59 protein-coding genes (2 of these 59 running past the window's edge) are annotated in these 54,127 nt (G+C 64.1%); 39 read left to right on the top strand and 20 right to left on the bottom strand.

The annotated features are described in order from the left end of the window. The 6 genes in view from flgG to flgB are tightly spaced (at most 51 nt apart) and all read right to left on the bottom strand, a layout consistent with a single transcriptional unit that may run on beyond the window. Positions 1–509, bottom strand: the 5' portion of a protein-coding gene (gene flgG / locus ACSQ3Y_RS30790; protein ID WP_057204081.1) for a flagellar basal-body rod protein FlgG. It extends 274 nt beyond the left edge of the window; the window shows 509 of its 783 coding nt (coding positions 1–509); its start codon is at positions 507–509; its stop codon lies beyond the left edge, outside the window. A 27-nt stretch (positions 510–536) separates the two neighbouring features. Then, the gene (locus ACSQ3Y_RS30785; protein WP_057204082.1) at positions 537–1,277 is read right to left on the bottom strand and encodes a flagellar basal body rod protein FlgF; all 741 of its coding nucleotides are present in this window, start codon (positions 1,275–1,277) and stop codon (positions 537–539) included. 35 nt (positions 1,278–1,312) lie between these two features. Continuing rightward, on the bottom strand, positions 1,313–2,593 hold the full coding sequence (gene flgE, locus ACSQ3Y_RS30780) for a flagellar hook protein FlgE (protein WP_179683280.1): 1,281 nt from the start codon (positions 2,591–2,593) through the stop codon (positions 1,313–1,315). A gap of 51 nt (positions 2,594–2,644) precedes the next feature. Next, positions 2,645–3,298 (bottom strand): flagellar hook capping FlgD N-terminal domain-containing protein, encoded by a 654-nt coding sequence (locus ACSQ3Y_RS30775; RefSeq protein ID WP_179683281.1) that lies wholly within the window; start codon positions 3,296–3,298, stop codon positions 2,645–2,647. An 18-nt stretch (positions 3,299–3,316) separates the two neighbouring features. Next, positions 3,317–3,721: a flagellar basal body rod protein FlgC gene (gene flgC / locus ACSQ3Y_RS30770; protein WP_057204085.1), complete on the bottom strand. Its 405-nt coding sequence runs from the start codon at positions 3,719–3,721 to the stop codon at positions 3,317–3,319. Between the two features lie 30 nt (positions 3,722–3,751). Further along, positions 3,752–4,243, bottom strand: coding sequence for a flagellar basal body rod protein FlgB (gene flgB, locus ACSQ3Y_RS30765; protein WP_057204086.1), 492 nt, complete (start codon positions 4,241–4,243; stop codon positions 3,752–3,754). Positions 4,244–4,458: 215 nt separating this feature from the next. Here flgB and flgA point away from each other — a divergent pair, with 215 nt between their 5' ends. The 3 genes from flgA to ACSQ3Y_RS30750 all read left to right on the top strand — a co-directional run bounded on the left by flgA (position 4,459) and on the right by ACSQ3Y_RS30750 (position 6,059). Continuing rightward, positions 4,459–5,199: a flagellar basal body P-ring formation chaperone FlgA gene (flgA, locus tag ACSQ3Y_RS30760; RefSeq protein ID WP_436179904.1), complete on the top strand. Its 741-nt coding sequence runs from the start codon at positions 4,459–4,461 to the stop codon at positions 5,197–5,199. 92 nt (positions 5,200–5,291) lie between these two features. After that, positions 5,292–5,621, top strand: coding sequence for a flagellar biosynthesis anti-sigma factor FlgM (gene flgM, locus ACSQ3Y_RS30755; RefSeq protein WP_057268657.1), 330 nt, complete (start codon positions 5,292–5,294; stop codon positions 5,619–5,621). A gap of 51 nt (positions 5,622–5,672) precedes the next feature. Then, positions 5,673–6,059: a hypothetical protein gene (locus tag ACSQ3Y_RS30750; protein ID WP_082604314.1), complete on the top strand. Its 387-nt coding sequence runs from the start codon at positions 5,673–5,675 to the stop codon at positions 6,057–6,059. Positions 6,060–6,558: 499 nt separating this feature from the next. On the opposite strand, the gene ACSQ3Y_RS30745 is transcribed toward ACSQ3Y_RS30750, so the two are convergent. The 9 genes from ACSQ3Y_RS30745 to motA all read right to left on the bottom strand — a co-directional run bounded on the left by ACSQ3Y_RS30745 (position 6,559) and on the right by motA (position 15,929). Beyond that, positions 6,559–7,275 (bottom strand): RNA polymerase sigma factor FliA, encoded by a 717-nt coding sequence (locus tag ACSQ3Y_RS30745; protein ID WP_057204145.1) that lies wholly within the window; start codon positions 7,273–7,275, stop codon positions 6,559–6,561. Between the two features lie 4 nt (positions 7,276–7,279). Beyond that, positions 7,280–8,086, bottom strand: a complete 807-nt coding sequence (locus ACSQ3Y_RS30740) for a hypothetical protein (RefSeq protein WP_057204089.1) — start codon at positions 8,084–8,086, stop codon at positions 7,280–7,282. Further along, entirely contained in the window at positions 8,079–9,596 is a 1,518-nt protein-coding gene (gene flhF, locus ACSQ3Y_RS30735) for a flagellar biosynthesis protein FlhF (RefSeq protein ID WP_057204090.1), read from the bottom strand. Before flhF ends, ACSQ3Y_RS30740 begins: the two co-directional genes overlap by 8 nt. Beyond that, a complete protein-coding gene (flhA, locus tag ACSQ3Y_RS30730) occupies positions 9,593–11,671 on the bottom strand; it encodes a flagellar biosynthesis protein FlhA (RefSeq protein WP_436179903.1) in 2,079 nt (692 codons plus the stop codon). The genes flhF and flhA overlap by 4 nt, the downstream gene beginning before the upstream one ends. Further along, entirely contained in the window at positions 11,668–12,828 is a 1,161-nt protein-coding gene (locus ACSQ3Y_RS30725) for an EscU/YscU/HrcU family type III secretion system export apparatus switch protein (protein ID WP_057204092.1), read from the bottom strand. Before ACSQ3Y_RS30725 ends, flhA begins: the two co-directional genes overlap by 4 nt. A gap of 196 nt (positions 12,829–13,024) precedes the next feature. Beyond that, positions 13,025–13,654 (bottom strand): protein phosphatase CheZ, encoded by a 630-nt coding sequence (locus tag ACSQ3Y_RS30720; RefSeq protein ID WP_057204093.1) that lies wholly within the window; start codon positions 13,652–13,654, stop codon positions 13,025–13,027. Positions 13,655–13,658: 4 nt separating this feature from the next. Beyond that, complete coding sequence (gene cheY, locus ACSQ3Y_RS30715) at positions 13,659–14,045, bottom strand: chemotaxis response regulator CheY (protein WP_057204094.1); 387 nt, start codon at positions 14,043–14,045, stop codon at positions 13,659–13,661. A 72-nt stretch (positions 14,046–14,117) separates the two neighbouring features. Continuing rightward, positions 14,118–15,056, bottom strand: coding sequence for a flagellar motor protein MotB (gene motB / locus ACSQ3Y_RS30710; RefSeq protein WP_057268659.1), 939 nt, complete (start codon positions 15,054–15,056; stop codon positions 14,118–14,120). A gap of 12 nt (positions 15,057–15,068) precedes the next feature. After that, positions 15,069–15,929: a flagellar motor stator protein MotA gene (gene motA, locus ACSQ3Y_RS30705; RefSeq protein ID WP_436179902.1), complete on the bottom strand. Its 861-nt coding sequence runs from the start codon at positions 15,927–15,929 to the stop codon at positions 15,069–15,071. A 264-nt stretch (positions 15,930–16,193) separates the two neighbouring features. Here motA and ACSQ3Y_RS30700 point away from each other — a divergent pair, with 264 nt between their 5' ends. From ACSQ3Y_RS30700 to ACSQ3Y_RS30650, 11 genes are all read left to right on the top strand, one after another. Then, entirely contained in the window at positions 16,194–18,554 is a 2,361-nt protein-coding gene (locus tag ACSQ3Y_RS30700; protein ID WP_436179901.1) for a tetratricopeptide repeat protein, read from the top strand. A 142-nt stretch (positions 18,555–18,696) separates the two neighbouring features. Then, complete coding sequence (rfbF, locus tag ACSQ3Y_RS30695) at positions 18,697–19,479, top strand: glucose-1-phosphate cytidylyltransferase (protein WP_436179900.1); 783 nt, start codon at positions 18,697–18,699, stop codon at positions 19,477–19,479. Positions 19,480–19,484: 5 nt separating this feature from the next. Next, positions 19,485–20,573 carry a CDP-glucose 4,6-dehydratase gene (rfbG, locus tag ACSQ3Y_RS30690; RefSeq protein ID WP_436179899.1) on the top strand — a complete coding sequence of 363 codons (1,089 nt, stop codon included), beginning with the start codon at positions 19,485–19,487 and terminating at the stop codon, positions 20,571–20,573. Further along, on the top strand, positions 20,570–21,133 hold the full coding sequence (locus tag ACSQ3Y_RS30685) for a dTDP-4-dehydrorhamnose 3,5-epimerase family protein (protein WP_436179898.1): 564 nt from the start codon (positions 20,570–20,572) through the stop codon (positions 21,131–21,133). The genes rfbG and ACSQ3Y_RS30685 overlap by 4 nt, the downstream gene beginning before the upstream one ends. Before the next feature lie 13 nt (positions 21,134–21,146). After that, positions 21,147–22,373 (top strand): methyltransferase domain-containing protein, encoded by a 1,227-nt coding sequence (locus ACSQ3Y_RS30680; protein WP_436179897.1) that lies wholly within the window; start codon positions 21,147–21,149, stop codon positions 22,371–22,373. Then, a complete protein-coding gene (locus tag ACSQ3Y_RS30675; protein ID WP_436179896.1) occupies positions 22,370–22,858 on the top strand; it encodes an acyltransferase in 489 nt (162 codons plus the stop codon). Before ACSQ3Y_RS30680 ends, ACSQ3Y_RS30675 begins: the two co-directional genes overlap by 4 nt. Next, positions 22,855–23,643 (top strand): NAD-dependent epimerase/dehydratase family protein, encoded by a 789-nt coding sequence (locus ACSQ3Y_RS30670; protein WP_436179895.1) that lies wholly within the window; start codon positions 22,855–22,857, stop codon positions 23,641–23,643. The genes ACSQ3Y_RS30675 and ACSQ3Y_RS30670 overlap by 4 nt, the downstream gene beginning before the upstream one ends. Positions 23,644–23,653: 10 nt before the next feature. Further along, the gene (locus ACSQ3Y_RS30665; RefSeq protein WP_436179894.1) at positions 23,654–24,400 is read left to right on the top strand and encodes a TylF/MycF/NovP-related O-methyltransferase; all 747 of its coding nucleotides are present in this window, start codon (positions 23,654–23,656) and stop codon (positions 24,398–24,400) included. 20 nt (positions 24,401–24,420) lie between these two features. Next, a complete protein-coding gene (locus ACSQ3Y_RS30660; RefSeq protein WP_436179893.1) occupies positions 24,421–25,203 on the top strand; it encodes a cephalosporin hydroxylase family protein in 783 nt (260 codons plus the stop codon). Positions 25,204–25,222: 19 nt separating this feature from the next. After that, the gene (locus tag ACSQ3Y_RS30655; protein WP_436179892.1) at positions 25,223–26,038 is read left to right on the top strand and encodes a phytanoyl-CoA dioxygenase family protein; all 816 of its coding nucleotides are present in this window, start codon (positions 25,223–25,225) and stop codon (positions 26,036–26,038) included. Continuing rightward, the gene (locus ACSQ3Y_RS30650) at positions 26,019–26,819 is read left to right on the top strand and encodes a TylF/MycF/NovP-related O-methyltransferase (RefSeq protein WP_436179891.1); all 801 of its coding nucleotides are present in this window, start codon (positions 26,019–26,021) and stop codon (positions 26,817–26,819) included. Before ACSQ3Y_RS30655 ends, ACSQ3Y_RS30650 begins: the two co-directional genes overlap by 20 nt. A gap of 118 nt (positions 26,820–26,937) precedes the next feature. On the opposite strand, the gene ACSQ3Y_RS30645 is transcribed toward ACSQ3Y_RS30650, so the two are convergent. Next, positions 26,938–28,419 (bottom strand): flagellin, encoded by a 1,482-nt coding sequence (locus tag ACSQ3Y_RS30645; protein ID WP_436179890.1) that lies wholly within the window; start codon positions 28,417–28,419, stop codon positions 26,938–26,940. Between the two features lie 333 nt (positions 28,420–28,752). Between ACSQ3Y_RS30645 and ACSQ3Y_RS30640 the strand changes: the two genes are divergently transcribed. The 4 genes from ACSQ3Y_RS30640 (at position 28,753) to ACSQ3Y_RS30625 (ending at position 32,686) form a co-directional block, all read left to right on the top strand. Further along, entirely contained in the window at positions 28,753–30,234 is a 1,482-nt protein-coding gene (locus ACSQ3Y_RS30640; RefSeq protein WP_436179889.1) for a flagellin, read from the top strand. Between the two features lie 193 nt (positions 30,235–30,427). Continuing rightward, on the top strand, positions 30,428–31,858 hold the full coding sequence (fliD, locus tag ACSQ3Y_RS30635; RefSeq protein ID WP_436179888.1) for a flagellar filament capping protein FliD: 1,431 nt from the start codon (positions 30,428–30,430) through the stop codon (positions 31,856–31,858). Between the two features lie 66 nt (positions 31,859–31,924). Beyond that, the gene (gene fliS / locus ACSQ3Y_RS30630) at positions 31,925–32,383 is read left to right on the top strand and encodes a flagellar export chaperone FliS (protein ID WP_179683300.1); all 459 of its coding nucleotides are present in this window, start codon (positions 31,925–31,927) and stop codon (positions 32,381–32,383) included. Between the two features lie 3 nt (positions 32,384–32,386). Further along, positions 32,387–32,686: a flagellar protein FliT gene (locus tag ACSQ3Y_RS30625; protein ID WP_007860919.1), complete on the top strand. Its 300-nt coding sequence runs from the start codon at positions 32,387–32,389 to the stop codon at positions 32,684–32,686. Between the two features lie 418 nt (positions 32,687–33,104). On the opposite strand, the gene fliE is transcribed toward ACSQ3Y_RS30625, so the two are convergent. Then, positions 33,105–33,416 (bottom strand): flagellar hook-basal body complex protein FliE, encoded by a 312-nt coding sequence (fliE, locus tag ACSQ3Y_RS30620; RefSeq protein ID WP_057204148.1) that lies wholly within the window; start codon positions 33,414–33,416, stop codon positions 33,105–33,107. Between the two features lie 175 nt (positions 33,417–33,591). Here fliE and fliF point away from each other — a divergent pair, with 175 nt between their 5' ends. The 13 genes from fliF to fliR all read left to right on the top strand — a co-directional run bounded on the left by fliF (position 33,592) and on the right by fliR (position 44,779). Beyond that, entirely contained in the window at positions 33,592–35,286 is a 1,695-nt protein-coding gene (gene fliF, locus ACSQ3Y_RS30615) for a flagellar basal-body MS-ring/collar protein FliF (protein WP_436179887.1), read from the top strand. Between the two features lie 32 nt (positions 35,287–35,318). Then, entirely contained in the window at positions 35,319–36,314 is a 996-nt protein-coding gene (gene fliG / locus ACSQ3Y_RS30610) for a flagellar motor switch protein FliG (RefSeq protein WP_179683303.1), read from the top strand. Continuing rightward, a complete protein-coding gene (locus tag ACSQ3Y_RS30605) occupies positions 36,301–37,026 on the top strand; it encodes a FliH/SctL family protein (protein ID WP_436179886.1) in 726 nt (241 codons plus the stop codon). The genes fliG and ACSQ3Y_RS30605 overlap by 14 nt, the downstream gene beginning before the upstream one ends. A 31-nt stretch (positions 37,027–37,057) precedes the next feature. After that, positions 37,058–38,416 (top strand): flagellar protein export ATPase FliI, encoded by a 1,359-nt coding sequence (gene fliI / locus ACSQ3Y_RS30600; protein WP_436180195.1) that lies wholly within the window; start codon positions 37,058–37,060, stop codon positions 38,414–38,416. An 18-nt stretch (positions 38,417–38,434) separates the two neighbouring features. Further along, a complete protein-coding gene (gene fliJ, locus ACSQ3Y_RS30595; protein ID WP_436179885.1) occupies positions 38,435–38,884 on the top strand; it encodes a flagellar export protein FliJ in 450 nt (149 codons plus the stop codon). 16 nt (positions 38,885–38,900) lie between these two features. Then, positions 38,901–40,298, top strand: coding sequence for a flagellar hook-length control protein FliK (gene fliK / locus ACSQ3Y_RS30590; protein ID WP_436179884.1), 1,398 nt, complete (start codon positions 38,901–38,903; stop codon positions 40,296–40,298). Between the two features lie 244 nt (positions 40,299–40,542). Then, positions 40,543–41,076, top strand: coding sequence for a flagellar basal body-associated FliL family protein (locus tag ACSQ3Y_RS30585; RefSeq protein ID WP_436179883.1), 534 nt, complete (start codon positions 40,543–40,545; stop codon positions 41,074–41,076). An 18-nt stretch (positions 41,077–41,094) separates the two neighbouring features. Beyond that, positions 41,095–42,099 (top strand): flagellar motor switch protein FliM, encoded by a 1,005-nt coding sequence (gene fliM / locus ACSQ3Y_RS30580; RefSeq protein ID WP_007853747.1) that lies wholly within the window; start codon positions 41,095–41,097, stop codon positions 42,097–42,099. Next, the gene (gene fliN / locus ACSQ3Y_RS30575; RefSeq protein ID WP_057204111.1) at positions 42,089–42,529 is read left to right on the top strand and encodes a flagellar motor switch protein FliN; all 441 of its coding nucleotides are present in this window, start codon (positions 42,089–42,091) and stop codon (positions 42,527–42,529) included. Before fliM ends, fliN begins: the two co-directional genes overlap by 11 nt. A gap of 19 nt (positions 42,530–42,548) precedes the next feature. Continuing rightward, entirely contained in the window at positions 42,549–42,914 is a 366-nt protein-coding gene (locus tag ACSQ3Y_RS30570) for a FliO/MopB family protein (protein WP_057268670.1), read from the top strand. Continuing rightward, positions 42,907–43,707, top strand: a complete 801-nt coding sequence (fliP, locus tag ACSQ3Y_RS30565; RefSeq protein ID WP_436179882.1) for a flagellar type III secretion system pore protein FliP — start codon at positions 42,907–42,909, stop codon at positions 43,705–43,707. Before ACSQ3Y_RS30570 ends, fliP begins: the two co-directional genes overlap by 8 nt. 12 nt (positions 43,708–43,719) lie before the next feature. Next, on the top strand, positions 43,720–43,989 hold the full coding sequence (fliQ, locus tag ACSQ3Y_RS30560; protein ID WP_007853732.1) for a flagellar biosynthesis protein FliQ: 270 nt from the start codon (positions 43,720–43,722) through the stop codon (positions 43,987–43,989). 19 nt (positions 43,990–44,008) lie between these two features. Further along, positions 44,009–44,779: a flagellar biosynthetic protein FliR gene (gene fliR / locus ACSQ3Y_RS30555; protein WP_057204114.1), complete on the top strand. Its 771-nt coding sequence runs from the start codon at positions 44,009–44,011 to the stop codon at positions 44,777–44,779. 127 nt (positions 44,780–44,906) lie between these two features. On the opposite strand, the gene ACSQ3Y_RS30550 is transcribed toward fliR, so the two are convergent. Together ACSQ3Y_RS30550 and ACSQ3Y_RS30545 are read right to left on the bottom strand one after the other, a co-directional pair. Beyond that, positions 44,907–45,536: a response regulator gene (locus ACSQ3Y_RS30550; RefSeq protein ID WP_057204115.1), complete on the bottom strand. Its 630-nt coding sequence runs from the start codon at positions 45,534–45,536 to the stop codon at positions 44,907–44,909. Further along, entirely contained in the window at positions 45,533–46,519 is a 987-nt protein-coding gene (locus ACSQ3Y_RS30545) for an ATP-binding protein (RefSeq protein WP_436180194.1), read from the bottom strand. Before ACSQ3Y_RS30545 ends, ACSQ3Y_RS30550 begins: the two co-directional genes overlap by 4 nt. Here ACSQ3Y_RS30545 and ACSQ3Y_RS30540 point away from each other — a divergent pair. From ACSQ3Y_RS30540 to ACSQ3Y_RS30505, 8 genes are all read left to right on the top strand, one after another. Beyond that, positions 46,451–46,621: a hypothetical protein gene (locus tag ACSQ3Y_RS30540; protein WP_436180205.1), complete on the top strand. Its 171-nt coding sequence runs from the start codon at positions 46,451–46,453 to the stop codon at positions 46,619–46,621. The genes ACSQ3Y_RS30545 and ACSQ3Y_RS30540 overlap by 69 nt on opposite strands. Before the next feature lie 212 nt (positions 46,622–46,833). Further along, complete coding sequence (locus tag ACSQ3Y_RS30535) at positions 46,834–47,280, top strand: hypothetical protein (RefSeq protein WP_057204117.1); 447 nt, start codon at positions 46,834–46,836, stop codon at positions 47,278–47,280. Between the two features lie 49 nt (positions 47,281–47,329). Beyond that, the gene (locus tag ACSQ3Y_RS30530; protein ID WP_007853722.1) at positions 47,330–47,692 is read left to right on the top strand and encodes a response regulator; all 363 of its coding nucleotides are present in this window, start codon (positions 47,330–47,332) and stop codon (positions 47,690–47,692) included. Positions 47,693–47,732: 40 nt separating this feature from the next. Next, on the top strand, positions 47,733–49,859 hold the full coding sequence (locus ACSQ3Y_RS30525) for a chemotaxis protein CheW (protein WP_057204118.1): 2,127 nt from the start codon (positions 47,733–47,735) through the stop codon (positions 49,857–49,859). A 56-nt stretch (positions 49,860–49,915) separates the two neighbouring features. Next, on the top strand, positions 49,916–50,404 hold the full coding sequence (locus ACSQ3Y_RS30520; RefSeq protein ID WP_057204119.1) for a chemotaxis protein CheW: 489 nt from the start codon (positions 49,916–49,918) through the stop codon (positions 50,402–50,404). A 103-nt stretch (positions 50,405–50,507) separates the two neighbouring features. Further along, positions 50,508–51,407, top strand: a complete 900-nt coding sequence (locus ACSQ3Y_RS30515) for a CheR family methyltransferase (protein WP_057204151.1) — start codon at positions 50,508–50,510, stop codon at positions 51,405–51,407. Between the two features lie 84 nt (positions 51,408–51,491). Continuing rightward, a complete protein-coding gene (cheD, locus tag ACSQ3Y_RS30510; protein WP_082604320.1) occupies positions 51,492–52,214 on the top strand; it encodes a chemoreceptor glutamine deamidase CheD in 723 nt (240 codons plus the stop codon). 28 nt (positions 52,215–52,242) lie between these two features. Then, a complete protein-coding gene (locus ACSQ3Y_RS30505; RefSeq protein ID WP_436179881.1) occupies positions 52,243–53,346 on the top strand; it encodes a protein-glutamate methylesterase/protein-glutamine glutaminase in 1,104 nt (367 codons plus the stop codon). A 61-nt stretch (positions 53,347–53,407) separates the two neighbouring features. On the opposite strand, the gene ACSQ3Y_RS30500 is transcribed toward ACSQ3Y_RS30505, so the two are convergent. Beyond that, positions 53,408–54,127: the final stretch of an ATP-binding cassette domain-containing protein gene (locus ACSQ3Y_RS30500; protein WP_057268673.1), read on the bottom strand. The gene runs 1,179 nt beyond the window's last position; only the last 720 of its 1,899 coding nucleotides appear in the window; the start codon falls outside the window, past its right edge — the gene reads right to left on this strand; its stop codon occupies positions 53,408–53,410.

The following is a 54,127-nucleotide window of genomic DNA, read 5'->3' as shown; positions in this document are numbered from 1 at the left end:
AGGGGTTGCGGTGCGGTGTTGCCCGGTACCGTGGCGGACACGGCGCCTTCGGCGCTGATGGTCACGCTGGTGGCATTCGGTGGCACGGTGATGCCATTGGCAATCGGCAGTCCGCTGGAGTTCACCAGGCGGCCCTGCGAGTCGAGCTGGAACGAGCCGTCGCGGGTGTAGCCGATGGTTCCGTCGGGCTGCGTGACCTCGAAGAAGCCGTTGCCCTTGATGGCCACGTCCAGGTTGTTGTTGGACTGCTGCATGCTGCCCTGCATGAAGTTGCGGGCGGTGGCCACGGTGCGCACCCCCAGGCCCAGGTGCAGGCCGGTGGGCAACTGGTTCTGCTCGGTGGTCTGGGCGCCCACCTGGCGCAGGTTCTGGTAGATCAGGTCCTCGAACACCGCATTGGCGCGCTTGTACCCGGTGGTGGACACATTGGCCAGGTTGTGGGAGATGACGTCCAGCTGGGTCTGCTGGGCTTCCATGCCGGTCTTGGCAATCCACAGGGAGTTGATCATGGCGTTTCCTTGCGCTTATGGGGATGGTCAGCCGTTGATGCTCAGCAGCTGGCTGGCGGCCTTGTCATTGGTTTCGGCGGTCTGCAGCATCTTGATCTGCTGCTCGAACTGGCGCGAGGCGGCGATCATGCCGACCATGGTCTCCACCGCGTTCACGTTGGAGCCCTCGATGGCCCCTGCCAGCAGGCGCGCATTGGCGTCGTTGGGGAGCGGGTCGCCAGAGGTGGTGCGAAACAGCCCGTCATCGCCGCGCTTGAGCGGGTCTTCGGGGGTGGGCGTGGCCAGTTTCAGGCGGCCGATGGCAGCGGGGGGCTGCCCTGCTGTCTTGGCGGTGAGCGTGCCGTCCGAACCCAGCGAGACCTCCGAGCCTGGCGGCACATCAATGGGGCCGCCGCCGTCGGACAGCACGGGCAGGCCGGTGTTGGTGAGCAGGGCACCTGTGGGCGAGACCTCCAGGCCGCCGTTGCGGGTGTAGGCCTCCACGCCATCCAGGCCCTGCACGGCAAACCAGGACTTGCCGATGGGCATGGCATCCAGGGCGCGGCCCGTGCGTTGCACGGGACCGGGCGTGTCCACGTGGCCCGAGGTGGCCTCCAGCGCGAACACGCGCGTGGTGGAGCCGTCGCCTTGCAGCGGTACGGAGCGGAAGGTGGACATCTCCGCGCGAAAGCCGTTGGTGGACACGTTGGCCAGGTTGTTGGCCAGAACCGCCTGCCGGTGGGCAGCGGCGTTGGCCCCGGTCATGGAGGTGTAGATGATGCGGTCCATGGCGTTTCTCTGCGGTCAGGAGGTCATGCGCTGGATCAGCGCAGGTTCACCAGGGTGGACATGATCTGGTCCTGTGTCTTGATGGTCTGCGCGTTGGCCTGGTAGCTGCGCTGCGCGGTCATCATGTTCACGAGCTCGGCCGTGAGGTCCACGTTGGAGTCCTCCAGCGCACCCGAGCGCAGGGCGCCGAAGTTGCCGTCGGTGGCCGTGCCGGTGACCGGCTGGCCCGATTCGAAGGTGGCGACCCAGTTGTTGCCGCCCACCGAGGCCAGGCCCTGGGTGTTGCGAAAGCTCGACAGCGCGATCTGGCCCTCGGCGCGGGTGACGCCGTTGGAGTAGCGCGTCATGATCATGCCGTTGTTCTCGACATTGATGCCCGTCAGGTCGCCTGCGGTGTAGCCGTCCTGGGACAGGTCGGACACGGCGAACTTGCGGCCGAACTGCGTGACGTCGTCCAGGTTCACGTCCACGTTGTAGGCGGGCAGGTTGTTCGGGTTGGGCGGTGTGGGGTTCACGCTGAGCGCCAGCGAGAAGCCGGTGGCCGGCGGCGTGGCGGCCGGGCCGGTGATCACGCCGTTGTTGTCGAAGGTGATCTGGCCGATGGCCGTGCCCACCACGGGCGGCACGGCCGTGGGATCGTCGAGGGTGTCGTACACGTCCCAGGTGTTGTCCGTGGCGGTCTTCTGGAAGTACAGGTTGACCGGCTTGGCCACGCCCTGGCTGTCGAACACGTTGATCGATGTGCCGTAGGTGGCGCGCGGGGTGGCTGGCACGGGTGGTGTGGCGGCCGGGTCGCCAGCGGCGTCGGTGGCGCGCGCGTCCAGATTGAAGGCCGCAGTGATCTTCGTGGTCTGCTTGGCGGGGATGGGTTCGGACGTGGGGAACACCATGGGAATCGGGTCGGTGCCCGAGCGCAGGCCAGTGGCGGGGTCGATGGGGTAGCCCATCACCTTGGCGTTGTCGTTGGTGACCATGTTGCCCACCTTGTCCAGCTTGAAATTGCCGGCGCGGGTATAGGCCGAGGAGCCGTCGGGCAGCTGCAGCGTGAAGAAGCCGTTGCCGTTGATCGCCACGTCCAGGCTGTTGCCGGTGATGGTCAGGTTGCCCTGGGTGAACTGCTGGGCCACGTTGGCGGTTTCCACCCCGATGCCGGCGTTGGAGCCCCCAGCCGAGCCGATGGCATTGGCCACCATTTCGGCAAACTCAGCACGCGATGCCTTGAAACCCACGGTGTTGGAGTTGGCGATGTTGTGGCCGATCACATCGAGGTTTTTGCTGGCGGCGTTCAGGCCGGAGAGGCCTTGCTGGAAACTCATGGTGTTCTCCTTGGAGGGGGCGTGTTCAGTGAAGAGTGGGCGGTTGGGGCGTCAGACCAGCGACTTGATCTGGCTGTAGTTGATGTTCTTGCCGTTGGCCAGCGTGAGCACCAGTTGGCCGTCGGTGGCGCCTGCCGCCGTGACTTTGGACAGGGTGAGGGCCGTGGATTCGAGCGTGGTGGCGCCATTGACCGCCTTGACGCGGAACTGCAGGCCCGCAGTGCTGCCCTTGTAGGCACTCGCATCCCATTCGAAGTTGTGGCGCCCCTGGTCCTTGGGGCCCAGGTCCAGGGTATCGACCACCTGGCCGCCGGGCGTCACGACTTCCACCTGCACCTTGGTGGCGGCGTACGGAATCTCGAAACCGGCCTTGCCCACGCCATCGGCCACGGTCATGCCCGTGCCTTCGGTCAGCACGTTGCGCCCGACCAGGGTCGTGCCCTGCATGACCTGCAGCGAGTTGAACTGCGCGGCCATGCTCTGCATGGTGGTGTTGAGCTGCTGGATGCCGGTGACGGTGTTGATCTGTGCGATCTGCGAGGTCATCTGGGCGTTGTCCAGCGGGTTCATCGGGTCCTGGTTGTTCAGCTGCGCAACCAGCAGCTTGAGGAACCGGTCCTGCGAGGCCGCAGGGTCGTTGGCCGCGGTCGCCTTGGCATTGGCGGTGTCGGCGGTGGTGGCGGCATTGGTGGCGCTGAGGATCATGGCGAGGGTCTCCCGGGGTTACTGGCCCATCTGCAGGGTCTTGAGCAGAAGTGACTTGGCCGTGTTCATCACCTCGACGTTGTTCTGGTACGAGCGCGACGCTGAAATCATGTTCACCATCTCCTCCACGGCGTTCACGTTGGAGTGGGTCACGTAGCCTTGCTCATCGGCAGAAGGATGGCTGGGGTCGTGGATCTTGCGGCCGGGCACATTGCTTTCGGTGATGGCGCTCACGCGCACGCCGTCTGAGCCTTCCTGTCCCATGTTGGTGGTGCGAAAGACCACCTGGCGGGCCTGGTAGGCCTTGCCGTCGGGGCCGGCCACTGCATCGACGTTGGCCAGGTTGCTGGCCACGACGTTCAGGCGCTGGGACTGCGCACTGATGGCGCTGCCCGAAACGTTGAAGATGGAGAACATGGACATGGTGGGGTGCCTCTTCTATCGCTATGGGGCTTACTGGCCCTGGATGGCGCTGAGCATGGTCTTGGCGTTGCCGTTGATGAAGCGCAGCGTGGCTTCGTAGCGCACGGCGTTGTCCACGAAGGCGGCGCGTTCGCGGTCCAGGTCCACCGAGTTGTTGTCCAGGCTGGGCTGGGTCTGCACGGAATAGGCCAACTTGCCCTTGCTCCCCAGCTCGGCCGAAGTGCCCGGGTCGGCAGAGGAGGCGGCGATGTGCCGCGGATCGGTGCCGATGGTGACCGTGGGCCGCTCGCTGGTGTAGCCGGAGCTGCCCAGCGTGGTCGTGGACAGGCGGTGTGGCGATTCGGTGAACGAGGAGCGCTCGCCCGTGGCGTTGCTCAGCGCGTCGGAGAATTTGAAGTCGCGTGCGACGTAGCCGGGGGTATCGGCATTCGCAATATTGCTGGCGATGGCGCGCTGGCGCTCGGCACGCAGGATCAGTGCGTTGCCGTGGAAGTCCAGCCGGTTGGTCATCTTGTCAAGCATGTCTGCCTCACGTCCAGGTTGCGAAAGCGCCAGCAAAAACGGTTTTCTGGCGTGGCTCGATTATGAAAACCGCCCGGATTTTCTAAAGCGCGAAGAGCCCGCGTTTGGGGCCGCAGTTCGGGGGTTCGGCGGCGGCCAGGGGGCCTACAGTGATGGTCGTGAAATGGCCCCTGCACCGTGTCGCAGGGCCGCACTGACGTACCAGGAGGCGCCCCATGGCATCAGCATTCCCATCCCTGTCCACGGCCGGCCGCACCGCGCTGGTCGCACTGGCCTGCGTGCTGGCCGCTGGCATGGCCCAGGCCCAGGCAGTGGCCGACCCCGCCGCAGACCTGCCCGCCCTGACCCAGCGCTGGCTGGACGATGCGATCACGCGCAACCAGCCTGCCGGCCTGCCGCTGCGCATGGAGGTGAGCATTGGTGCGCTGGACAGCCGGTTGCGCCTGGCCCCCTGCGCCCGGGTCGAGCCCTATCTGCCGGCAGGTTCGCGCCTGTGGGGCCGCACCCGGCTGGGCCTGCGCTGCGTGGAAGGGCAGACCGCCTGGAACGTGTTCCTGCCCGTCACGGTCAAGGCCTGGGGTCCGGCGTGGGTGCTGACGGGCAATGTGTCCTCCGGTGCCGTGTTGAGCGCCAATGACGCCACCGAGGCCGAGGTGGACTGGGCGGCCGATGCGGCCGCCATCGTGGCCAATCCCGACCAGTGGGTCGGCCAGATCGCCTCACGCCCCCTGGTGGCAGGGCAGGCCTTGCGCCAGCCGATGGTGCGTGCACCGAGCATTTTCAAGGCCGGCGCCCAGGTGCGGGTGGTGGCGCAAGGGCCGGGTTATGCGGTAACCTCGGCAGGGCAGGCACTCTCTGCGGGCGCCGTAGGGCAGACTGTGCGTGTACGCATGGACAATGGCCGTACCATCTCTGGTATTGTGGGTGAAAATGGGACGGTTGACGTTACCCTTTGATTCATCCCGCCTGCATAAATAGCTAAAGTCCAGCGCCAAAGGGTCGAAAACATTGCTACGAGCTCCGTGTCATCGGAGCGCTGGAGAAGGCGATGAAGATAGGTCAACCACCGGAACTTCCGGGCGCACTGGCGCAAACGGGGCAGGCCAAGCAGGCCAAGGCCCCCGCTGCAGCCCCTGCTACGCCCCAAGGAGTGGCAACGGGCACTGCGGCTGCCCCGGCCCCTGGCGTGCCTGTGACGGTTTCCACCGCAGCACGTGCCCTGGACCAGACGGGCCGTGCCTCGGGCGATTTCGACACCAAGAAGGTGGCGGCGGTGCGTGCAGCCATTGAAAAGGGCACGTTCACGGTCAGCGCCGGCGCGATTGCCGACAAGCTGCTGGCCAACGCCCAAGAGATTTTTTCCCGCTCGCGCGGCTAGCGTGACCCCTTTCTTCCAGGCGTCACCGGTCCGCATTCACCAGGACAAGCCGTGACCACGCCTCTGGAAGACGCCTTGCAGGCCGTCGAGCAGCACATCGAGATGGTGTCTGCCGCCCTGCTCAAGGCCGATGCCCCCACCCTCGAACAAGCAAGCACCGGGCTGCGCGACACTGCAGCCCGTTTTTCGTATGCGCTGGACCTGTCGCGCCAGCAGGTGAGCAGCATCACCCCCGCCCTCAAGGCCCGCATGGACGCCATCGCCGCCACCCTGGTGGTGCACCGCGAAAGCCTGGCCCGCCTGGCTGCCATCACCGACCGCCAGACCGCCGTGCTCGTCCCGTCCCAGGACAGCTCTGCCAATGCCACCTACGGCAATGGCCTGGGCGGCAAGCAACAAGCCGCCGGCATCGCCAAGATCTACCGCTCGGCCGGCTGATCGGCGCGCGGCAAAGTCGCGCTGTATGGCCACGATTCTTTTTTGTACTAGTACATAGGCGCTGCCCTGAATGGCGCGCAAGCGCCAGGGCAAACCCGTGGATAGCGCGCTGCCCCATACCAGGGCAGCCGTGCAAGGGCCGCCCCGCCGCACTGGCTGCGTCCCCCTTCCCGAATTACGCAGTAATTCGAGAGAAGGGGTGAAGGCGCGTCAGCGCCTCAGGGGGATGTACTAGGGCCTGTTCACACTGATTTCGGGGATCGCGTTGCCCGGCCTGGGGGCTGGATGCAAGGCGCCCGTGCGCAGCAAGGGGTGCACCTTGCAAGCGCGGGCAACGCCGCAGACGGCCCCCAGGCCGGGCAACCCGAAGGGAAGGCCCTTGCCGGCGCGCCACTCGTCGTTGCGCTCCTTGCGTGTGCAAGGGCACACGCTGCGTCGCGCGCCTAGATTGGCACGCCGGCAAGGGCCTTCGCGACCCCGAAATCAGTGTGAACAGGCCCTAGTGACTGCGCATCTTCGCCCGCAAGCGAGCGATCGACTGGCTGTGCAGCTGGCACACACGGGATTCGGTGACCCCGAGCACGGCCGCTATCTCCTTGAGATTCATGTCGTGCTCGTAGTACATGCCCATGATGTGCTGTTCGCGCTCGGGCAGTGACTCGATGGCCGTGACCAGCGCCGAGCGCAGGCGGTGGTCGCGCAGCATTTCGAGCGGGTTGGCTGCCTCGTCGCCCACATGGCGGTCGAGGAAGCCATCATCGTCGTCATTGCTGTGGGTCATGTCCTCCAGGTACACGAGCTGCGTGCCCCGCACCCGGCCCAGCAGGCTCTGGTATTCGGGCAGGGCCATGCCCATCTCGCTGGCGATCTCCGATTCGAGCGGGCTGCGGCCCAGGCGCTGCTCCAGCCGGTTGACGGCCTGCTCGATGTCCTTCTGGCTCTTGCGCGAACTGCGCGACATCCAGTCGCCTTCGCGCAGCTCATCGAGCATGGCGCCGCGGATGCGCTGGGTGGCAAAGGTCTCGAACTGCACGCCCTGTGCGGCCTCGTAGCGCGAAAGTGCTTCCGCCAGGCCCATCATGCCGACCTGGATCAGATCGTCCAGCTCTACATTGGGAGGCAGCTTGGCGATCATGTGGTGTGCGATCCGCCGTACCAGGGGCACGTGCTGGCGAATCATCGCATCACGATCGAGCTGGCCTTTGGCGGTGTACATCAGATCAGTGGCTCCGGAGAAGATGTGCAGCTGCAGGTATACCAGCAAAATTGCTGGATGCAATTGCAGCTGCAGCCGCCATCGTTCCATTGATGGTGCCCGCGTTTTCCAGCAGTTGCAAGGCCAGGCGCTGCAGGTCCTGGGGATTCTGGGTGGAGACGGCGGTAGTGTGCACCTGACCGCCCAGGTGGCGCTCGGCGCAGTCCTGCAATGTCTGCAATGCGGCAAGGGTCTTGCGGCGCTCGGCCGTGCCCGAGCCGCGCAACAGTGCCGCCACGGTGCAGGACAGGCCGGTGTGCTGGGCCATCTGCTTCAAGCTCTTGTAGGTGGTGAGCACGCCTGCTGCGGCGCCCTCCATCACCATCAGCGGCATGGTCCGGGTGTGGGTGAGCAACTGGCCCAGCAGGGGAGGTGGGGCGTGCAGCACCAGGATGCTGTAGGCGCGCACGTAGGGCTGGATGTCCTGCAGCGGCGAGACATGCGCCGGGCGGTCGGCCCGGCTGATCTGCCACAGGCCCCGAGCGGCGGGGATCACCGCCAGGGAGGAGGCTGCGGCGCCCTGGTCCATGCCGTCGTGCCAGGGTGCCCGGCGCAGCAGGTGGTACAGGCCCGGGGACTCGTCGGTCTCGTAGCCCGTGGCGTCGAGCACCACAACCGGGTAGCCCATCCGCTGCAGGCTGGCGCAGATCTGCCAAAGGGTCTCGAGGCCGCTGCCGGCCTGTTCCTGGCTGGCCACGGCCAGCACGCGCAGTTCGGTCTGCGGGGTGAGGCTTTGCAGCCCCGCAGCCTGGTGAAAGCCGGTATCAAGCATCGACCAACCCCCTGTCGGTTACCAATTCGGGTGAATGCGAGAAGAAGAAATTCAGGTCGCTGGCTTTGGGGTCGAACGGCGACTTGACCGGCGCGCGCATCGAGGTGCTGATGAGCTGGTGGGCATCGGCCGCTTCCCAGTCCTCGGGCACGCGCTGGCCATTGGTCACGCCGCGCAGCACCATCTGGTGGCGGATCAGGGCGTCGATGGAGGGGCCCAGCTTCACGGCCTCGTCCACCTTGGACAGGATGGCCTGCTGCGAGCCCTTGGTCTTGAAGGCGGTCAGCACATCGTCCAGCGTGTCGCCGTGGCAGCCGGCATTGAGCACCAGCAGGCGGTTGACGTGGGGCAGGTCCAGCACGTCGAGCATGTCGCGCTTGCGCGGATCGCGTGGGGCGACGCCGGTGGTGTCGATCAGGACCATCTTCTTGCCGCTGAGCAGGCCCAGCAGGTCCTGCAGTGCTGCACGGTCGTGGGCCAGGTGGGCCACGATGCCCAGCATGCGGCCATAGGTGCGCAGCTGTTCATGGGCGCCCACGCGGTAGGTGTCCAGGGTGATCAGGCCCACGCTGCCGGGGCCATGGATGCGCGCGCACAAGGCGGCCAGCTTGGCAGTGGTGGTGGTCTTGCCGACACCGGTGGAGCCCACCATGGCGAAGATGCCACCCTGCTCGTACAGGGGCGCGGCATCCGTGTCGGTCTTGAGGTTGCGTTCCAGCACCTCCATGAGCCAACGCACGGATTCGGCGGCCGAGAGTTCCTCGGGCATGCGCTCGAGCACGGCGCGGGCCAGGGCGGGTGAGTAGCCGGCGCGGATCATCTTCAGCATCAGGTTGGACTGGATCGGATTCTGGCGCGCCTGGCCCAGCCAGGCCAGCGTGTTGAAGCGGTCCTCGATCAGCTCCTTCATCGAGTGCAGCTCGCTCATCAGGTTCTGCTGGTTGTTCACCTGCGCGTTCGACAGCGAGGGGGCTTCCTGGCGCTGCTGCTGCTTGCGGGGCGCGGGCTCTGCAAGGTCCATGGGGATCGAGCGCAGCGGGTTGTGGCGGGCCACCTGGGCGGCGGGACGCTCACGGGCCAGCTCAGCGGCACGGTCGCGGCTGCGCTCCATCATGGGAACCGGGTCGGACGGGCCGCTGATGGCCTCGTGGCGGCGGCGCAGCATGCGCTCGCGCACATAGTCCTGGAAGGACAGGGTGCTCATGGCCAACTGCTCGGTGTCTTCCTCCACCGGGTTGCGGTGGGCCGCAGCGGCCGGCTGCGCAGCGCGTGGCGGCTGCTGTTGCAGCTGCTGGCGCTGGCTGGCCTGTGCCAGGGGGGAGGGCGCGCTCGATTGCCTGGCCGCCGCGGCGCTGTCCAGCGACGAGAGCGTGTCCTCGGCGGTGGCCATCACCTCCACGCCGTTGGCGGTGGGGCGGTTGGACAGGATCAGTGTGCCCTCGCCAAAGGCCATGCGTGCTTTGGCCAGTGCTTCACGGGACGTAGCAGCGTGAAAGCGTTTGATGTTCATGATGCACCTTTGAGGATGGGCCCAATGCGGATGGTGTGGGTCTCAGGGATTTCGCTGTGCGCAAGGACCTGCAGGCGGGGCGCCACGCGGCGCACCAGGCGGGAGATCGCAGTGCGGATCTGGTCGGGAACGAGCAGGCAGGCGGGCAGGCCCATCTCCTCCTGGCGCAGGGCCACTTCGGCGGCCTTCTGCGTCAGGATGTCGGCCACGCCAGGGTCCAGCGCCGGGCTGGCGGTGTTGCCCAGGGCCTGCACCAAGAGGCGCTCCAGGCCGGGTTCGATGGCGATGACGTTGAGCTCGCGCGTCGGGCCGTAGATCTGCTGGACGATGGCGGGCGACAGGGCGATGCGTACGCGGCGCGCCAGTTCCACGGGGTCGGAGATGCCGCCGGCGTGCTCGGCCAGGGTCTCGATGATGGTGCGGATATCGCGGATGTGCACAGACTCCTCCAGCAGCAGCTGGAGGACTTTCTGGAACGTGGCGATGGAGACCATTTTCGGGACGACTTCTTCGATGAGCTTGGGGGCCAGTTTGGCGACGTGTTCCACGAGTTGCTGCGTTTCGGTGCGGCTCAACAGCTTGGCTGCCTGCACTTGCATCAAGTGTGACAAATGCGTCGCCATCACGGTTTCCGAATCAACGACCGTAAAGCCGGCCATTTGCGCCGCTTCCTTCTGGCGATCATCGATCCAGTGCGCGGGCAGACCGAAGGCCGGGTCGGTGGTCGGGGTACCGATCAGCGGCGTGGTGATGCCGCCGGGGTTGATGGCCAGGAACATGCCGGGGAAGGCCTCGCCTTCGCCCACCACCACGCCACGCAGCGTGATGCGGTAGCCGCTGGGCTTGAGTTCGAGGTTGTCGCGCACATGCACGGCAGGGGGCAGGAAGCCCACTTCCTGCGCAAACTTGCGGCGCACGCCCTTGATGCGGGTCAGCAGGTCGCCCTGGCGGCTCTTGTCCACCAGCGTGATCAGGCGGTAGCCCAGTTCCAGGCCGAGCAGGTCCACGGGCTGCAGGTCGTCCCAGGTGGCTTCGCCATCGGCGGCCACGGGGGGCGGCGGGGCCACTTCCTCGGGCACCTGCTGGCGCTCGTAGAGCGTCCAGGCCCAGTAGCCGAGCAGCGTTCCGGTGATCAGGAACACCAGGTGCGGCATGCCGGGGATGAGGCCGAGTAGGATCAGGATGCCGGCCGTGACGCCCAGCACGCGGGGCGACATGAACAGCTGCTGCACGATCTGGCGGCCCATGTCCTGTTCCTTGCCGACGCGCGAGATCACCATGGCAGCGGCCACCGAGATCAAGAGGCCGGGGATCTGGGCGACCAGCGCATCACCGATGGCCAGCAGGATGTAGCTGTCGGCGGCCTGCTTGGCGGTGAGGTCGTGCTGCAGAACGCCGATGGCGAAGCCGCCGATGATGTTGATCAAGAGGATCAGGATGCCGGCGACGGCATCGCCGCGCACGAACTTGGAGGCACCGTCCATGGAGCCGAAGAAGTTTGCTTCCTCGCCAACTTCGGCGCGGCGGCGCTTGGCTTCCTTCTCGTCGATCAGGCCGGCGTTGAGGTCGGCGTCCACCGCCATCTGCTTGCCGGGCATGGCATCCAGCGTGAAGCGGGCCGACACTTCGGCAATGCGCTCGGCGCCCTTGGTGATCACCACGAAGTTGATCACCACCAGGATGGCAAACACGATCAGGCCCACGGCAAAGTTGCCGCCGATCAGGAAGTGGCCGAAGGCCTCGATCACGGCGCCGGCGGCACCGGGGCCGGTGTGGCCTTCCAGCAATACGACCCGGGTGGAGGCCACGTTCAGCGACAGGCGCATCAGCGTGGTGAGCAGCAGCACCGAGGGAAAGGCGGCAAAGTCCAGCGGCCGGATCATGTAGGCCGAGACCATCATCACCATCAGGGCGACGGCGATGTTCAGCGTGAAGAAGGTGTCCAGCAGCCACGGCGGGATGGGCAGCACCATCAGCGCCAGAATGGCCACCACCAGCAGCGGTGCCGACATGCCCTGGAGGGCCGATGTGTTCTTGCCCGCCCACAGCCGAAGGTAATTCACGGAATTGTTCATGGGGCGGTGCCTTGCACGGTGGAAGACGTCTTGTTCAGCGGATCGAGCTCAGGAGGAACGAAAGGCTCAACCAGCGCGTCGGGCATCTGCCCTTCGCCGCGCAGAGCGGCCTTGAGGCGGTACACATAGGCCAGTACCTGGGCCACGGCGGCGTACAGGGTGGCGGGGATGGCCTGGTCGATCTCGGCGTGCGCGTAGAGCGCGCGGGCCAGCATGGGGGACTGCAGCACCGGCACGTCGTGGGCGCGGGCCAGGTCACGGATGCGCATGGCCGTGAGGTCGGTGCCGCGCGAGATCACCTGCGGGGCGGCCATGGTCTTGTCGTCGTACTTCAGGGCCACGGCATAGTGGGTGGGGTTCATCACCACGAAATCCGCCTTGGGAACCGCCGCCACGCTGGCGCCGTCCGCCATCTCGCGCTGCTTCTGGCGGATGCGGCCCTTGGTATGCGGGTCACCGTCGGATTCCTTGTGTTCCTGCTTGACTTCCTCGTGCGACATCTTCAGGCGCGCCTTGAAGAAGTACGACTGCAGCGGCACGTCGATCAGTGCTGCCAGAAAAACCACCAGCAGCATCAGGCTGACGCCGGAGGTGAGCCACTCGGACATGTGGCGGATCGCCATGGGCGAGGGCTGCAGCACCAGCATGGCCACGCGCTCGATGCTGCCCGACATGTAGTGCCAGGCCACGGCGGAGATGATGGCCGTCATCAGCACCATCTTCGCCACGTTGGCCATCTGCTGCTTGGAAAACAGGTTCGCCACCCCGGAGATGGGGTTCAGGCGGTTGAACTGGGGGCTGATGGGCTTCATGCTGAAGATCCAGCCGCCGGCACCGATGGCGCTGAGCAGCGCGGCGCCGCTGGTGAGCAGCGCGAACACCGTGCTGGCTACCAGGCCCACGATGACCATGGTCTGCATGCGATCGACCATGGTGGCGGGCGCCATCACGATGCTGGCGTTGAACACCAGTTGGTGGGCCAGCGCCTGCTGCAGGTGCTCCATGAGCGTTGGAGCCAAGACCAGCATGGCGGCGCCGCCCGCACCCAGAATGGCCAGGTGGGACAGGTCGCGTGAACGCGCACCCTGTCCGTCCGTGCGTGCCTTCTGCAGCTTTCGCTCGGACGCCGGTAGGCTTTTTTCTTGGCTGGATTCCATGATGGCGTGACAACTTGTGTCCTGCCATTGTCGTGAGCGACCCGGAAATCTAAAGACGGATAAAGGGCGGCTGCGGGGCCCTTTTCCCTCGTACCTTGCTACAGGGCCGCACTGTGTAGAGCGCGAGCGCATGCCATGCGCTGCATGGCGGGCGCTGATGCGCCGCCGGGCGGTGCCACGCCAGTCGAGGGGAGGGTCAGAAACCCAGGCTGGCCAGCAGGTCGTCCACTTGGGACTGGTCGGTCACGATGTCCGCAGTGTTTTCCGGGTCCACCACGGGGCCGGCGAGGTGCTCGCGCGGAACCTCCACCAGCGCGGCGGGCACGTTGGCGGTGGGCGGGGCAGTCTGGATCAGCAACTGGACCAGTTGCTCCTCAATGGTGGCCGCCAGATTGACCACCCGGGCAATCACCTGGCCCGTGAGGTCGTGGAAATCCTGCGCCATCATGATTTCGGTCAGGTGCGTATCGGCTTCCATGGTGACGCGTTCCACGTCGGTCAGGAAGTTCATGATCTCGCCCTTGGCCACGGCAGCCACAGGGTCTTTGACCAGCGAGGCCACTACGCGGCGTGTCTCGGCGGCGATGAAATCATGCTGTGCCTTGGCCTGTTCGACCCGGGTGAGCACTTTTTCTGCGGCCTCGCCCGTCAGGCGGGCGATGTAGGACAGGCGGCTCTGGGCGTCGGGCAACTCGCCCATGGAGCCGCGCAGCTTGTCTGCGTAGCCCAGTTCGTTGAGCGAATCGTGCAGCTGGCGGGTCAGCAGGCCGATCTTGTGGTGGACCTCGGCCGTGGGCTCACCAGGGGGGGTGTCAGGGGTTTCCATGGCGTCACAGCCCCATCTTCTTGAGAATCAGCAGGACCTTTTCTTCCAGAGTGGCCTTGGTGAAGGGCTTGACGATGTAACCGGCTGCCCCGCCCTGGGCGGCCGCGACGATGTCCTCCTTGCGGGCTTCGGCGGTCACCATCAGCACCGGAAGGTGTTTGAGCTTGTCGTCTTTCTTGATTTCCGCCAGGAGCTGGAAACCGTTCATGTTGGGCATGTTGATGTCCGTCACCACGAAGTCAAACTTGCTGTTGCGCAGTTTGTTCAGTGCGGCGACGCCATCTTCGGCCTCGTCTGCATCGGCAAATCCGCTCTCCTTGAGCAGATTGCGGACGATGCGCCGCATGGTGGAGAAGTCGTCAACGATCAAGAAGCGAAGGGCTGTGGTCACGTGGGACCCTTTCGGTCGAAATAGGCTGGTTGTATTGTCAAGTGTGGCAGGTTTGGTGACAAGTCGTAACGATCACCCGCCAGGCGTTGGATTTTCGCGCTTTTCCGTCGGCAGCTCTGCAGGAGGGCTTGCCGCCGCAGGAGTCCCCTTGCCCATGAGGCGTTCTTCGGCCTCGCGGGTCAGCACCGTGATGGTAATACGGCGATTGGCGGGTGCGCGCGGATTCGTGGGTTCGAGCAGATCGCTGGCGGCCAATCCCACCACGCGGCCCAACCTGCCGTCGGGCATGCCGGCAGACACCAGCTCGCGGCGCGAGGCATTGGCCCGGTCGGCCGAAAGCTCCCAGTTGCTGTAGCCGCGCTCGCTGTTGCCATAGGGCACGGCATCGGTGTGGCCAGCCAGGCTGATGCGGTTTTCCACCCCGCCCAGCGCGGCCCCGATTTCACGCAGGATGTCGCGCATATAGGGTTTCACCAGCGCACTGCCACTGTCGAACATGGGGCGGTTCTGGTCGTCCACGATCTGGATCTGCAGCCCGTCGGGCGTGACATCGATGCGGATCTGGGACTTGTATTCGTTCAGGCGCGGGTTTTCGGTGATCAGGGCGTCGATCTTGGCCTGCAGCGCCTTGATGCGTTCCTGGTCCTGCTTGGCGCGCTCGGCACGTGCGTTGTCGATGCTGGCGCGGCGGTCCTTGTCGGGGTCGGAGTCGGAGCGGCGTACCTGGCCGTGCACCTTCGAGAGATCGTTGCCGCCGCCCGGGATCACGCTGGAGCTGTTGCCGGCGCCATCCCCGCCGGTCATGGCCACCTTGAGCGGGGAGCTGAAATAGGCAGAAATGCCCTGCAGCTCCCCCTTGGCGGTGGAGCCCAGCAGCCACATCAGCAGGAAGAAGGCCATCATTGCCGTCACGAAGTCGGCATAGGCGATCTTCCAGGCGCCGCCATGGACGGCATGGCCGCCCTTCTTGATGCGCTTGATGATGATGGGCTGGAGCTTTTTTTCTGCCATGGTAGTGCGGGCTTACTTCTTGCCTTTCACATGCCCTTCAAGCTCGGCAAAGGTCGGTCTGTCGGTAGAGAACAAGACCTTGCGGCCGAATTCGATGGCGGTGGCGGGGTTGTAGCCCTGCATGCTGGCCAGCAGCGTGGACTTGATGCACAGGAATTCCTTGGCGGCATCTTCGGTCTTTTGTTCCATCAGGCCGCCCAGGGGCTCCACGAAGCCATAGGCCAGCAAGATCCCCAGGAAGGTGCCCACCAGAGCCGAGGCGATCATGCCGCCCAGCACCGAGGGCGGTTGTCCCACCGAGCCCATGGTGTTCACCACCCCCAGCACGGCGGCCACGATGCCGAAGGCGGGCAGGGCGCCGGCCAGCCGGGCAATGGCCGCCACCGGGGCGTGGGCCTCCTGGTGGTGGGTGTCGATCTCGTTGTCCATCAGGGCCTCGATCTCGTGGGAGTTGAGGTTGCCCGAAACCATCATGCGCAGGTAGTCGGTCGTGAACTCGATCACATGGTGGTCAGTGCCCACCGTGGGGTATTTTTTGAAGATTTCCGACTCATGGGGGGCTTCCACATCCTTTTCGATCGCCATCAGGCCCTCCTTGCGGGCCTTTTGCAGGATGTCGTACAGCATGGCCAGCAGCTCCATGTAGCGCGCCTTGGTGTACTTTGATCCCTTGAGCGCGGCCGGGACGGCCTTGAGCGTGGCCTTGAGCACCTTGGGCTGGTTGTTCACCACGAAGGCGCCCATGGCGCTGCCGCCGATGGTGATGAGTTCGAACGGCAGGGCCTTCAGGATCACCTGGATATTCCCGCCGTGCACGATGTACACACCGAAGATGCAGACCATGCTGACGACGTAGCCAATGATGACGAACATGCTGATTCAGTTTGTTTTGGCGGGCGCCAGACGGGCGACTGGGCTGTTGCGGTTAGGACACGGCCAAGGCCATGTGCGTGATTGACTGTATCGGATTGTGCTTGAACCGGTCCCATGAGCAAGCGGTAAAGCACCCACCACTTCAGCAGTTGGGCCGGTAGCGTGGTTTTTACGTTGGTTTTCCCGATTTAGGAAGCGGCCCAGGGTGTTTATGCTGGGCGGCAGCGGGGTACCTTTGGAACCCCGGGCCCAATATTGATGCCAATGACCGACACCATGACGACAGAAAACCCGCAGCCAGCAGGCCAGATGAGTGCCGGGCAGGAGGACGCGCAACTGGAATTGGCGGCATCCCCGGTGCAGATGCTGATGGAGCGCAGCATGGCGTTGGCCATCGAGTGCCACCGCGGCGGCAACTACCCCCAGGCGGAAGAGTTGTACCGGGCCGTGCTCAGCCTGGATCCCGGCCACGCCGACGCGAACCACAATCTTGGCGCCATCGCGGTCGAGTGCGGCCAGTTCCTGGCCAGCGTGCCTTTCTTTCAGGCGGCCCTGCAGGCCAACCCCAAGGAGCGGCAATACTGGGTGAGCCTGGTGGATGCGCTCATCCAGGCGGGCGAAGCCGCTCTGGCTGGCGGGGTTCTGGAAGATGCCCTGCGCGCCGGTCTGGCTGGCGACGCCGCTGGCGAAATGGTGGAGCGGCTGGTCGCCGTCGCCATGGAGCGCGCCCGGTCGGCGCGCCCCGTGTTCGGGCGCATGCCTCCCAAGGAGCAACTTGCGCAGATCAACCGCCTGTTCGATGAAGAGCAATTCGAGGCGGTGTTGCGCATGGGCCGCAAGATGACCCGCCAGTACCCGCAGTGCACCATGGGCTGGAAGTCGCTGAGCGCTGCACTGATGCGCGTGGGGCAGCGGGACAAGGCGATCGAGCCCATGCAGCGGGCGCTGGCCCTGGACCCCGGTGACGTGGACATGCTGAGCAACTACGGTCTGGCCCTGTCGTTGAGGGGCGATCTCGTGCAGGCCGAGATCCTGCTGCGCCAGGCGGTGGGCCATGCTCCGAAATTCAAGCAAGGCTGGTTCAATCTGGGTATCGTCATGCGCGGGCAGGCCCGGCTCCAGGCGGCAGAGCAGGCCTACCGCAGCGCGCTCGATATCGATGGGACAGACGTCGGCGTGCTCATCAACCTCAGCATCCTGCTGGGCGAAATGAACCGTTTTGCCGAGGCAGAGCAGTGCACGCGCCGGGCCATCACCATCCAGCCGCAGCACCTGCAGGCGCGCATTAGCCTGGGCATGCTGCTCAAGGACCAGGGGCGCCTTACTGAAGCGCTGGAGGTGCTGCGCGACGCCATTGACCTAGACCCTGCAGACTCCTCCGCCCACAGCTCCTATCTCTTTGTGGCGAACTGCATCCCGGAACTCGACCCCCTGGAGCGGTTTGCTGCCTACCAGCGGTTCAATCAGCATTTCGGCGAACCCTATCGCCATGTGTGTCGCCCACACGCCAACGAGCCCCATGCCAACCGGCGTCTGCGCGTGGGCTACGTGGCGCCCGTGTTCCGCAACCATGCCTGCCGGCAGTTTCTTGAACCTTTGCTGGCCAACCATTCCCACGACCGCGTGGAACTGTTCGCCTACAGCGGCCTGTACGAGCTGGAAGACGAGGTAACGGACCGATACCGCACCTATTTCGACCACTGGACCGATACCCGGGACCTCAGCGACGACCAACTGGCAGCCCGCATCCGCGAAGATGGCATCGATGTGCTGGTCGATATTGCCGGCCAGACGCGCGGGCACCGGCTGGGCGCGTTTGTCCGCAAGCCGGCGCCGGTGTCGCTGCACTGGCTCGATTCGGGTTACACCACGGGGCTCACGGCTATCGATTACTACCTGACGGATGAAGTGATCGTGCCAGTGGGGTACGAAAATCTCTTTTCCGAAACACCCTGGCGATTGCCCCGTTCTTCAGTGGTCTATCGGCCCAATCCCGAGATGGGTCATGTCAGCGAATTGCCTGCGCTGTCCAGAGGCCATGTTACTTTTGGAACGCTTACACGTGCCGTGCGGCTCAATCAACGGGTCATTCAGGCCTGGGCCAAGCTGCTTCAGCGCGTGCCAGGATCGCGGCTGGAGATAAACAGTGGCAATTTCAGCCAGCCCGAGGTGCGCGAGCAATGGTTCCAGCGCTTTGAGGCGCTGGGCATCGAGCGTGACCGCATCAGTATGGGCTTCCAAAGCCCACCTTGGGATGTGCTCAGAGGAATGGACATCGCGCTCGATTGCTTTCCACAGAACTCTGGCACCACGCTGATCGAGTCGTTGTATATGGGACTGCCTTTTGTTTCCTTGGCTGGAACCCCCAGCATGGGCACGCTGGGGGCGTCTCTCCTGACCGCCGTTGGGTACCCACAGTGGATTGCAAGGACCGAGGAGGAATACGTCGACAAGCTGGTCTTGCTGGCCTCCGATCTGCCCCGGCTAGCACAGATCCGCGCGGAACTGAGGCCCAGAATACGGGACTCTGCCCTGATGGACGAAGCCGGCTTTGCCCGCGATGTGGAGGCTGCCTATGAACAGATGTTCCAGAAGTGGTGCGATGACCAGGCGCGATGCGCCTGAGCTGTGTCTGTGGGAACGGGCGCCGAGGGGCTGTTCAAACCACTGCTGTGTGCCGCTATAGTCCTTGCATTCTGAAAAGCCCATGCCTTTGCTCAGCTCCGCTGAGCGTGCTGCGGCGTAGGGATTCACCGAGCTGTAATCCATGAAAGCTGTCCTGCTGGCGGGGGGCCTTGGCACCCGCATCTCCGAAGAGTCGCACCTGCGTCCCAAGCCCATGATCGAGATCGGCGGGCGGCCCATCCTGTGGCACATCATGAAGACCTATGCCGCCCATGGCGTCAACGACTTCATCATCTGCCTGGGCTACAAGGGCTACATCATCAAGGAGTATTTCGCCAACTACTTCCTGCACATGTCGGACGTGACCTTCGACATGGCCGAGAACCGCATGGAAGTGCACCACCGCCATGCCGAGCCCTGGCGCGTGACGCTGGTGGACACCGGCGAGTCCACGCTGACCGGCGGGCGCCTCAAGCGGGTGCGCGAATACCTCAGCGCCGATGAGCCCTTCTGCTTTACCTATGGCGATGGCGTGGCCGACCTCGACATGGCCGCGCAGTTCGCATTCCATGCAGCGCATGGCAAGCTGGCCACGGTGACGGCGGTGCTGCCGCCCGGTCGCTATGGCGCGCTGGTGCGCGACGGCGATGGCCGGGGGGAAGGGGTCCGGGGCTTTGTCGAAAAGCCGCGTGGCGATGGCGGCTGGATCAATGGCGGGTTCTTCGTGCTGTCGCCGCAGGTGCTGGAGCGTATCGATGGCGATGCCACGCCCTGGGAGTCGGCACCCATGGAGAGCCTGGCGCGCGATGGCGAGCTGATGGCGTTCGAGCACCATGGCTTCTGGCAGCCCATGGACACGCTGCGCGAGAAGAGCCTGCTCGAAGAGCTCTGGCAGAGCGGCCAGGCGCCGTGGAAGTGCTGGTGAGCCGCATGGCCTTGCCCGATCCCCATTTCTGGCGCGACAAGCGGGTGGTGCTCACGGGGCACACGGGCTTCAAGGGCAGCTGGCTGGCCCTGTGGCTGCAGCGCCTGGGGGCGCATGTCACCGGCATTGCCCTGCCGCCGGCCACCGAGCCCAGCCTGTTTGCACTGGTCGGCGTGGCGGGCGGCATGGACAACAACTATGCCTGCGATGTGCGCGATGCGGGCGCCACGGCGGCCCTCATCCAGGCAGCACGGCCCGACATCGTGCTGCACCTGGCGGCCCAGGCCCTGGTGCGCGCCAGCTATGCCGCACCGCTCGACACCTATGCCACCAACGTCATGGGCACGGCCCATGTGCTCGATGCGCTGCGCGGCCTGCCTGGCGTGCGGGTGGCGCTGGTCGTGACCACCGACAAGGTCTACGGCAACCGCGAATGGGTCTACCCTTACCGCGAAGACGATGCGCTCGGAGGGCATGACCCCTACAGCGCCAGCAAGGCCGCCGCCGAGATCGTGACCGCCAGCTACCGCGACGCCTTTCTGTCCGCACAGGGGGTGGCCGTGGCCACTGCCCGCGCCGGCAATGTGATCGGCGGCGGTGACTGGGCGCCCGAACGCCTCTTGCCGGACGCTGCGGCCGCCTGGTCTGCCGGCCAGACCCTGGTGCTGCGCAATCCCCATGCCACACGGCCCTGGCAGCATGTGCTGGAGCCGTTGGCCGCCTACCTGCGCCTGGCCCAGGTGCTGTGGGAGCAGCCTGCACGCGCGGGCGCCTACAACTTCGGACCGGCCCCGCAGGAGGCCGCCACAGTGGGGCGTGTGGTCGAGATGGCACGGTCAGCCTACCCCACCGCGCCTGTGCGTTACGAGAGCGACGCGAAGCACCCGCACGAAGCGGGGCTGCTGGCCCTGGACACAGCGCGCGCGCGCAGCCTGCTGGGCATCACCCCGTGCTGGGCCCTGCCCGAGGCCGTGGGCCGCACCATGGCCTGGTACCGCGGCTACCACGCAGGCGCCGATGCGCGCGCCTTGTGCCTGGCCGACCTGGAAGCCTATGAGCAGGCGTGCGGCGACGTGCGGGAGACCGCACCATGAGCCGCTTCACCGTGGAGCCCACGCCGCTGGCGGGCCTGGTGACCGTACAGCGCCAGCCTCTGGCGGACAGCCGGGGCTTCCTGGCGCGCATGTTCTGCGCGGAAGACCTGGCCCCCGCTGGCTGGACCTGGCCAGTTGCGCAGATCAACCACACCCATACGGCCCAGCGTGGCACCGTGCGGGGCCTGCATTTTCAGCACCCCCCGGCGGCCGAGGCCAAGCTGGTCAGCTGCCTGCGGGGCGCCGTATGGGATGTGGCGGTGGACCTGAGGGCTGGTTCCCCGACCTTCCTGCAATGGTTCGGACGCGAGCTGTCGGCCGCCAATCACTGGGCCATGCTCATCCCGCCCGGCTTCGCCCATGGTTTCCAGGCGCTGGTCGATGATTGCGAGATGCTCTACCTGCACTCCGCACCCTATGCGCCCGCCTCGGAAGGTGGGCTCGATGCGCTCGACCCGCGCCTTGCCATTGCCTGGCCGCTGCCTGTAGCAGAGCGATCCACGCGCGATGCCCAACACCCTTCCCTGGCGCCGGCCTTCACCGGGCTGGCGCTGACCTGACCGAGTTCTGCCGATGAAATGCCGCCACTGCGCCTCTCCTGTGACCCTGCCCCTGGCAGACCTGGGTACCGCGCCCCCTTCCAACGCCTACCTGCGTGAACCCGCGCTGCACGCGCCCGAGCGTTGGTATCCGCTCAGGGTGCTGGTGTGCGAGAACTGCTGGCTGGTGCAGACCGAAGACTTCGCGGCCGCTGACGCCTTGTTCGATGCCGACTACGCGTATTTCAGCTCGTTCTCCAGCAGCTGGCTGGCCCATGCCAAGGCCTATGTGGACGACATGGCAGAGCGCCTGTCGCTGGGCGCCCACAGCCAGGTAGTGGAAGTGGCTGCCAACGATGGCTACCTGCTGCAGTACGTGGCGGGCCGCGGCATCCCCTGCCTGGGCGTGGAGCCCACGGCCAGCACGGCAGCTGCAGCGCGGGCGCGCGGCATCGAGGTCGTGGAGCAGTTCTTCGGGGTGGCGCTGGCCCGGACTCTGGTGGCCAACGGGCGCGCCGCCGATCTCACGGTGGCCAACAACGTGTTGGCCCATGTGCCCGACATCAATGACTTCGTGGCGGGGTTTGCCGTGCTGCTCAAGCCGCAGGGGGTGGCCACCTTCGAGTTCCCGCACCTGCTGCAGCTGGTGCAGCAGTGCCAGTTCGACACCCTGTACCACGAGCATTTTTCGTACCTTTCGCTCACCGCAGTGCAGCGCATCTTTGCCGCCAACGGCCTCACCGTGACCGATGTGCAGGAACTGCCCACCCACGGCGGCAGCCTGCGCGTGTTCGCGCAGCGCAGCGATACCGACCTGAAGCCCGAGGAGCGGGTGGGTCACCTGCTGGCCCGTGAAGCGGCTGCCGGGGTGGCCTCGGCGGCGTTCTATAGTGGCTTTCAGTCTGAATCACTGCGCATCAAGCGCGAACTGCTGATATTTCTGCTCGACTGCCATGCGCGTGACCTCAAGGTCGGCGCCTATGGCGCAGCCGCCAAGGGCAACACATTGCTCAATTTTGCCGGCGTGCGGGCCGACCTGTTGCCCTACGTGGTGGACCGCAACCCGGCAAAGCAGGGGCAGTATTTGCCGGGCAGCCGCATTCACATCGTGGACGAAGAGCATCTTCGCGCCCACCGGCCCGACCGTGTGCTGATCCTGCCGTGGAATCTGCAGGATGAAGTGGTTGCCCAACTGGACTATGTTCGGGATTGGGGAGGGCAGTTCGTTGTTGCAGTCCCCCGCCTGGAGGTGCGTCAATGATGGAAATTCACCCGACTGCGACAGTGTCAGCGCTTGCCGATATTGAGGATTCGGTACGCGGCAGTCGCATTGTGGTTGGCGCGCATTCTGTAGTTGATAGTTTTGTCAAGATAAAGCCTGCCGGCGGTGCTGGCGATTTGATCGTCGGCGAACATGTAGTTATCAACTCGGGGTGTGTATTTTATACGGGGCACGGAATTCGCATTGGTAATCATGTGGCTATCGCCGCCAACTGTACTTTTGCCCCGGTCAACCATGCGTACCAAGATCGGAATCGCCTGATCCGAGCACAAGGATTTTTGCCGAGTAAGGGCGGTATTTTGATTGAGGATGATGTGTGGATTGGTGCCCAGTGCGTTTTTCTTGATGGAGCCGTGTTGCGCAGAGGTTGCGTGGTTGGTGCGGGATCCATTGTGCGCGGGGAACTGGCCGCGTACACCATCTATGCAGGCCAACCCTTGGCTGCGATGGGGGTGCGCACTTGATTTTCACCATTCTGGGTGCAAGGGGCTACATTGGTAGCCGCTTGGTCAAATACTTGCGTTCCAAGGGGCATGAGGTGTGGGCGCCAGATCGCGATGACGATGCGATTTTCTTGCAGCCATTGGGCCATGTCATTTACTGTGTCGGATTAACTGCAGACTTCCGGTCGCGGCCTTTTGATACGGTGGATGCGCATGTAGGGCTGCTGGCCGCCATCTTGCGCAAGGCAGATTTCACATCAATGCTGTATCTTTCGTCCACACGCGTTTACATGGGATCGGAAAATACAGGCGAGGAAGCTTCGCTGACAGTGTTCCCAAGTGATACATCCTATCTTTATAATTTGTCCAAACTCACTGGGGAGTCGCTGTGCCATGCGAGCGGCCATCCCTGCGTCAGGGTAGCTCGGTTGTCAAATGTAGTTGGTCCTGGAATGGACTTGCAATCCGGTAACTTTGTGGCTGATTTGTTGCGGCAGGCACGCCAGGGCGAAGTGGTTTTGGAGAGTTCCCCCGATAGCGCGAAAGACTACATTCACATCGATGATGTTATGACGTTGCTGCCGAAGATAGCGCTGAATGGTGTGGCCAAAGTCTACAATGTCGCAAGCGGGATTCAGACAATGCATTCACAATGGCTGGACTTTATTGAAAGCGTAACTGCTTGCAAGTTTGTGGTTCGTGATGATTTGCCCTTGCAAATATTTCCTCTCATTGATGTGAAGAGGGTTTCCTTGGAGTTTTCGTTTGCGGCGGAATCGATATTTCGTTGCGAAATTTTTGAATAGGATGTTGTTGATGGCGAATTATTTAAAGCCAATATTTTTCGGTATTCATGATTCTGAAGGCTTCATTCAGGGCATCCAGAAGGCCGTGGACTGCATAAGTGGACAAGACGGTATTTATGCGGGCGATAACTTGTTCACCCATCATCGGAATCTGGGATTTCTTGAAGATGAGCCTCTGATGAAGTCTTTCGCGGCCCACGCCCAAACGGAGGTCGAGCAAGCAGTTCTTTGGCGAATCTCCACCGTATTGTGGGGTGCTCGGAATGGACTGAAACTGGATGGCGATTTTGTAGAGTGTGCGTGCTACAAAGGGACGACAGCGCGTGTGATTTGCGATGCGATTGGATTCAATGATTTCCCTGAGCGAAAATATTATTTGTATGACCTTTTTGACCATGATCCATCGTTGCCTCATCATGCTATGCCGGAGCACAGTAAGCAGCTATTCGCTCAGGTGAAAAAGCGCTTTGAAGGATTTGAAAATGTAGTCGTCACCCAAGGCAAGGTTCCTGATGTGCTGACGACCGTGGCACCTCAGAAAATTGCGTTCATGCATCTTGATATGAATAATGCCGACGCAGAAATAGGTGCTTTGGAAGTTCTGTTCGAAAGAATGGTTCCAGGTGCGATTCTTATATTGGACGACTATGGCTGGTTGGCTTATCGGGCGCAAAAGGTTGCCGAGGATCCATGGTTCGCGAAGTTTGGCTATCGCGTCCTTGAGCTGCCCACGGGGCAAGGGCTTCTTGTTAAATGAAAAGATCTGAGGAGATTGCAATGGATTTATCGGGGAAGTTCCTTCAGGAGCGAAAGGCAAGGCTGCAGGTTTATGCGTCCGACAGCGCCTTTCAATCGATGTCGCGTGATTGGCTGGAAGCCTCGATGCAACGCCAATATGTCTACAACTTCGACTGGATGGGACGACCCATCATTCAGTATCCGCAGGACATGGTCGCCATGCAAGAGCTGGTGTGGCGCGTGCGCCCTGATCTCATTATCGAGACCGGTATTGCGCACGGTGGCTCGTTGATTCTCAGTGCATCACTCTTGGCCATGCTGGACATGTGTGATGCGATCGAGGAAGGCGTTGTGATGGATCCGCGGCAGTCCCGGCGAAAGGTCCTGGGGATTGACATCGACATCCGGTCTCACAACCGAGAAGCGATAGAGGCACACCCCATGGCGAGCCGCATTGCAATGATCCAAGGCTCCTCCATTGATCCTGGTGTGGTGGCCCAGGTGCGTGACGTCGCCAAAGGCTACCAGCGTGTGTTGGTGTGCCTTGACTCCATGCACACCCACAGCCATGTGCTGGCCGAACTCAATGCCTATGCGCCGCTTGTGTCTGCAGGCAGCTACTGCGTGGTGTTCGACACTTTTGTGGAAGACATGCCACCAGGGTTCTTTGCTGACAGACCATGGAATGTTGGTGACAATCCCAAGACTGCCGTCCATGAGTGGCTCAAGGGCCATGCGGAATTTGAGGTCGATAGAGAGATCCCCGCCAAACTCATGGTGACGGTGGCGCCCGATGGTTTTTTGCGGCGCGGCGAGGCGTAACGCCCATCCAGGAGGATTTATGACATCTCCGCATGACAGCTTTGAGCGCGATGGCTTCATCGTATTGCGCAACTTCTGGCAGCATGGCGAACTTGATGCGCTGCAGTCAGAACTGGATGAACTTGGACAACTGATTGTGGGTGACACTTTCAGCTCGGTTGATCAGGGTCGGTACAGCCTGACTGCACAAGATCAGTCGCTGCTCTATGACCGCCTGAAGTATTTGCCAGCATTGTCCTGCATGTCTGGTAGTGCGAACGTTCGGGCCATGTGTCGAAGCCTCGGCATGCAGCACCCATCGCTGATGGGCTGCTGCAATATGAGATTGGACAAACCGCATGATGCCCGGCATTTATTTGCCTGGCACCAGGATTCGGTGTATTTGTTGGGTTCGCTGAATGCGGTCACGATCTGGGTTCCGCTCCAGGATGTTGACTTGCATCATGGCACCATTCAGGTCATGGCGGGCAGCCATCGGGAGGGCTTGGCACCGTTCAAGCGCATCAGCGACAAGGTGATCGCGCCTTACGTGCCATTTCTGCAGCGCGACATCTCGTTGGCCGAAGACGTGCAGGGAGACCCGGTAACGATTGAGGCGAAACGCGGTGATGTAGTGGTTTTCAAACAGATGTTGCTGCACCGAAGCACGCCGAATCTTAGCAACCAGATTCGCTGGACTGCTCAACTGCGAATCACCGATCTCGCCGAACCCGATTACCGGCGTCAGCGCTTTCCCACGGGAGATCGGACCAATATTTTTTATGCCAGCTACCCTGGCCATGATGCAGATGCCCGTAGGGCAAGGGAAGCAGAAAGTGAACCAAAAAGTGGCTGAAAATCCTGAATTGTCTAGCGACCCCTCACGGTACAGGCAGCCTGGTCGAAGTACCTCAGGCGAGATTGGTTATCGTGCAGCCCTCGATGCACATTTCTCACAATCGGGTGGGACCCAGGTTGAGAAGTTGGAAAACTTTGCCTGTTATGTACCGCGTCAATCATTGGCGCGCTTCATGTGCCTTGGTGAGATATTTAAGCTTGCCCTGAATGTCCAGGGTGATGTGATGGAATGCGGAGTGAATTGGGGAGGGGGGCTGATGGCCTTCGCGCAGTTCAGTGCCATCCTGGAGCCGGTCAATCTGCAGAGACGTATCGTTGGATTCGATACGTTTTCCGGTTTTTCGAGTGTGTCTTCGCAGGATCAGCATGCAATCGTGCAGACGTCTGAGCGCCGGGTCGGTGGGTATGAAGCAAACAGCTTCAACGATTTGCAGCAAGCGGTCGCACTATTTGATGCCAATCGTTTCATCGGCCATGTCCAGAAGGTTGAGCTTGTGGCCGGTGATGTCGCTGTAACGGTTCCCGACTACCTGACCCGCGAGCCCCAAACGGTTGTGTCACTGCTCCATCTGGACCTGGATTTGTATGAGCCCACCCTAGTGTGCCTGGAGCATTTTGTCCCGCGCATGCCCAAGGGCGCCGTGATTGTGTTTGATGAACTCAACAATCGGACCTGGCCGGGAGAGACGCGTGCGGTCATGGAAAAGCTCGGACTGCCCAACTTGCGCATTCAGCGTTTCACCTATGAACCTCATGTAAGCTACGCCGTGCTGGAATGAAGGTGCTCCTGGGTGCGGAAATCGCGTCGAAACAAGTCCCCTGCGACGGGCAGGACCCAACGGCCAAAAGCCTGCCCCATCTCTCGATGGGGCAGGCTTTTGCGGTTTTAGCGGCCTGTTACTTGAGTAGCGAGAGCACGCCCTGCGGGATCTGGTTGGCCTGGGCCACCATGGCCGTGCCAGCCTGCTGCAGGATCTGGGCGCGCGACAGGTTGGCCGTTTCTGCGGCAAAGTCGGCGTCCAGAATCCGCGAACGCGAGGCGGACAGATTTTCCGAAGTGATGTTCAGGCTCGAAATGCTCGATTCGAAGCGGGCCTGCAAGGCGCCCAGCTTGGCGCGCTCGCCGCTGATGAAGGCCAGGGCCGAGTCCACGGTCTTGAGCGATTCGGTCGCCTTGGCAAAGGTCGTCACGTCCAGGTCGGCCACGCGCTTGAGGGTCGAGCCCCCGGTGGTCAGCGCATTGCTGGCGGACGTCACGGCGAAGGATTTATCCGAATCCAGGGTGATATAGCCGCTCACGGTGGTGAAGTTGGCGTTGGTGTCTGCCGCCAGGGTCACCGTGCCGCCGGTGGCCGTGCCATCGGCCTGGAGCTTGGTCACCGTGGTGGTGCCCGCATTCTGCACCGCCGTATCGCCCACGACGATATCGCTGCCCGTGGCGTTGGACAGGATCACGCGGTCTCCGGTCTCATTGAGCGATGCGGTGATGCCGGTCTTGGCCGCCTGGTCGTTGATGGCGGCCACCGCAGCCGACAGGCGGTCGGCGCCCGAGGTGGCCGTCAGCGTGAACGAGGCCGTCACCGGGGTGGCATTGTCCCCTTGCAGGGACAGGGTGAAGGAGCCGGCAACGGCGGCTATGTCCAGTTCCACTTCGGTGCGGGCCGTGGCCGTGACTCCCGAATTGGCCTTGACGGCGTTGACCTGGTCGGCAATGGCCTTGGCCGTCGAGTTGCTGGCCACCGACAGGGTGGCCGTGCCCAGCGAACCGCTGATCGATACCGCGCCCGAGGTTACGCCATTGGCGGGGGCGGCCGTCGCGGCAGCAGCGGCAGAGGCGCCGGCACCGGCGGAAGGCAGGTTCTGGTTGTTGCCGTAGACACTGGTGCGCAGGTTGGCTGTCGCTGCCACAATGGTCTGGTTGGCGTTGGCGCCCACCTGGAACTGTTGCGTACCGAATGTGCCGTCCAGCAGCTTCTGGCCGTTGAATTCCGTGGTTTGCGAAATCCGGTCCAGTTCTGCGACCAGTTGGCCGACTTCCTGCTGCAGGGCCTGGCGGTCGCCGGCACTGTTGGAGGCGTTGGCCGATTGCACTGCCAATTCACGCACCCGTTGCAGGATGTCGCCGGCGGCCTTCATGGCGCCTTCTGTCACCTGGGCCAGCGAAATGCCATCGTTGGCATTGCGGGCGGCCTGGTTCAGGCCGCGGATCTGGCTGGTGAAGCGCTCGGAAATGGCGAGGCCTGCGGCGTCGTCCTTGGCGCTGTTGATGCGCAGGCCCGACGACAAGCGCTGAATGGATGTGTTGAGCGAACTCTGACTCATCCCCAGGTTGCGTTGCGCCGTCAAGGAACTGACGTTGGTGTTGATGGTAGCTGCCATTGCGATTACTCCTGCAGAGCTGAAAACAAACATTTCTGCCGGTTTAAGCGTTGCCCCTCCGGCGGACTTTGTGGGAACGTTGGATGAATTGTGGAGACGGGGCGTTTTTGCGTTGGCACGATAAGACCGAGAAAAACCGCTCAATCTGCACGTTTGGGCCTAAAGTTTTCCCGCCATGACCCGAAAACCTATGCAACGGGGCGCATGAATCAAGAGTGAGACCCGCCGTTCACCCGAAAGCCGATGAGCTGCTGGTGAGCACTGCGGCCAGGTAGACCTGGCGCCCAGTTGGCGGCAACGCCATTTCAGTCAGTTCTTTTCAGGAGATTTGCCATGGCAGCTACCATCAACACCAACGTCAGTTCCCTCACCGCACAGCGCAACCTGGGCACCAGCCAGTCGTCGCTGAGCACCTCCATCCAGCGCCTGTCCTCCGGCCTGCGCATCAACAGCGCTAAGGACGACGCCGCTGGCCTAGCCATTTCGGAACGCTTCACCAGCCAGATCCGCGGCCTGAACCAGGCGGTGCGCAACGCAGGCGACGGCATTTCGCTGGCGCAAACGGCTGAAGGTGCCTTGAAGGCCTCCGGCGACATCCTGCAGCGGGTGCGTGAACTGGCAGTGCAATCGGCCAACGCCTCCAACAGCGCCGGCGACCGCCAGGCCTTGCAGGCCGAAGTGGGCCAACTGGTCAGCGAACTGGACCGCATCTCGCAAACTACGGAATTCAACGGCCAGAAGCTGCTGGACGGCACATTCGGTACGCAACAGTTCCAGGTGGGCGCCAACGCCAACCAGACCATCACGGCTTCCACCGCCAACCTGCGCACCAGCGTCTATGGCAATAACCAGAACCTGTCTTCCGCCGGTGCCGGCGTGTCGGCAGCGGCGGCGGCTACCGCAGCTCCTGCCAACGGGGTGACCTCGGGTGCGGTGTCCATCAGCGGTTCGCTGGGCACGGCTACCCTGTCGGTTGCCAGCAGCTCGTCGGCCAAGACGATCACGGACCAGATCAATGCAGTGAAGGCCAACTCGGGTGTGACGGCAACGGCACGTACCGATGTCGAGCTGGACATCGCCGCCGTGGCAGGTTCGTTCACCCTGTCGATCCAGGGCGACAACACCACCGCTCAAAACGTGTCCTTCACGCTGACGGCCACCTCGGGCGCCGACCGCCTGTCGGCTGCCGTGGCCGCCATCAACGACCAGTCTGCCAAGACTGGTGTGACTGCTGCGCTGAACAGCTCCGGTGACCGTGTGATCCTGACCAACGCGACCGGCAACGACATCGTCGTGGGCGATACGGCCGTGCAGAACGCTGGTACCACGTCAGTGACCAAGCTCCAGGCCGATGGTACGGCCGTTGCCGGCACCGTGACCCTGACGGCAGACACCGCAGCCAACTTCACCACGGTGAGTGGCTACGTCACGCTGGATTCGGACAAGTCTTTCTCGGTCACTTCCGCCAGCAACGCGCTGACCACCGGTGGTTCGTCGCTGCAAAAAGTGGCCGACCTGGACGTCACGACCTTCTCCAAGGCCACCAACGCCCTGAAGACCGTGGACTCTGCGCTGAGCTTCATCAACGGGGCGCGCGCCAAGCTTGGTGCTCTGCAATCGCGCTTCGAGACCTCCATCTCGAACCTGCAGGTGACGTCGGAAAACCTGTCCGCATCGCGCTCGCGCATTCTGGACGCCGACTTTGCTTCGGAAACGGCCAACCTGTCGCGTGCACAGATCCTGCAACAGGCCGGTACGGCGATGGTGGCCCAGGCCAACCAGTTGCCTCAAGGTGTGCTGGCCCTGCTGCGTTAAGCGCACAATGGCTGGCAGGGCCTGAAAGGGCCCTGGTGCATCTGGCGGCGACAGTTTTCCTGTCGCCGCCTTTTCACCTTTGGATAGCGCGTGCCAGGAGCGCTGGAATTGGCGGGTTTCCTGGTGTGATTAAGGACGTTCTTGGTGCCTGATCGGCGCCATAATTTCCGCTGACCAGATCAGGAGGTTTCTCATGGCTACCATTTCTTCACCCGGCCTTGCTACCAATGGCCTGGATGTCAAGAGCATCATCAGCCAGTTGGTGAAGCTGGAGCAAAAGCCTCTGGATACCCTGAAGCTCCAGGCCGCCACCGTCAATACCAAGATTTCGGCCTATGGGCAGATCAAATCCCTGGTGTCCGCGCTTGCCGATGCGGCTGGCAAACTGACCAGCGTTACAGGCTGGAACTCTGTTTCCACCACCTCGTCCGACAGCAAGTACGTGAGTGCCACCGCCATCGGCGGAACGCTGCCCACCACCTTCAGTGTGGAGGTGCAGGGGCTCGCCAAGGCGCAGGCCACCGCTTCGGCTGCGCTGCTTCCCGTGGGGGGGGCGCTGGGGGCGGGCACCCTGCGGCTCGAGTTGGGTCAGTGGAGTGTTTCGCCTGCGTCCTTTACGCCTGGTGCCGGAGTGCCGGTGGACATCGCCATTTCCGCATCCGACACCGTGAGCGATGTCGCCAGCAAGATCAATGGCTCCAATGCCGGTGTCACCGCCTCGGTGCTCAAGGACGCTTCGGGCGAGCGCCTGTTGCTGCGCAGCAAGAGCACCGGCCTGGAATCGGGCTTTCGCCTGAGTGCGATGGAGGGGGGCGATACCGACATCGCCAGTGCGGGCAATACCGATGCCACCGGCCTGTCCCGCCTGGTGGCCGGCAGCACGGTGACGCAGGCTGCGGCCAATGCCAAGGCGACGATCAATGGCATTGCGGTGACTTCGGCCACCAACACCTTTTCCGAAACGATCTCCGGCGTGACCTTCAAGGTCGAACAGGTCACCACGGCGCCCATAGAGATCGGGGTGGCCAAAGACAACACGGCCGTGCGCAAAAACGTGGATGATTTCGTCACGGCCTACAACGCCATCAACTCGATTCTCAACGAGGCCACCAAGTACGACCCTGCGACCAAGTCCGCCGGCCTGCTGCAAGGAGATTCGACGGCGGTTGCGCTGCAGAACTCCCTGCGCTCGGCCATTCAGTCAGTGACGGGGGGCAAGGAAGGCTTTCAGCGCTTGGCAGACGTGGGCATCACGCTGCAGCGCTCGGGTGATCTGGCGGTGGATTCGGCCAAGTTCACCAAAGCCATGGACGAGAACATGGAGGATGTGAAGAACCTGTTCCGCAACCCGGACCCCGGGGCTGCGACGGGTGTGGCCGTACGTGTCAAGGCGCTGGCCACGAACCTTCTGTCCAATGACGGCTTCTTCAAGTCCAAGGACGATACGCTGCAGATGTCGATCAAGCGCATTGGCAAGGACCAGGTGTCGGCCCAGGCCAAGATCGATGCGTTCGAGAAGCGCATCACTGCGCGCTACAACGCGCTGGACACGCAGATGGCCTCGCTCAATGCCCTGAACGCGTACATTGCCCAGCAGGTGACCACCTGGAACAAATCGACCTGACGGAAGGCCTTCAGTTTTGTTGGCGATCGCCGATAAATAATGCATCAAACCGCAAGGACCCCCGCCATGTTCAGCGCCCATAACCCCCGTGCAGCCAACGCTTACCAGCGCATCAATGTGGAAACCAGCATGCACACGATCGACCAGCACCAGCTGGTCAGTCTGCTGTATGAAGGCGCCCTGGGTGCCATTGCCACCGCACGCGGTGCCATGGCGCGCGGCGATGTGCCGGGCAAGTGCAACGCGATTTCCAAGGCCATCCGCATCATCGAGGAAGGCCTGAGCACCGCGCTGGACAAGGTCGATGGCGGCGAGCTGGCCCAGAACCTGGGGGCCCTGTACGACTATTGCGTACGCCGCCTGATCCTGGCCAACGCCCGCAACGACGATGCCATGATGCAAGAGGTCATGCGCCTGATCGAGCCGATCGCGCTCGGTTGGAACGAGATCAAGAAGAACAACAATGGCGCGGCCACCTATACCAACGCCACCGCTTCGGGCCAGCCTGTGCTGGTGGAGGCATGAACCATGTCCCACATGCTGATTGATTACTACAAAGCCATTGAAGACAGCAGCGCCAAGATGCTGGAGGCCGCCAAGCTCAAGGATTGGGATGGCGTGGTGCGCTACGAGGGGGCCTGCGCCGTGCTGATCGAGCAACTGCGCTTCAAGTCCCAGGAGCACGAGCTGCTGCCCGAGCACCGCCGCGAAAAGACGCGCATCATGCAGCGCATCCTGCGCAACGATGCCCAGATCCGCTGCCTGGCCGAGCCTTGGCTGGCACAGTTCGAGCACCTGTTCGAAGGCCAGCCGCAGATGATGCACTGAACGGGGCATGAAGAAGGAGGGGGCTGCCAGGCGGCGCCTCCATCCACGTCCCTGCTTCCTGGCGGGAAGAAAAAAAAGCCACCGCACGTCGCAAGACGGCCGGTGGCTTTTTGCTGCCTGCTGGGTATTGCAGAAGGCGCTTGTGCCACTGCAAGGATCAATGACCCTGTCGATGCGGTGAATGCGGTTTCAGCAGTGGAATCGAATCGAAATCAAAGTCCAATGGGAGGATGAGTGCTCAGGCGCGCCGGGATGCAGCCCTCGGCGCTGTGAGCCATCCCCATGCGCATGAAACTGGCGCTCCCCAGGCCAGTGCCCCCGCGCAAGGGCCGCCCCGCCGCGCTGGGGGCGTCCCCCTCCCAGATTGCGAAGCAATATGAGAGAGGGGTGAAGGCGCGCAGCGCCTCAGGGGGTGCCCTCAAACCTGCATGTTCATGATGTCGGTATAGGCCTGTACCATGCGGTTGCGCACGTGAAGCGTGGCCTGAAAGCCGATCTGGGCCTTCTGGATCGCCACCATGGTCTCTTCCAGGCTGACCGAGGGGTTTTCGAGCTGGACTTCCTTTTGCAGGTCGGCCGACTTGTTCTGTGCGGCACTCACCGACTGCAGCGCGCCCTTGAGAGCGCCCGAAAAACCCACATCGTTGCCTTCGGCCTGCGGCATGGCGGCGCGGCGCGCCATGCCGGCACCCGCCATGGGGGTGGTAGAGCTGGTGATGCGGAGGTCCATGGCAGTGTCCATTGGGGGATGGGGGATGTAGTGATAGTAGTCAGGCATCCGTGGGCCATCATGGGGAATAGATGCCCAAAGGCGCGCCTTATCGGCAGAACATGGCAGGTACTTGAGCCAAATAATCGAACCCACGCCAAGGTCCCTTGCCGGGCCCCACCTATTGGAAAGCACGATGTCTGCAGTTGCTGAAATCCCACTCGCTCCGCTTGCACCTCCCGCAGCCCGTCCCAACTGGCTGCAGCGGTTGTCCAGCCTCGACCGGGCCCAGCGCATGCGCCTGGGTGTGGGCGTGGCACTGTTGGTCGCCGTCGCGATCGCTGCCATCGTGATGGGCCGCCAGCCCGACTACCGTGTCCTGTTCTCCAACCTGAACGACAAGGACGGCGGTGCCATCGTGGCGCAATTGACCACGATGAACGTTCCTTACAAGTACGCCGAGGGCGGCGGAGCTATCCTGATTCCCTCCGACAAGGTGCATGACGTGCGCCTGCGCCTGGCCACCCAAGGCCTGCCCCGTGGCTCCGTGACCGGCTTCGAGCTGATGGAGACCAACCGCTTCGGCATGACCCAGTTCCAGGAACGCCTGAACTTCCAGCGCGGCCTGGAGGGCGAGCTGACCCGCTCCATCCAGGCCCTGTCTTCGGTGCAGAGCGCTCGGGTGCACCTGGCGCTGCCCAACCAGAACGGTTTTTTCCGCGAACAGCAAAAGCCTTCGGCCTCGGTACTGATCAGCCTGCACCCCGGGCGCATTCTGGACCGGGCGCAGCTTGCCGGCATCGTCCACCTGGTGGCCTCCAGCGTGCCCGAACTGGCGCCTTCGGCCGTCAGCGTGCTGGACGATACGGGCAAGCTGCTCTCGCAGTCGCCCGACGGCAACGCGGCGGCCAATGCGGTCGATGCACAGCAACTGCTATACGTGCAGCAGATCGAGCAGCAGCTCACACGCCGCATCCAGGACATCCTGGAGCCCGTGGTCGGCCGCAACAACGTCAAGGCCCAGGTTTCGGCCGAGCTGGACTTCAGCCGCACCGAGTCCACGTCCGAGCAGTTCCGCCCCAACCAGACCCCTGATGCCAAGGCCGTGCGCAGCCAGCAGATGCTGGAAACCTCCGGCATGGCCCAGAAGACCGCGACCGGTGTACCCGGCGCCGTTGCCAATCAACCGCCTGCACCATCGGCTGCACCCATCAACGGCGCCAATCCAGCGCCCCAGGCCGGCGCCCAACAGGGCACCGAGGAGTCGTCCACCAAGCGCGAGTCCACCACCAACTACGAAGTCGACAAGACCGTGCGTGTCACGCGCGGCAACAACTGGGCCATCAAGCGCCTGAATGCTGCCGTGGTGGTGAACTACCAGTCGACCGAGGACAAGGGCAAGACCGTGACCAAGGCGCTCACCCCCGAGCAGCTGGAGCAGATGAAGGCGCTGGTGCGTGAAACCATCGGTTTCAACGGTGAGCGCGGTGATTCGGTGAACCTCATGAACACGCCGTTCCAGGTGGAGGCCGCTGTGTCGACGGATGTGCCGTTGTGGAAGCAGCCCGAAGTTCTCGATGTGGCCAAGAGCTTTGCCTGGCCGGTGGGGGCCCTGCTGTTCGGCGCCATGGTGCTCCTGGGCCTGGTGCGTCCGGCGCTCAAGGGAGGCAGCAGTGCACCCCGGGCGATTCCGGTGGCCGGTGGGCAGCTCGATGCGCTGGAAGCTGACCAGCCCGACCGCCCTGCGCTGCCGCCCCCTTCCAGGAAGGAAGAGAATGTGGTGGCCACGCCAGAGCAATTGCGTCTGGAAGAGGCACGCGTGCTGGCCAAGGCAAACCCCGTGGCCGTCGCCAATATTCTCAAATCCTGGGTTAACGGCGAAAATGCCTGACCCCGTCGCCGCTCAACATGCTTGGATAGCCCATGGATGAACAAGGTCTCAACGACGCCGCCATCATGCTGATGTCCCTCGGCGAGGAGGAAGCGGCCGAGGTGTTCAAGCACCTCTCGCCCAAAGAGGTTCAGAAACTGGGCGAGACCATTGCGCGCATGAAATCGGTGTCGCGCGACAAGGTGGACAGCGTCATCAACCGCTTTGCCGATGCCGCGGCGGCCCAGAGCCTGCTGGTGTCCGACACTGGCAACTATGTGCGCGCCGTGCTCAAGCGGGCCCTGGGTGACGACAAGGCCTCGCTGCTGATCGACCGTATCCTGCAGGGCGGCGACGTCTCCGGAATCGAAAGCCTCAAGTGGATGGACCCGCTGTCGGTGGCCGAGCTGCTGCGCAACGAGCACCCCCAGATCGTCGCGGCCATCCTGGTGCACCTGGACAGCGAGCAGGCCTCGGGCATCCTGATGCACCTGACCGACCGCCAGCGCAGTGAAATCCTGCTGCGCGTGGCCACGCTCGAAGGCATTCAGCCCACGGCGCTCAAGGACCTCAACGAGGTGCTGTTCAAGGTGCTGGCGGGTGGCGACAAGATCCGCAAGAGCTCGCTGGGCGGCGTCAAGGCGGCGGCCGAGATCATCAACCTGCTGGGCTCCAACATGGACAGCGTTGTGATCGAGTCCATCCGCGGCTACGACCCCGACCTCGCGCAGAAGATCATGGACAAGATGTTCGTCTTCGAAGACGTGCTCAAGCTCGACGACAAGGCCATCCAGACCGTGCTCAAGGAAGTGGCGTCCGAGACGCTCATCGTCGCACTCAAGGGTGCCGTGCCCGAGCTGCGCGAAAAATTCTTGTCGAACATGTCCTCGCGTGCGTCCGAAGCGCTACGCGAAGACCTCGAGTCGCGCGGCCCCATGCGCTTGTCCGAAGTGGAAGCGCAGCAGAAGGAAATTCTCAAGACGGTCCGGCGTCTGTCCGATGAAGGGCAAATAGTGCTTGCAGCCGGTGGTGACGATGCCTTCGTCTAGCCAACGCTCGTACTCGCGCTTCATCCCCAGCGAGGAAGTGGGGCTAGTCACGCAGTGGAAGTTCGGCGCCGTGGACGGCTCCGAACCGGTGGAGCCCGAACCAGAGGTGCTGCCCGAGCCCGAGCCCCTGCCAGACCCGGCCGAGGTAGAGGCCGCCCAGCTGGCACTGGTCCAGCAGGCCTGCGATGCGGCTTTTTCCCAAGGGCTGGCGCAGGGCCAGGCCGATACGGCGCTTGAATGGCAGCAGCGCATGGACGACTATGTGTCCGGCCAGGCGCTGGAAATGTCCCAGAGCATTGCCGGCGTGGTGCAGTCTTTGCAGGAATCCCTGGCTGCCATGCAGCAGCGCATGGCCCAGGACGTGCTGGCGCTGGCCTGCGACATTGCCCGTGAAGTCGTGCGCCGGGAGCTGTCGGTCAGCCCCGATGTGCTCGAACCCGTGGTCCGCGAGGCTGTGGGCATGCTCGTTGCAGAAGGGCGCCCCGCTCTGGTGCGTCTGAACCCTGCGGACATGGGCGCCGTGGAGCAGCCGCTGCGCGACGAGATGGGCACTGGCGTCCAGTGGGTGGCCGATGCGGCCGTGCCTGCCGGGGGCTGCCTGGTCGAGTCCGGCGGCACGGTGGTCGATGGCAGCGTGGCCAAGCGCTGGGAGCGTGCCATCGCCTCGCTGGGGCTGGAATCGCCTTGGCAGGAGAGCGGCGATGAGCGTTGATGCCCCCGCCGCCGCCGCGTGGACGCAGTTCATGGACGATGCGCGCGAGCGCGTGCGCCACCGTGCGCCGCTGGAGACGCGCGGCACCCTCACCCGGCTGACCGGCCTGGTGCTGGAGGCCGTGGGCATCCGCGTGCCCGTGGGCTCGCAGTGCATGGTGCAGATGCCGGGGCATGCGCCGGTGCTGGCCGAGGTGGTGGGCTTTTCGGCCGACCGCGCCTTTTTGATGCCCGCAGGCGACATCCACGGCCTGTCCAGTGGCGCCAGCGTGGTGCCCGCAGCGCCCTATGTGGCCAGCCCGCGGTTGGGTGAGCCTTCCCGACCATCCCCGAAGGCCGGCGTGCTCCGCCTGCCCATGGGGGACGGCCTGCTCGGGCGGGTGGTGGATCCGCAGGGCCAGCCCCTGGACCATGGCGGTCCGGTGCAGGACGTGGTCTCCGAGCCCATGGACCGCCGCCAGATCAACGCCATGGACCGCGACCCCGTGCGTCTGCCGTTGGACACCGGCGTGCGCGCCATCAATGCCCTGCTGACCGTGGGGCGTGGGCAGCGCCTGGGCCTGTTTGCCGGCTCGGGCGTGGGCAAGAGCGTGCTGCTGGGCATGATGGCCCGCTACACCCGGGCCGACGTGATCGTGGTGGGCCTTATCGGCGAGCGCGGCCGCGAGGTCAAGGAATTCGTGGAAGACATCCTGGGCGACGACGGCCGGGCGCGTTCGGTCGTGGTGGCCGCGCCGGCCGATGCCCCCCCGCTGCTGCGCATGCAGGGGGCGGCCTATGCCACCGCCGTGGCCGAGCATTTCCGTGACAAGGGCAAGCATGTGCTGCTGCTGATGGACTCGCTGACCCGCTACGCCATGGCGCAGCGCGAGATCGCGCTGGCCATCGGCGAGCCACCGGCCACCAAGGGCTACCCGCCCTCGTGCTTTGCCAAGCTGCCCGCCCTGGTCGAGCGCAGCGGCAACGGCCTGCATGGCGTGGGCTCCATCACCGCGTTCTACACCGTGCTGTCGGAGGGCGACGACCAGCAGGACCCGATCGCCGACGCTGCGCGCGCCATCCTGGACGGGCATATCGTGCTGTCGCGCTCGCTGGCCGAGTCGGGGCACTTCCCGGCCATCGACATCGAGCAATCGGCTTCGCGCGTGATGCACAACGTGGTCTCGCGCGGACATTTCGACGTGGCGCGGCGCTTTCGCGCAGTGTATTCGCGCTACCAGAAGAGCCGCGACCTGGTGCAGGTGGGGGCCTACATGAGCGGATCCGACCCCGCGCTGGACGAAGCCATCCACCTGCAGCCGCAGATGGCGGCCTTTCTGCAGCAGGACATGTTCGAAGCGTCCACCATGGACCAGAGCGTGAACGCCATGGCGGCCGTGCTCGACCAGTAAGCACAGGAAGGCCCCACCATGTCCGTCCTCAGTGCCCTCGTCGTCGCCGTGGAGATCGCCGCGCGCAAGCGCGACGAGGCGCGCCACGTGCTGCAGGAGGCACAGGCCGTGCAGCAGGCGGCCCAGGCGCAGTTGCACCAGTTGCAGGACTATGCCCGCGAGACCGAGCAGCGCTGGGGCATGCAGGCCGACACGCGCGTGCAGCCCGAGGTGATGTACCACCACTACCAGTTCATGGACCGCCTCGGGCATGCCGCGGGGCTGCAGACCAGCGTGGTGGGCGACCAGGAGGCGCGGGTCGAGAACGCACGGCGCGGCCTGATGGAGGCGGAGCAGCGCCTGGCCAGCCTGCGCAAGGTGGTCGAGCAGCGGCGGCGCGAGCTGGAGCAGGCCCAGGCCCGCATGGACCAGAAACAAACCGATGAACGTGCGGCGATGCAATACAGCCGCAGGGTTCAGGACCGATAGGGCAGGAGAATTGACCATGGAACAGGCACGCATATCCACCAGCCAGGGGACACAGTCTCCCCAGCAGACTGCGCGCACGCGCGCCCACACCCAGCAAAAGGGCGTCACGGACGATGGCGCCGGCGCCGCCGCGCAGCCAGACAGTTTTCTGGCACTGCTGGCCGCCCAGGACCCGGAGTTCGCCGAGGGGGGCGATCCGCTGGCCGCCGTTCCAGGTGTGTCGGATGCCTCCAGCACCCTGGCCGCCGTCGATCCGTCCACCCTGGTTGGTTGGCAGGCGCTGGTCGCAGGCGACAGTGCTGCCCAGCAACTCAGAGGTTCGGCAGGGCAGGGCGGTAATACGGCGGGTGCGGAGGGCATGAGCGCCGTCGGCCTGTTGGGGCAGACCGGAGTGGCGCGTGGCGCCATGGCCAATATGCTGTCAGATCCTGCAGGGGGTGCCCCGGCCCTTGCCGGGCAGCTTCTGGCGGGCCAGGGCCTGCCGGCCGCCAATGGCTTGGTGTCGCAAACTGCCGCACTGGATGGCGGTTTGCCGGATGCATCGCAGCCCGCCACGGCCACGCTGGGTTTCGGGCGCCAGTTCTCGCGCATGCACAGTGCAGCCCTGCAGCGCGGCGCCAGCGACTCGGGCCTGGGTGGGACGGGGAGTGTGGGCGCTGCATCGGCGCGCGCCGCTGGCGGCGATGCCAAGCTGGTGGCGGCCTCCACGGGCGATCTGTCGACCATGTCCACCGCAGTGGCGGCCGCCGTGCGCGAGCTCGGCACGGGCCTGCACCGTGTTTCGGATGAGAGCGGCGCCACCGGGGCGGACGCCGCCTTGCTGGCCAACCTGGATCCAACGGCTGCAGTGGCAGCCCCTGGCGCGCGCAATGCGGATGCGGGCGCCGGCAGCGAGTCGTCCCGGCATGGCGGATCGGGAGGACTGGGCGAAGGCGGGGCCGAGCCGTCCTTCTCGGTGGATGGTGCGTCGGGCACCTCGGGCTTTGAAGAGCTGGCACAGACCGGTGCCGAAGAACTGCTGGCCGAGCAGGTCACCTACTGGGCCAACCAGAAAACCCAGAGTGCGGAGGTCACCCTGAACCGCGACGGTCAGCCCCTGGCCGTGACGGTGGCCCTGTCCGGCAACGAGGCCCATGTCACCTTCCGCAGCGACCAGGAGCACACCCGCGAGATGCTCGACCAGAGCATGGCGCAGCTCAGCGAGCTGCTGCGCAGCGAGGGCCTGGTCCTGTCGGGCATGACCGTGGGCACCTCGGCAGGCCAGGGCGCCATGGCGGGCGATGCCGAGCAGCAGCGCAACCGTTCTGGCGATGGGCAGCAGGGCCAGGTGCTGGTCTCGGGCCCCACGGATGTCAGCCAGCGGCTGGCGGGGAGCGGCACGCGCAACAACAGTGCCGTAGACGTCTTCGTGTAACTCGCCTGGCAGTGCTGCCGCAGCATGCCGCACTACGGTGGCACAGCGATTGCCGGCGTTAACACGCTGTTAAGGGGTGTATTCTGGCTATTATTGGACCGGCAGCTGCGCCACAATGGGAAGCGTCTGCCGGCCCGATGCCGTTCCCGGCGAGATGCCACCATCGAATCCCACCTAAGGAACCTGTCACGTGTCTGCCAATGCTGCTGCCGCTCCGGCCAAGGAGAAGCCCAAAAGCAAGAAGATGCTGATCATCGTGGTCGCTCTGGTGCTCGTGCTGGGCATCGCGGGCGCTGCGGCCTTTTCCATCCTGGGCAAGAAAAAGCACGCCGACGACGAGGAGGGGGGCGCGGCCGCTGCGGCGCCGGCCCACGAGACGGCTAAAACACCGCCGACCTTCCTGCCCTTGGAGAACATGGTGGTCAATCTTGCCGATCCGGGCGGCGACCGGTTTGCGCAGATCGGCATCACAGTCGAGGTGGCCGACGCCAAGACGGCCGAGCAGATCAAGCTCTATCTGCCCTCCATCCGCAGCAGTGTGCTGCTGCTGGTATCCCAGCGCACATCCGGCGAGCTGCTGGTGCGCGAAGGCAAGGAAAAACTGGCCAAAGACATTTTGCGCGAAGTCTCCCGTCCACTGGGTTTCACCGTGGCGCGCGAGCGGCCCAAACCCGCGTCGGTGCCCGTCGGCGAGGACGATGAGGAGCAGCCGCCGCCGCGCAAGGCACCGAAGAATCCGGTGCAAGGCATTCTTTTCTCCAGCTTCATCATCCAGTGACGCGAGGACAATCCTGCCATGAGTGATTCATTCCTATCGCAGGAAGAGGTTGATGCCCTTCTGGAAGGCGTCACTGGCGAGAGCCAGAAGTCCGTCGAGGAAGTGGCCGAGTCGGGGTCCGTACGCAACTACGACATCTCCAGCCAGGAGCGCATCGTTCGTGGCCGCATGCCGACGATGGAAATCGTCAACGAGCGGTTTGCGCGCAACTTCCGCATCGGCCTGTTCAACTTCATCCGCCGTAGCCCCGAGATTTCGGTCGGCACCGTATCGGTGCAGCGCTACAGCGCCTTCCTGCGCGAACTCGCAGTCCCTACCAACTTCAACATCGTGGCCATCCGTCCGCTGCGTGGCAGTGGCCTGATCGTGTGCGAGCCGTCGCTGGTGTTCGGCATCATCGACACGCTGTACGGCGGGGTGGGCAAGTTCCAGACCCGCATCGAGGGGCGTGACTTCTCGCCCACCGAGCAGCGCGTGATCAACCGGCTGGTCGACGTGATCTGCGCCGAATACAAGAAGGCCTGGCAGGGCATCTACCCGCTGGAGCTCGACTACCAGCGCTCGGAAATGCAGCCGCAGTTCGCCAACATCGCAACGCCCAGCGAGATCGTGGTGTCCACCGCGTTCCAGCTGGAAATCGGCGACCTGTCGGGCGCCATCCACATCTGCATGCCCTACGCCACGCTGGAGCCCATCCGCGACGTGCTGTACTCCTCGACGCAGGGCGACTCCATCGAGGTGGACCGGCGCTGGGTGCGCGTGCTCACGCGCGAGATCCAGGCGGCCGAGGTGGTCCTGGTGGCCGAGCTGGCCAAGGCCGATGCCACGGTGGAGCAGCTGCTGGCCATGAAGCCCGGCGATTTCATCGAGCTCGACCGGGAGCCGCGCATCCGCGCGTCGATCGGCGGTGTTCCCATCTTTGAGTGCCAGTATGGGACCCACAATTCGAAATATGCCATCCGCATCGAAGAGTGCCTGCGCAACTCGGACATGAGCTGGCTGGGAGAAAAAGATGTCAACTGAAGACGACAACAAGGACGGCGCCGCCGAGGATCCGTTTGCGGGCTGGGCCGAAGCACTCGAAGAGCAAAAAAGCTCGGACGACAAGCCCGGTGATGCCGAGCAGGGCGGCCCCCTGTCCGGCGATTCGGTGCGGCCGTCTGCGTCGGTCAATGGCGATGGCACGGTCAACGACATCAACATGGTGCTGGACATCCCCGTCCAGCTGTCCGTGGAGCTGGGCCGCACTCGGGTGCCGATCAAGTACATCCTGCAACTGGCGCAGGGCTCGGTCGTCGAACTCGATGCGCTGGCCGGCGAACCCATGGACGTGCTCGTCAACGGCTACCTGATCGCCCAGGGCGAGGTGGTGGTGGTGAACGACAAGTTCGGTATCCGCCTGACCGACGTGGTGACGCCTTCGGAGCGGTTGCGGCGCGTGAGCCGTGGGTGATGGGGGCACTGCCATGGGGATGACCCAGACGCTGGTCGTCGTCGTCCTGTTCGTGGGAGCCATGGCCTGCCTGCCCTGGCTCATCAAGCGCCTGCAGCAGCGCCATGCCGCAGGTGGCCTGCCGGCCGGGGCCGCATCGCGCGTGCTGTCGGCAGTGGCCGTGGGCCCGCAGCAGCGGGTGGTCACCGTGGAGGTGGGCCCCGAGGGAGCACGCACCTGGCTGGTGCTCGGTGTCACGGCGCAGCAGGTCAGTTGCCTGCACGTGCTGGCGGCTCCATCCGCCATCCCTGCGGCACCGGCTGCATTGCCGGTGGTGGTGGCGGACAACTCCGCCTTTGCCCGCGAAATGGCGGCGGCCGAGGCGCGCAAGGAACCGCATGTTTGATTCGGCACGACCTGCATCATCGCTGCCCCGCGCCGCGTGGGTGGCGGCCCTGGCCGCGCTGGGCCTCCTGGTCTGGCAGGTGCCTGCATTGGCGCAGACGGGGGCCACTCCCGCAGCGCCGGGAACACTGCCCGTGCTGGTGGGCGCTGGCAGTGGCGGCACGAGCTATTCCGTGCCGATCCAGACGCTGCTGTTCTTCACGGCGCTGTCGTTCCTGCCCGCCATCCTGCTGCTGATGACGGGGTTCACGCGCATCGTCATCGTCCTGTCGCTGCTGCGCCAGGCCATCGGTACGCAGTCGGCACCACCCAACCAGGTGATCATCGGCCTGTCGCTGTTCCTGACCTTCTTCGTCATGGGACCGACCTTCGACCGGGTGCACAAGGATGCCTACGTGCCCTACACCACCAATGCCATCACCTTCGAGCAGGCGGTGGAGCGGGCCGAGGTGCCGATGCGCGAGTTCATGCTCAAGCAGACCCGGCAGTCGGACTTTGCGCTGTTCGCACGCCTGGCCCGACTGGCGCCCGAGGTGACCGCAGAGACCGCGCCGTTTCGCGTGCTGGTGCCGGCATTCGTGACCAGCGAGCTCAAGTCGGCGTTCCAGATCGGCTTCATGATCTTCATCCCCTTCCTGGTGATCGACATGGTGGTCTCCAGCATCCTCATGTCCCTGGGCATGATGATGCTGTCACCGGTGCTGGTGGCGCTGCCGTTCAAGCTCATGCTGTTCGTGTTGGCCGATGGCTGGAACCTGCTGATCGGCTCGCTCGCCGCCAGTTTCGTCACGTAGAGGACCGACCCCATGACTTCACAGATGGTACTGACCATGGGGCGCGACGCCCTCACGCTGCTGCTGATGATCGCCATGCCCGTGCTGGGGGTGGTGATGGCGGTGGGCCTGGTGGTGAGCATCTTCCAGGCGGTCACGCAGATCCACGAAGCCACCCTGGCCTTCGTGCCCAAGCTGATTGCTGCGATGGTGGTGTTCGCGATCGCGGGGCCCTGGATGATCAGCACCCTGGTTGACTACATCCGCCGGACCATCGAGTCGATTCCCTCGGTCGTCGGCTAGCGCACGGCCCCGTGTTCCCGTGATCACGTTCACCGAGGCCCAACTGGTGGCCTGGATCTCGCCCATCCTGTGGCCGTTCATCCGGGTGCTGGCCATGTTTTCCGTGGCGCCGGTGTTCTCCATGCGCACCATTCCCATGCGGGTGAAGATCGGCCTGGCCTTCTTCGTGGCCCTGTGCGCGCAGGGCGTGCTGGTGAACCAGCCGGTGATCGACATCAATGGCCGAGAGGCGCTGGGCGCCGTGGTCCAGCAGGTGGCCGTGGGCCTGGCCATCGGCTTTTCGGTGCGGCTGGTGTTTGCCTCGGTGGAGCTGGCCGGTGAAATGATCGGCTTGCAGATGGGCCTGAACTTCGCCTCCTTCTTCGACCCCGCCAGCAACGGCCAGGTGAGCGCCGTGGCGCGCTTCTTCGGGCACATGGCCACGCTGCTGTTCATTGTCATCAACGGCCACCTGATGGTCATCATGGCCGTGGTCAAGAGCTTCGACCGCTTTCCCGTGGACGGCAACTTTCTGCAGGCCATCGGGCAGATGCGGTTGTACGAGCTGGGCTCCTCCCTGTTTTCCAGCGCGTTGTGGATCGCCCTGCCCATGATCGCGCTGCTGCTGTTCGTCAACCTGGCCATGGGCATCATCTCGCGCGTGGCGCCGCAGATGAACATCTACGCGGTCGGCTTTCCGGTCACGCTCACCGTGGGCTTGCTGGGCATCACGGCCACCCTGCCCATGCTGGAGCAGCCCATCCTCACGCTGATGCAGCAATCCATCGACCTGTTCTCCAGCCAGCGGTAGCGGCCGCTGCTAAGAGGCTCCGCCGGTAACGCAGGCAAGGCACAAGCCAGTGCCACCGTGGAACTGGCTTTGCCAGGCCAGGGGTGGCGTTCCCCTTCAGGGGGATGGCGCGAAGCGACTCAGGGGGTCATACCAACTCATTGCGGATGGCGTAGACGGTGAGCTCGGCATTGTTGGAGAGCTTGAGCTTTTCGAGCACGCGTGAGCGGTACACGCTCACCGTCTTGGGGCTGAGCATCAGCTCTTCGGCAATGTCGGCCAGCCGGCGGCCCGAGGCGATCTTGATCAAGGTCTGCAGTTCGCGCTCGGACAGCGTGGCATGCGGGCTTTCCAGCACCGGCTGGGCCAGGCTCTCGGCCAGCATCTGGGCCACCTCGGCCGTCAGGTACTTGCGGCCCTGCATCACCACCCGCACCGCGTTGATCAATTCCGCCGGGTCGGAGGCCTTGTTGGCATAGCCCTGGGCGCCAGCCTTCAGGCAGCGCAGCGCGTACTGGTCCTCGGGGTACATCGATACCACCAGCACCTTGATGGTCGAATGCGTTTCGCGCAGGGTGGCCAGCACCTCCAGGCCGCCGCGCCCGGGCATGTTCAGGTCGAGCAGCAGCACGTCGCAGGGGGCGCTGCGCAGCACCTCGCGCAATTCGGCGTAGCCGCCGGCCTCCCCGGTCACCTTGATGTCGGTGGCCTCGGTGAGGGTATCGCGGATGCCGCGCCTGAGCACGGCATGGTCATCGCACAAAACGACGTTGATCACCAGACATCTCCTGTGATGGGGGGCTGGTCCGAGGTGGCCAGCGGTATCGACAGTGTGAGGCAAGTCCCTTTGCCCGGCTGCGTGCTGACATCGAGCCAGCCGCCCACGGTGCGCGCCCGCTCGTGCAGGCCCTTGATCCCAAAGGCCTTGGGCTTGTCGGCCAGCCGGGCCACGTCAAAGCCGCAGCCGTCGTCGGCGATCTCCACGGTCAGCACCCCTTCATGGTCGGACAGGTCGATATGCACCTTGCCGGCCTGGGCGTATTTGGCGATGTTGGTCAGCGCCTCCTGCGCCGTGCGGTAGGCCACCAGCTGGATATCGCTGGGCACATCGATCGCCTCGCCACTGGCCACCACCTGCGTGCGCACCGCGCTGCGGCGCTCAAAGCCCGCCGCCAGCCACTGGATGGCGGCCACCAGCCCCTGCTCCAGGATGGGTGGCCGCAGGTTCATCATGATGCGCTGGCTGGCGCCGATGGCGTGTTGCAACATGTCCGACGCGCTGGCAAGGTGGTCCTGTGTCCCCGGGTCCTGCGCATGCCGGCCGATCCAGGCGAGGTCTACCCGCACGGCGGTCAGCGAACCGCCGATATCGTCATGGATCTCGCGCGCGATGGAGGCGCGCTCCTGTTCGATGGAGGTCTGCAGGTGCTCGGTGAGCTCCGCCAGGCGCTGCTGGGAGGCCGCCAGCTCGGTCACGGCAAGTTCGCGGTCCTGGCGGGCCTGGTGCACCTCGATGGCCCGCGTGACCACGTGCGGCAGGCGGGAAATATCGTCCTTGAGCAGGTAATCCGAGAAGCCCAGGCGCATGGCGTCCACCGCCGCCGCCTCGCCAATCGCCCCTGACAGCAACACAAATGGCACAGGTGTTGCTAATTTAGCCACATGCTCCCATGCATCGAGCGCAGTGAATCCTTGCAGTCTGTAGTCTGCAAGGATCAAATCAAAGGGTTGGTTGCTGGTGAGATCACAGAAATCCTGCAGGGTGTCTACCTGCTGGACGTTGCAATGCAGCTTGGCACGCTGCAAAGTGAGCTTGGCCAGAACATGGTCTGCCAGAGAATCCTCCAGGTGCAGGAGGCGTAAGGGCTGGCCTGCTACTGTCATGACCATATGAGCGCTATCATAGGATACAAATTGGAACAAACAAGGGTGTTTGTCCCGGTGGAGTGGGTGAGAAGGCTATCGTCCAATAGAACGCAATGTCGGGGTTTTTGCAAGGGTTGGCGGGGTCTGCCAGCGCGGGCCGCCAGTTGGGGGCTTGAGGACCCTGGTCTGCTTGTTGCTATGGAGAAACAATGCAATCTACGCTATCAACGTCAACTGGGCCGGCAGTTCAGGTTCCGGTCATGGTGGCAGCAGAACTGCAGGATTCGCTGCTGGTCGTCATGCACGACCTGCACCGCCTGGAAGGCTTGTTGAACCATGCCACGGACAATCTGCTGGAGCGCTTTGGCGAGGCCAATGCCGTGCTGAACGATGCCTTCGTCGCGGATTCGCCCGAGTTGGCGGCCGCCCGTACGGCCTTGCGCAGTGCCGTCACCGAGCTGCAGTTCCAGGACATGGCTTCGCAGCTCATCTGGCATACCACCAAGGTCCTGCAGGGCTGCGCGTTCCGGCTGGCGTCCGAGGCCATGGGGCACGATGAGGGCGAGGAGGCGGCGCCGTTTGCCGAAATGGCGCCGGATCGGCCCAATCCCGTCACGCAAAGCGAGATGGATGCCGGGTCTATTGATCTATTCTGAAGTCGGCATCGCTGGTTCACCTATATATTCAAGTCAGTTGGAGTCCTAAATGCAATCGATACTTGCCGTAGATGATTCACCATCCATGCGAAAAATGGTGTCTTTCACCCTCACAGGTGCCGGATACCACGTGGTGGAGGCGGTGGATGGGCAAGATGCCCTGGAAAAGGCCGAGAGCCACGACATCCACCTGGTGCTGGCCGACCAGAACATGCCCCGGCTCGATGGCATAGGCCTCACGCGCAAGCTGCGCGAGCACCCCAAATTCAAGACCATCCCCATCCTGATCCTGACCACGGAATCGAGTGACCAGATGAAGCAGGCGGGGCGGTCGGCCGGTGCCACCGGTTGGCTGGTCAAGCCGTTCGATCCCAACCGCTTGATCGAAGTCATCCAGAAGGTGATCCGTTGAAACGGATGCACGGGCGCCACCACGTATAAAGGAGCCGACTATGGCTGAAAGCTATCAAGAGGGATCAGGGGCCGGCGGTGCTGACTTTGACCTGAGCCAGTTCTACCAGATCTTTTTTGAAGAGGCTGGCGAGAACCTGGACCAGATGGAGCAGATGCTGCTGGACCTGGACCTGAGCGCTGCCAACGACGAAGAGCTCAATGGCATCTTCCGCTGCGCGCATTCGATCAAGGGTGGGGCCGCCACGTTCGGCTTCTCCGATGTGGCCGAGCTGACGCACCAGATGGAGTCCCTGCTCGACCGGCTGCGCCGCCACGAGCTGCAGCCCATTCCACCCATGGTCGATGTGCTGCTGGAATCCGCCGATGCCTCGCGCAGCCTGCTGGCACGCCACCAGGCAGGCGGGCAGGGCGAGGCCGTGTCCACCACCTCCCTGGTCAAGCGCATCAGCGAACTGGCGGCAGGCGTGGTCCCGGACGGCGCTCCTGCCGCGGCCCCAGCGCCCGCCCCGGCACCGGTGGCCGCCGCTCCTGCGCCTGCCATCAAGGCGCACGTGCCCGGGCAATTGCGCAAGCTGCAGATCCACATCGGGCCGCTGGAAAAGACCGAGCAGGCCGACACCATCAAGGAACTGTTCCGCGACATTCCGGGCCTGGGCTCCATCAGCGATCTGCCCAGCGTGCAGGCGGGCGTGCGCGTGTTCGCGGTGGAAACCACCTCGTCCACCGATGACCTGCTGGACCTGTTCGCCTTCCATGTGTCCAAAGAGCAGGTGCGCTTCAGCGACGGGGACGAAGAACCCGCTGCAGCCGCCGAAGTCGATCCCGACCACGCGGTGCACGAGATCGAGCCCCCTTCGGGTGGCGCCGACGTGTCCTACGGCTTTTTCTCGGACGCGCCTGGCGCCCCGAGCACAGTGCCAGCCAACGGTGCGGCCGCCAAGCCCTTGGCGTCCAAGGTCGTGGCCGCTGCCGAGCCCAAGGCTGCAGCCCAGGCGCAGATGGAATCCACGACCATCCGCGTGGCCGTGAACAAGGTCGACCAGCTCATCAACCTGGTGGGCGAGCTGGTGATCACCCAGGCCATGCTGGCGCAGAACAGCCGCGGGCTGGACGCCGGCGCCTACCAGCAACTGCTGGCCGGCCTAGCCGACCTGGACCGCAACACCCGAGACCTGCAGGAATCGGTGATGTCGATCCGGATGATCCCCATGTCCATCGTCTTCAGCCGCTTCCCGCGCATGCTGCGCGACCTGGCCAACAAGCTGGGCAAGAAGGTCGAGCTGGTCACCCTGGGCGAAGCCACCGAACTGGACAAGGGCCTGGTCGAGAAGATCACCGACCCGCTCACCCACCTGGTGCGCAACAGCTGCGACCACGGTATCGAGATGCCGGCAGAGCGCCTGGCCAAGGGCAAGCCCGAGCTGGGCACCATCACCCTGTCGGCGTCGCACCAGGGGGGCTCCATCGTCATCGAGGTGCGCGACGACGGCCGCGGCCTGTCGCGCGAGAAGATCCTGCGCAAGGCGCAGGAGCGGGGCCTGGATGTGTCCGACCAGATGAGCGATGCCGACGTGTGGCAACTGATCTTCGCGCCTGGTTTCTCCACCGCCGATGAGGTCACCGACGTGTCGGGCCGTGGCGTGGGCATGGACGTGGTCAAGCGCAACATTGCCGCCCTGAACGGCTCGGTCGAGGTGGACTCCGCCGAAGGCTATGGCATGAAGGTGTCGGTGCGCCTGCCGCTCACGCTGGCCATCATGGACGGCATGTCGGTGGGCGTGGGCGAAGAGGTCTACATCCTGCCGCTGTCCTCGGTGGTGGAGTCCTTCCAGGTCAACTCCGACGACGTCAGCACCGTGGCCCAGGGCTCGCAATTGGTCAAGGTGCGCGACGAGTACATGCCGGTGATTGCACTGGAAAAGATCTTCCAGGTGCCGCGCTTCGACCTGAACAAGTCGAGCAACATCATGGTGGTGGTGGAGGCCGACGGCAGCCGTGTGGCGCTGCTGGTCGACGAGCTCCTGGGCCAGCACCAGGTGGTGGTGAAGAACCTGGAGACCAACTACCGCAAGGTGCCCAATGTCTCGGGCGCCACCATCCTCGGTGACGGCACGGTGGCACTGATTCTGGACACGGGTGGCCTGGTGCGCCGGGCCCGCCACTGATTCGGGTGCGATGTGTTCATGGAATGCACCAGCACTGCTAACAAGGAGAACGCACCATGAGTGTGATGGGTAAAACTGCCGACAACGCGCCGACCGGTGCGCGCGAGTATCTGACGTTCCGATTGGACCAGGAAGAGTACGGCATCGACATCCTGAAGGTCCAGGAAATCAGGGGCTACGAGCCGCCGACGCGCATTGCCAACGCCCCCGAATTCATCAAGGGCGTGGTAAACCTGCGCGGCACCATCGTCCCCATCGTGGACATGCGCCTGAAGTTCAACTGCGCGCAGGCGGACTACAACAGCTTCACGGTGGTCATCATCCTGAACCTGCGCAACCGCGTGGTCGGCATCGTGGTGGACTCGGTCAGCGACGTGATGGAGCTCACGCCCGAGAGCATCCGCGTGGCGCCCGACATCGAGAGCGCCATCGACAACAGCTGCATTCTGGGGCTGGGGTCGGTGGGTGAGCGCATGCTGATCCTGCTCGACATCGAAAAGCTGATGTCGAGTGTGGACATGGGATTGGTGACGACGGCGGAGTAACGAACGCCATAGTCGGTCAGGTGGGTGGCCGCAAGCCAAACTGCAGGCAAGGGTCTGCAGGCCTTTTGGAGCGAAATGGACTTCCGAGCGGATGATCAAAATGATGCCCCAGACCACCAGTATTTCCTCGGCCGGCGCGCGTGCTGCCGCCGCAGCCGCTGCCAGTGCCCCGGCACCGTCGGGCCCGCTGGCGCAGGGGCGTGAGTTCGTATGGACCAACGCCGACTTTGCCCGGGTGCAGGCGCTGATCTACCAGCGCGCCGGCATCAGCCTGCACGACGGCAAGCATGCCATGGTCTACAGCCGGCTCTCGCGCCGGCTGCGCGATACGGGGCACAACAGCTTCCATGAATACCTGGGCTGGCTGGAAACGCACGATGGCCCCGAGTGGCAGGAGTTCGTGAACGCGCTCACCACCAACCTCACGGCGTTCTTTCGCGAGCAGCACCACTTCGAGATCTTCGCAACGCTGCTGCGCAGCAAGCCGGCCAACACCGCCTGGAAGGTGTGGTGCAACGCGGCCTCCACCGGCGAAGAACCGTACTCCATCGTCATGACGGCCTTCGAGTCGCTGGGGGCCAACGCCTCCTTCAAGCTCACGGCCAGTGACATCGACTCGAAGGTGCTGGCCACCGCCGGCCAGGGGGTGTATCGGCTCGACAACCTCAAGGGCCTGGGCCCGGAGCGGCTGCAAAAGTTCTTTCTCAAGGGCAAGGGCGGCAATGATGGCATGGTGCGGGTCAAGCCCGAATTGCGCCGTGCCATCGACTTCATGAGCGTGAACCTCATCCGCGACGATTGGCCCTTCAAGGAGCCTTTTGACGTGGTGTTCTGCCGCAACGTGATGATTTATTTTGATGCGCCCACGCAGCGCAAGGTGCTGGAGCGCATTCACCGCGTGCTCAAACCCGGTGGCATGCTGTTTGTGGGCCATGCTGAAAATTTCAGCGAGTCCCGTGATCTCTTCACCCTGCGCGGCAAGACGGTCTATGAACGCCGCTGACCCGCCCCTCTGTTCGCCCGTAGGAACATGTTCCAAGCAGCTCCCATGACCCACAACCAATCCGGCCCTGCGCCAAACACGTTCATGCCTGGTGCTGCCCCTGCGACGCCGGGAGCGTCGGAGCGCCGGCGCGCTCCGCGCATCGCACCGCTGAGTGCAGACATCTACTCGTCCAGCTCGGCGCCGCGCGAATCCTCGCTCAATGAGCTCAAGGCCCGGGCCAGAAAGCCGGGCGAGGCATCCTTCTTCTATCTGGACCACCACTTCCAGCACAACGCTGTGAAGGTGCTGCCCGGCGAGTATTTCGTGGCCGACGAAAGCATGGTCATCATGACGGTGCTGGGCTCGTGCATCGCCGCCTGCCTGTGGGACAGCCGTGCGCACATCGGGGGCATGAACCATTTCATGCTGCCCGACGGCGACCTGGCAGATGCCTCGGGGCGCTATGGTTCGTACGCGATGGAGTTGCTCATCAACGAGATGCTCAAGCTCGGTGCCCGGCGCGAAACCATGCAGGCCAAGATCTTTGGCGGTGCGCAGGTGATGCACAATTTCACCACCATGAATGTGGGCGAACGCAACACCACCTTCGTGCTGAACTACCTGCACACGGAGCGCATCCCCATCGTCTCGGAAGACGTGCTGGACATCTATCCCCGCAAGGTGGTGTTCTTCCCGGTGACGGGCAAGGCCATGGTCAAGCGCCTGGCGCACGCCCATCCCGAGACCCTGGTGGAGCAGGAAAGGCGCGGGAATGCTGCGACCGTGGCAAAGACCACCTCGGGTGGCTCCGTGGATCTGTTTTGATTGAAGACGAAGAAAGCCTGAGAGAACAATGAGCAGGAAAATCCGGGTGATCGTGGTGGACGATTCGGCGCTGGTGCGCAGTCTGCTGTCGGAGATCATCAACCGGCAACGGGACATGGAGTGCATTGGCACGGCCAACGACCCCTTGGTGGCGCGCGAGATGATCCGGGAAATGAACCCGGACGTGATCACCCTGGACGTCGAAATGCCGCGCATGGATGGCATCGACTTCCTGGGCCGGCTGATGCGCCTGCGGCCCATGCCGGTGGTGATGATCTCCACGCTGACCGAGCGCGGGGCCGAGGTGACCATGAAGGCGCTGGAGCTCGGTGCCATCGATTTCGTGGCCAAGCCCCGGGTGGGCCTGGCCAGCGGCCTCAACGACCTGGCGACCCAGATCGTGGACAAGATCCGCGTGGCGGCCGTGGCCCAGGTGCGCCGGGCCGCGCCCCGCGAAGCATCGGCTGCGCATTCCGCATCCGGCGCGGGCACGGCGGCCCCAACGGCACCCACCACCTTGCTGGGACGGCTGTCCACCGAGAAGCTGATCTGCATCGGCGCCTCGACCGGGGGCACGGAAGCCATCAAGGAGGTGCTGGTGCACATGCCGGCCGATTCGCCAGGCATCGTGATCACCCAGCACATGCCTCCGGGCTTCACCACCAGCTTTGCGGCACGGCTCAACGGCCTGTGCCAGATCACGGTCAAGGAGGCTTCCAATGGCGAGCGCATCCTGCCAGGCCATGCCTACATCGCTCCCGGGGGCACGCAATTCCATGTGGCGCGCAGCGGTGCGAACTATGTGGCCGTGGTCGACGATGGCCCGCCGGTGAATCGGCACAAGCCCTCGGTGGAGGTGCTGTTCAAGTCGGCCGCCGCCGTGGTCGGACGCAATGCCTTCGGCATCATGCTCACCGGCATGGGCAACGATGGTGCGGCTGCCATGCGCGAGATGAAGGACGCAGGCAGCTACAACTACGTGCAGGACGAAGCCACCTGCATCGTCTTCGGCATGCCGCGCGAGGCCATCGCCCACGGCGCGGCCGATGAAGTGCTGCCGCTCGGCCAGATTGCCCCGGCCCTGGTGGCGCGCTTGCGTGGAGCGACCGACCGGCTCCATCACCGCATCTGACCTGGGCGCGGCCTTCGCGCCGATCAGTGGGGGCGCGCCCCCACCGATTCCTTCTGGTCGGTCAGGCCGACAGCGCCGTCCAGCGCTCCAGCGCTGCCATCAGTTCCTCGTCGATCTCGCTGGCGCGTGCCGTGAGCTTGGCCGCCTTGGCACCGTCGGTGGCGTAAACGCTGCCATCGGCCAGCACGGCCTGTACCTCGGCCTGCTCCTTTTCCAGGGCGCCGATGCGATCGGGCAGGGCATCCAGCTCGCGCTGTTCCTTGTACGACAGTTTCTTGCGCGAGGTCTGCTCGGTCTTGGAGGGGGCCGCTGCAGGGGCTGCGTCTTTGGCAGCCGACGGCTTGGTGCCTGCCGCCGGGGCAGCGGCCGCGGCGGCCGCACGGCTGCGGCGCGATTGCAGCAGCCAATCCTGCACGCCACCCTCGTACTCGCGCCACAGGCCATTGCCTTCAGACGCAATGGTGCTGGTCACCACGTTGTCGAGGAAGGTGCGGTCATGGCTCACCAGGAACACCGTGCCATCGTAGTTTTCGAGCAATTCTTCCAGCAGGTCCAGCGTGTCGATGTCCAGGTCGTTGGTAGGCTCGTCGAGCACCAGCACATTGGCCGGGCGTGCGAACAGGCGCGCCAGCAACAGGCGGTTGCGCTCGCCACCCGACAGCGAACGCACAGGGGAGTGGGCACGGGCCGGAGAGAACAGGAAGTCGCTCAGGTAGCTCTTGACGTGCTTGCGCTGGTTGCCGATCTCGATCCATTCGCTGCCGGGGCTGATGAAGTCCTC

It is taken from the genome of Acidovorax sp. LjRoot66, from assembly GCF_964253305.1.
Lineage (GTDB): Bacteria > Pseudomonadota > Gammaproteobacteria > Burkholderiales > Burkholderiaceae_C > Acidovorax.
This window is presented reverse-complemented; position numbering and strand designations above follow the sequence as displayed.

Excerpts from the sequence above, each read along its gene's own strand:
- ACSQ3Y_RS30785 (WP_057204082.1), bottom strand. The coding sequence starts at position 1,277 with ATGGACCGCATCATCTACACCTCCATGACCGGGGCCAACGCCGCTGCC.
- flgE (WP_179683280.1), bottom strand. The coding sequence starts at position 2,593 with ATGAGTTTCCAGCAAGGCCTCTCCGGCCTGAACGCCGCCAGCAAAAAC.
- ACSQ3Y_RS30775 (WP_179683281.1), bottom strand. The coding sequence starts at position 3,298 with ATGATCCTCAGCGCCACCAATGCCGCCACCACCGCCGACACCGCCAAT.
- flgC (WP_057204085.1), bottom strand. The coding sequence starts at position 3,721 with ATGTCCATGTTCTCCATCTTCAACGTTTCGGGCAGCGCCATCAGTGCG.
- flgB (WP_057204086.1), bottom strand. The coding sequence starts at position 4,243 with ATGCTTGACAAGATGACCAACCGGCTGGACTTCCACGGCAACGCACTG.
- flgA (WP_436179904.1), top strand. The coding sequence starts at position 4,459 with ATGGCATCAGCATTCCCATCCCTGTCCACGGCCGGCCGCACCGCGCTG.
- flgM (WP_057268657.1), top strand. The coding sequence starts at position 5,292 with ATGAAGATAGGTCAACCACCGGAACTTCCGGGCGCACTGGCGCAAACG.
- ACSQ3Y_RS30745 (WP_057204145.1), bottom strand. The coding sequence starts at position 7,275 with ATGTACACCGCCAAAGGCCAGCTCGATCGTGATGCGATGATTCGCCAG.
- ACSQ3Y_RS30740 (WP_057204089.1), bottom strand. The coding sequence starts at position 8,086 with ATGCTTGATACCGGCTTTCACCAGGCTGCGGGGCTGCAAAGCCTCACC.
- flhF (WP_057204090.1), bottom strand. The coding sequence starts at position 9,596 with ATGAACATCAAACGCTTTCACGCTGCTACGTCCCGTGAAGCACTGGCC.
- flhA (WP_436179903.1), bottom strand. The coding sequence starts at position 11,671 with ATGAACAATTCCGTGAATTACCTTCGGCTGTGGGCGGGCAAGAACACA.
- ACSQ3Y_RS30725 (WP_057204092.1), bottom strand. The coding sequence starts at position 12,828 with ATGGAATCCAGCCAAGAAAAAAGCCTACCGGCGTCCGAGCGAAAGCTG.
- ACSQ3Y_RS30720 (WP_057204093.1), bottom strand. The coding sequence starts at position 13,654 with ATGGAAACCCCTGACACCCCCCCTGGTGAGCCCACGGCCGAGGTCCAC.
- motB (WP_057268659.1), bottom strand. The coding sequence starts at position 15,056 with ATGGCAGAAAAAAAGCTCCAGCCCATCATCATCAAGCGCATCAAGAAG.
- motA (WP_436179902.1), bottom strand. The coding sequence starts at position 15,929 with ATGTTCGTCATCATTGGCTACGTCGTCAGCATGGTCTGCATCTTCGGT.
- ACSQ3Y_RS30700 (WP_436179901.1), top strand. The coding sequence starts at position 16,194 with ATGACCGACACCATGACGACAGAAAACCCGCAGCCAGCAGGCCAGATG.
- rfbF (WP_436179900.1), top strand. The coding sequence starts at position 18,697 with ATGAAAGCTGTCCTGCTGGCGGGGGGCCTTGGCACCCGCATCTCCGAA.
- rfbG (WP_436179899.1), top strand. The coding sequence starts at position 19,485 with ATGGCCTTGCCCGATCCCCATTTCTGGCGCGACAAGCGGGTGGTGCTC.
- ACSQ3Y_RS30685 (WP_436179898.1), top strand. The coding sequence starts at position 20,570 with ATGAGCCGCTTCACCGTGGAGCCCACGCCGCTGGCGGGCCTGGTGACC.
- ACSQ3Y_RS30680 (WP_436179897.1), top strand. The coding sequence starts at position 21,147 with ATGAAATGCCGCCACTGCGCCTCTCCTGTGACCCTGCCCCTGGCAGAC.
- ACSQ3Y_RS30675 (WP_436179896.1), top strand. The coding sequence starts at position 22,370 with ATGATGGAAATTCACCCGACTGCGACAGTGTCAGCGCTTGCCGATATT.
- ACSQ3Y_RS30665 (WP_436179894.1), top strand. The coding sequence starts at position 23,654 with ATGGCGAATTATTTAAAGCCAATATTTTTCGGTATTCATGATTCTGAA.
- ACSQ3Y_RS30660 (WP_436179893.1), top strand. The coding sequence starts at position 24,421 with ATGGATTTATCGGGGAAGTTCCTTCAGGAGCGAAAGGCAAGGCTGCAG.
- ACSQ3Y_RS30655 (WP_436179892.1), top strand. The coding sequence starts at position 25,223 with ATGACATCTCCGCATGACAGCTTTGAGCGCGATGGCTTCATCGTATTG.
- ACSQ3Y_RS30645 (WP_436179890.1), bottom strand. The coding sequence starts at position 28,419 with ATGGCAGCTACCATCAACACCAACGTCAGTTCCTTGACGGCGCAACGC.
- ACSQ3Y_RS30640 (WP_436179889.1), top strand. The coding sequence starts at position 28,753 with ATGGCAGCTACCATCAACACCAACGTCAGTTCCCTCACCGCACAGCGC.
- fliD (WP_436179888.1), top strand. The coding sequence starts at position 30,428 with ATGGCTACCATTTCTTCACCCGGCCTTGCTACCAATGGCCTGGATGTC.
- fliS (WP_179683300.1), top strand. The coding sequence starts at position 31,925 with ATGTTCAGCGCCCATAACCCCCGTGCAGCCAACGCTTACCAGCGCATC.
- ACSQ3Y_RS30625 (WP_007860919.1), top strand. The coding sequence starts at position 32,387 with ATGTCCCACATGCTGATTGATTACTACAAAGCCATTGAAGACAGCAGC.
- fliE (WP_057204148.1), bottom strand. The coding sequence starts at position 33,416 with ATGGACCTCCGCATCACCAGCTCTACCACCCCCATGGCGGGTGCCGGC.
- fliF (WP_436179887.1), top strand. The coding sequence starts at position 33,592 with ATGTCTGCAGTTGCTGAAATCCCACTCGCTCCGCTTGCACCTCCCGCA.
- fliG (WP_179683303.1), top strand. The coding sequence starts at position 35,319 with ATGGATGAACAAGGTCTCAACGACGCCGCCATCATGCTGATGTCCCTC.
- ACSQ3Y_RS30605 (WP_436179886.1), top strand. The coding sequence starts at position 36,301 with ATGCCTTCGTCTAGCCAACGCTCGTACTCGCGCTTCATCCCCAGCGAG.
- fliI (WP_436180195.1), top strand. The coding sequence starts at position 37,058 with ATGGACGATGCGCGCGAGCGCGTGCGCCACCGTGCGCCGCTGGAGACG.
- fliJ (WP_436179885.1), top strand. The coding sequence starts at position 38,435 with ATGTCCGTCCTCAGTGCCCTCGTCGTCGCCGTGGAGATCGCCGCGCGC.
- fliK (WP_436179884.1), top strand. The coding sequence starts at position 38,901 with ATGGAACAGGCACGCATATCCACCAGCCAGGGGACACAGTCTCCCCAG.
- ACSQ3Y_RS30585 (WP_436179883.1), top strand. The coding sequence starts at position 40,543 with ATGCTGATCATCGTGGTCGCTCTGGTGCTCGTGCTGGGCATCGCGGGC.
- fliM (WP_007853747.1), top strand. The coding sequence starts at position 41,095 with ATGAGTGATTCATTCCTATCGCAGGAAGAGGTTGATGCCCTTCTGGAA.
- fliN (WP_057204111.1), top strand. The coding sequence starts at position 42,089 with ATGTCAACTGAAGACGACAACAAGGACGGCGCCGCCGAGGATCCGTTT.
- ACSQ3Y_RS30570 (WP_057268670.1), top strand. The coding sequence starts at position 42,549 with ATGACCCAGACGCTGGTCGTCGTCGTCCTGTTCGTGGGAGCCATGGCC.
- fliP (WP_436179882.1), top strand. The coding sequence starts at position 42,907 with ATGTTTGATTCGGCACGACCTGCATCATCGCTGCCCCGCGCCGCGTGG.
- fliQ (WP_007853732.1), top strand. The coding sequence starts at position 43,720 with ATGACTTCACAGATGGTACTGACCATGGGGCGCGACGCCCTCACGCTG.
- ACSQ3Y_RS30535 (WP_057204117.1), top strand. The coding sequence starts at position 46,834 with ATGCAATCTACGCTATCAACGTCAACTGGGCCGGCAGTTCAGGTTCCG.
- ACSQ3Y_RS30530 (WP_007853722.1), top strand. The coding sequence starts at position 47,330 with ATGCAATCGATACTTGCCGTAGATGATTCACCATCCATGCGAAAAATG.
- ACSQ3Y_RS30525 (WP_057204118.1), top strand. The coding sequence starts at position 47,733 with ATGGCTGAAAGCTATCAAGAGGGATCAGGGGCCGGCGGTGCTGACTTT.
- ACSQ3Y_RS30520 (WP_057204119.1), top strand. The coding sequence starts at position 49,916 with ATGAGTGTGATGGGTAAAACTGCCGACAACGCGCCGACCGGTGCGCGC.
- ACSQ3Y_RS30515 (WP_057204151.1), top strand. The coding sequence starts at position 50,508 with ATGCCCCAGACCACCAGTATTTCCTCGGCCGGCGCGCGTGCTGCCGCC.
- cheD (WP_082604320.1), top strand. The coding sequence starts at position 51,492 with ATGCCTGGTGCTGCCCCTGCGACGCCGGGAGCGTCGGAGCGCCGGCGC.
- ACSQ3Y_RS30505 (WP_436179881.1), top strand. The coding sequence starts at position 52,243 with ATGAGCAGGAAAATCCGGGTGATCGTGGTGGACGATTCGGCGCTGGTG.